This window comes from Paenibacillus etheri (assembly GCF_001012825.1).
Taxonomy (GTDB): Bacteria; Bacillota; Bacilli; order Paenibacillales; family Paenibacillaceae; genus Paenibacillus_AQ; species Paenibacillus_AQ etheri.
In genome coordinates this window covers 440460-498130 of record NZ_LCZJ02000026.1, presented here as the reverse complement: position 1 = coordinate 498130, position 57671 = coordinate 440460, and the positions used below count along the sequence as shown (strand labels likewise).

Genomic DNA, 57671 nt, shown 5'->3' with positions numbered 1-57671 from the left:
ATTTTATTGGGGCTTGTGAGCCGGAAGCCCGTCATAATCAAGGGTGGTTTGGACCTCCAGCACGCAGAGCCATGTTAATTAACACGCGTATTTTCGCAAATTATCAAGGTCCAGAAGATATTACGCTTGCAGATGAGTGGTTCACTGAAATTAATATATTGGAAAATTACGCATCCACGCGGACAATTACGGTTTATGTGAAGGATGCATTCGGACTGCCTGTACAGGCTGCAGAAGTACAGTTCCAATTATATAATATGGCGGAATTTTTCCCGATGGCTATCATTCCTACCAATGTACAAGGAGAAGCATCTTTCAAAACAGGTCTCGGTGACCTCATGATTCGTGCTTCAAAGGGTGGTAATTGGGGGGAAGTGAGAGTTTCAGTGACAACCTCTGACTGTATTGAGCTTGTATTGAATCATCAAAATCAGCCAGCTGCGGGAACGATGGCCGATTTTGATATGGTTCCACCTCCAGCGTGTGAAGGTGAGATGATAGAGGAACTGTCTGAAATTCGTATCCAGCGACACAATGAACGATTGGAGGAAGGGATCGCGGTTCGTGCGAAATATGAAGCGACTTTTGTGACAGAAGAAGCAGCGGGGAAGCTCGGGGCAACACTGGGTCTCCCGGCAGATCGTGTATGGACAGTACTTCAGAAGGCACGTGGTAACAGTGCAGAGATAGCCACATTTCTGGAAGCAGCCACATCCGTTTATGGAGAGTGGGCTTTACGGTTATTGGAATGTAGTAATGACAAGGATTTAATTGACACATTCATTCCAACACTTACAGATCATGTGGCTGGTGCGCTTGCTGTACGTGGTGAGCTCACAGAGGAAGTGTTCGTTCCCTACATTCTGCGTCCTCGTGTTCATTTCGAGATGATTACACCGTATCGTACATTTTTCCGACAAGCGTTCACTTCGGAAGAGGTTACATTGTTCCGTCAGGACCCAACGAAGCTGGTTCGATTCATAGATGAAGGGTGGGATATTTGGACGGACCTTCCGAATTTGAAAGGAAAGGGGACGGCAGTTGGGACCTTTGAACTGCGTGTAGGTGATCGCAGTTCCATTGATATCATGTTCGTGTCCATTTGTCGTAGTTTAGGAATCCCAGCGCGATTGCATCCCATTGAATCCAAGCCACAATTTATGGTGGATAACATTTTCGTGGATGCCAAATTTACGAAAGACGTTGTTGGGGGTGGGAAAGAATTAGTGAACGGCACCCTTATTCTTATTCGTGATCAGGGTGCAGGGACAGACCAACCAACTGCATCATATTATGAAAATTTCACGATAGCACGTCTGGAGAACGGTTTTTATAAAACCTTATGTTTCCCGCATGGTGCAAATGACCTACATGATACTCCACTTGAGGTTGAGCAGGGAGCATATCGTCTGACGACAGGTGTACGATTAAAGGATGGCACCGTGCTTGTAAAGTTCACTTATTTCCATATTGCAGAAGGAGAAGAGAAGAAGCTGGTCATGAAGTATCGTCAATCTACATTGGAAATTCCAGTGTACGGCAAGATGGAAAGACTTGAGCAGCTGACCTCATGGACAGGAGTGGAGCAGACTTTCACAGATCTTCTTGGCAGACAAGGCGCCTACGTTGCTTGGCTTGAGCCCGAACGGGAGCCTTCGAAGCATTTGCTTCGTGAACTGTCTGAGTTGAAGCATGAATTCGATGCCTTAGGTGCTCCCATCATTCTCGTGGTGGGTGACAAGCAATGGACAGCCTCGTTTCATCCCGAGGACTATCCGGATCTTCCGGCAAATACAGTGTTTGTTCGTGATTCAACGTATAATCTATTACCTGAAATCTTTGCATCGTCTCAAGCGAGTGAAGCGGGCTTCCCGTATCTTATCATTGTGGACCGTGAAGATCAGATTCGGTACATGTCATCAGGATATAAGATTGCAGCGAGCAAGGAAGCGATTCAAATCTTAACGAGGGTGTGAAAGGATGGATCAACAAATGATTGTAGCAGGCTACGTGAGTGATTCCAAACTATCTGAGTTAACGCGTGACCACTTGATGAAGCTAACGCATCTCAACATTGCATTTGGTTATGTGAAAGCTGATCAGATTACAACAGCACATTTGCAATGTACGAACCAGCTACAAGAGATGAAAGCGATGTATCCGAATCTTACGCTGATGCTCTCCGTTGGCGGATGGGGGAATGGGGGCTTCTCTGAGGCCGCTTCTACCGAAGAAGGACGTCAGAAATTCGCAGCCTCGGCTGTGCAAGCGGTAACAGATTTCCCGTTCGATGGTATCGATTTGGATTGGGAATATCCTTGTTACAGTGAAGCCGATATTGAAGCGTCGCCGGATGATAAATGCAATTTCACACTGCTATTAAAGACAATTCGAGAGGCACTAGATATGAAAGGTACAGCGGATGGCAGACATTACTTGCTTACGATTGCAGCAGGTGCTGATCAGTATTACATTGATGGCACCGAGATGGATCAAGCTCAGCAATATTTGGATTTTATACAGCTGATGACCTACGATATGCGTGGCGGGTTCCAGATTCTAACGGGACATCATACGAATTTATTTCATTCGACGGGAGATTTGTATCGTATCAGTACAGAGGCATCGGTGAATATATTCATTCAGGCAGGCGTTCCCCGAGAGAAAATTGTCATTGGCGTGGCGTTCTATTCCCGAATGTGGAAGCAGGTGCCGAATAAGAATCATGGATTTCTACAAATGGCCGGCACAACAGGTGGCTATGGCCCAGAATATACAGAGCTGTTTGCTAATTACATCAATCAGAATGGCTACACACGGCATTGGGACGATGAGGCCAAAGCACCGTTTTTATTTAATGGAGACACGTTTATTTCCTACGATGACGTGGATTCGATCACACATAAATGTGAGTATGTCAAACGTGAAAAACTTGCGGGTGCCATGTTCTGGGAATATAGCTGTGATAAGACACACACGTTGCTTGATGCACTGTATGCAGGCTTATATGAGAGCGTGAAGTGATGCTACCTGTTCAATTAGTTAAGAAACATGATACTTCAGTCAACAAACGTTAGATTCAGGATAATTTCCCTTTTAATGCGCTTTATTATGATTTAAAGTAGGGGTGCAAGTAGGGTTAGACATCCTGAAAACGTTGTTGCAGATCACAATTGTATACATGGAAGGAGTTTATGAAATGAGCAAAATTATTGGTGAAGCACTATCAAATATTCCTTGGCAGGATAAGCCGAGTGGTTATAACGCTCCAGTGTGGCGATATACCCATAATCCAATTATTCAGCGAGATGCACAGTTAAACTCGAACAGTATTTTTAATTCCGCGGTTGTTCCTTTTGAAGAGGGATATGCAGGGGTATTCCGTTGTGACTCCAGATCTGTAAGTATGGACATATTCGCTGGCTTCAGTCAGGACGGGCTTCAATGGGAGATTAATGAGAATCCGATCCAATTCGAAGGCGACGAATATGTAACAAAGCGGGAGTATCGTTATGATCCACGTGTCTGTAGAATAGATGATCGTTTCTATATTTCTTGGTGTAATGGATACCATGGTCCAACAATTGGTCTCGCGTATACGTATGATTTCAAAACCTTTCACCAATTAGAAAACGCTTTCCTTCCATACAATCGGAATGGTGTATTATTTCCGCGCAAAATAAATGGCAAATATGCGATGTTAAGCCGCCCAAGTGATACGGGGCATACACCATTTGGAGATATCTTTTTTAGTGAGAGTCCTGACCTGACGTACTGGGGTAAGCATCGTTACGTGATGGGTACGATCAATTCGGACGCTTCTGCATGGCAATCGAAGAAAATTGGTCCTGGGCCGATTCCAATTGAAACAGATCGCGGATGGTTGTTGATCTATCATGGTGTAATAAATACATGTAACGGGTTCGTATATCGGATGGGTGTTGCTTTACTAGATTTGCATGAGCCATGGAAGGTGTTAGCACGTTCACGGAATTATATTCTTGGACCAGAGACATTGTATGAGTGTGTAGGAGATGTGCCGAATGTCACCTTCCCTTGCGCAGCACTTTCCGATGGCGATACAGGTCGAATTGCAATTTACTATGGCTGTGCTGATACCGTAACAGGGGTTGCGTTCACAACTGTGGATGAGTTGTTAGACTATATGGATAAGTATCCGCTAGAGAATTAGTAGAGAAAGCGAAGTGTCATGGCTAGTTAGAATAACTATAGGGAGAGATCGAGATGTCCGTTAAACGACCTTGGAAAATATACGCAATCCATCATTCTCATACAGATATCGGGTATACAGAGCGTCAGGAGAAAATTCAGCAGTATCATGTCAATTTCATTCGCCAGGTCCTGCATATTTTACGTGAAAGCAAATCGGGACGTCGCCCGGAATGGCAAGGCTTTAAGTGGGTCTGTGAAACATTCTGGCCGATAGAGACCTTCCTGAAGCAAGCTACAGAGCAAGAGAAGATAGAGTTCGCTGAAGGTGTGAGACAGGGAGATATTGGCTTGTCGGGGACTTATCTAAATATGACAGAATTGATTGGTAAAGAGCTGTTCCAATCCATGATTGCGCGTGTAAGCGATTACGGGCAGTCCATTCAAATTCCTGTAACATCGGCGATGACAGCAGACATTAACGGTTTCAGCTGGGGGTATGGTCAGGTATTGCTGGATGCTGGTATCCAGAATCTGTCCACCTGTATTCATACGCATCACGGAATGTTCCCTTGCTGGAAGAAGCAGCAGCCGTTCTGGTGGGAGATGCCTTCAGGGGACCGCCTGTTGACGTGGAGCGGAGAGCATTATGTGTTCGGGAATGATCTGGGGCTTGTACCAGGCATGGGTGGTAAATATACGATTAAAGATGAATTTGATATGAGCCAGGGCGCTGATTTTGAAATTGCTGAACATCGGATCGAGCGTTATATCGATCGTCTGGTACAGGACGGTTATGCATTCGATTTCTTTCCGGCGATGTTCTCAGGCTTGCCTACGGATAATAATCCGCCAAATGCGGCGGCCATAGAGTTTATCCAGCAATGGAACGAGAAACATGGGGAGCGTATTGTGATTCAAATGGCTACGCTAGATGACTTCTTTGCAGAGGTCCGTGACCATGCAGTACAGCACCCGGAAGATATTCCTGTCTATCGCGGAGATTGGCCAGATTGGTGGACGGATGGGGTTGGGTCGACACCAAAGCATGTGCAAGTATTCCGTGAGGCACAGCGAGTGTATCAAAAGGTAAGAAGACTGGATCCTAATTATGACATCATATCCCCGGAAGCTATTAAAGAAATGGAATATCAATTAACGATGTTCGCTGAGCACACATGGGGCTATCATTCTTCGATTTCAGAGCCTTGGAACCCGTTTGTTCAAGAGTTAGGGCTGCGTAAGGAAGCATTCGCTGCAAATGCGAGCACCGCTGCACATCGTGCGTTGTACGAAATCCTTGAAGCCAAGGGAGATGCACTGCTTGCACCGGGTCGGCCGATGAAGTTCAAAATTTGCAATCCCTACAGCTATGTTCAGGAGGATCATGCTCATCTTATTCTTGAGGGTTGGTATTACGAGCAGATTAAAGAAGGGTTTGAGGTGCGTGATTTCAATACAGGTGAGGTGCTCCCATCTCAACTGCGTCTTGCGCATCGCGGGGTTATTGTAACAATTCCGGTCATGCTGGAGCCCCAGGAAGAAAAAGTGCTTCATATCGTAGCGGTTAAGCCAACAATCAAAACCGCATATATGAACGATTATGTGGCTTCGGATCGTGTATTGGATTTGGATGTTACCCATGAAGTAAAGGACTTCCATGTGACATCCACATATGCTGAAACACCATTTGTACGCATTGAATGGAAGAAGGGTGAAGGAATCACCTCTTGGAAGGATAAACAGACTGGGCAGGAGCTGCTGCGTGCGGACCGGAATCATCATGCATTCACTCCGGTGTATGATGTTACGCCAGCCACAAAGGTGGTCGAGATGACAGAGGTTCGTCGTCTTATGGGCCGTAATCGGAAAGGTCCGGATGCGATTGTATCTACAGGTAAGTTGACAAGTGCAGAAATTGTTGGACAGGGAAAGCTTTATAGCATGATTCAATTGACCTATGAAGTCTCTGGTTGCGAGCATTATTCCTTGTTCTTAACCGTTTATGCAGATCGTCCTCGTGTGGACGTTGCGGTACGTATGCATAAGGAGAGTGTGTGGAAGCCTGAGAATTTGTATATTTCACTTCCGTTTGGCGGCGCATTGACAACTACAGCGCAGGATCTGTGGGTTGATAAGATGGATGCCCTAACTCGACTGCGTAAGGATCAATTGCCAGGTAGCTTGGCTGATTATACGGCTGTTGGTGAAGGTGCTGCGTATATTTCGAAGGAGCAGGGTGTTGTGATTGCGATGCCAGACACTCCGTTGATTCAACTAGGCTCCTTGGAGCATAAATATCGTCTCCTTAATGGCGATGCAAGACTGGAACAGGACCCTGCACACTTGTACGCTTGGGTGATGAATAACTATTGGGAAACCAACTTTGCAGCTACGCTTGGCGGCTTCTATGAATTCCGTTATTACATTACATGGGGCGAGAAGTTTAACAGCCCTGAAGCATCGTTTAACATGTGTCGGGGAATGAATGCAGGAATCCTGGCGTGGAGACAGTTCTAGTTCATGTGAACGGGAGGAATTGAAGCTATGAGATATAAGGATTCATCCTTGCCGATTCATGAGCGTGCTATGGATTTATTGGCTCAAATGACGTTGGAGGAGAAGATTGGGCAGCTCCTCCAGCCCTTTGGCTGGAAGGCGTACGAGAAATCAGAAGGCAAGATTCAACTCACAGAAGTATTTAAGGAAGCAGTCGCCAAAGGTGGCGTGGGTTCTTTGTATGGTGTGCTGCGTGCAGATCCTTGGACAGAGGTAACGCTGGAAACCGGTTTGTCTCCTATGGAAGGCGCAGAAGTAACGAATTTGATCCAGCAATATGCGATTGAGCATACACGTCTGGGTATTCCGATTCTGTTGGGCGAGGAATGCTCCCATGGTCATATGGCGATTGGCAACACCGTATTTCCCGTACCGCTTGCCATCGGAAGTACATGGAATGTGGAATTATTCCGGCAGATCTGCCAAACAGTGGCTGTAGAGACTCGCGCTCAAGGAGGGGCAGCAACCTACTCCCCAGTATTAGATATTGTACGTGATCCGCGCTGGGGGCGAACAGAAGAATGCTTTGGGGAAGATCCATTTTTAAATAGTGAAATGGCAGTAGCTGCAGTGAGGGGCTTACAAGGCGATTCATTAAATACAGATCATACGATCCTGGCTACATTAAAGCATTTCGTCGCGTATGGCAGCTCGGATGGTGGTCGTAATGCTGACACCGTGCGGATGGGAAAACGCGAGTTAATGGAGAAGGATTTGCTACCCTTCCAGAAGGCAATTGAAGCTGGGGCTAAATCTGTTATGACAGCTTACAATGAGATTGATGGTGTTCCGTGTACTTCGAGTAAGGAGTTATTAACAGAGTTGCTTCGTGAGCAATGGGGCTTTGACGGCTTCGTCATTACGGATTGTGGTGCGATCAGCCAGCTAAAATACGGTCACCAGATTTGTGAGACAGAAGAAGAGGCGGCGACTCTTGCACTTAAAGCTGGTGTGGATATGGAGATGTCTGGCGAAACATTTGGCAGATATCTAATGAACGCATTACAGCTGCAGTTGATTGACATTTCCGATATTGATCTCGCAGTCGAACGGATTCTGCGTGCAAAGTTTGAATTGGGATTGTTTGAACGTCCCTTTGTTGATCCGGCTACAGCCCAGCGTGTCGTTGGACAACAGTTGCATTTAGAGATGACGCGACAAGCTGCACGAGAAGGCATCATTCTTTTGAAGAATCATGATGAGGCTCTGCCGCTTTCTCCGTCACTTGGTAAGATTGCTGTTATTGGGCCGAATGCTAACAATATTTATAATCAATTGGGTGACTATACTTCACCACAGGAGCGTCATCACATCGTTACCGTTTTGGATGGAGTTCGTGCTAAATGTGCAGGACTCAGCGAAGTGCTGTATGCCCCGGGCTGCCGCGTGAAAGATCCATCGAAAACAGGCTTTGAGATGGCAATGGAAGTGGCGTCAGCAGCGGATACCATTATTGCAGTTGTTGGGGGATCTAGTGCACGTGATTTCGGTGAAGGTACGATCGATTTGAAGACAGGCGCCGCCGTCATTACGGAAGAATTTAGTCTTAGTGATATGGATTGTGGGGAAGGCTTCGATCGTGCAGAGCTGAACTTATGCGGTGTACAGCTAGAGCTGCTGCAGGAGCTGCACAGCTTGAACAAAAAACTGATTGTTGTTTATATTAACGGTCGCCCCATTGTCGAGCCTTGGGTAGATGAGCATGCGGATGCTATTCTGGAGGCATGGTACCCGGGACAGCAGGGCGGGCATGCGATTGCTGATATTTTGTTCGGTGACTATAATCCATCCGGCCGGCTTACACTATCCATTCCGAAGCATCCAGGGCAATTACCGATTTATTACAATAAGAAACGCTCCAGAGGTCACCGTTATCTCGAGGTGGACTTTCATCCACAATATGTGTTTGGTTATGGCCTAAGCTATACAAGCTATCAATACGAGCATATTCACTTGGATCAGACACAAATAGAGTTGGATGATTCTTGTACTGTATCCGTGGAGGTAACGAATATTGGCGATGTAGCTGGACATGAGGTTGTTCAACTATATATAAAAGATTACACTAGCACAATCACACGCCCGGAACGCGAATTAAAAGGATTTCAGAAGATTTATATTGAGCCTGGCGAGATGCGTATCGTTCAATTTCATATTACTTCGCGGGAGCTGCAGTTTGTCGGTTCTGATTTGCAGTGGATGGTTGAGCCCGGCAAATTTGAGATCATGATTGGATCGAACGTAGGCAATACCATTTCAACAAGCTTAGAGGTTGTTCCTCGTAACTTGAGATCGTAATCACGGGAGGGTTACCAAATTATGAAAGAGCATCGTTTACCTACTATTGAAATTAATAAGTTCCCTCTGCCTCAGGCGGTTCAGCAAGTCATGAAGGACGCTAGTGAACGTCTGGCTCATCGTCCGAAGCTGCGTCAATTATTCCAGAATTGTTTTCCAAATACATTAGAAACAACTACTAAGCTGCTAGATGATGGAACAACGTTTGTGTTAACTGGCGATATTCCGGCGATGTGGCTGCGTGACTCTGTTGAGCAGGTTATTCATTATGTTCCTTTTGCCAAGGAAGATGCTGAGCTTCAGCGGGTTTTTGAAGGCTTAATACGCCGTCATATGTTTTATATTCAAATTGATCCCTATGCGAATGCCTTTAACGAGTCTGCAAATGATTGGCATTGGAATGCAACGGATGAGACAGACAGCTCACCTTGGGTATGGGAGCGTAAATTTGAGCTGGATTCCATGTGCTTCTCATTCCGCTTGGCCTATCTATATTGGAAAGAAACCGGGCGCACCGGGATCTTTGATGAAGCATTCCGAACCTCACTACTAAAGATGTTGAACGTATGGCAGATTGAGCAGGAGCACAAGGAGCAGTCAACCTACCGCTTTCAACGTCACAACGGCATCATGATAGATACATTACGTAAGAACGGTTTGGGGATGCCGGTAAATAATGTTGGACTGATCTGGTCAGGCTTCCGCCCCAGCGATGATGCGTGTGACTTTCACTTCAATATTCCATCGAATATGTTCGCCGCTGTAACACTTCGACAATTGCAGGAAATTGCTCAATATGTATATAGAGATTCAAATCTCGTAGCCCGAATGACGGCAATGGAAGAAGAAATCCGGCATGCAATTGAGCTTTATGGAATCATTGACCATTCCAAATACGGCAAAATGTACGCATTCGAAACGGATGGTTTCGGTAACCATTTATTGATGGACGATGCAGGTACCCCTAGCTTAATGTCAGCACCCTATCTAGGTTACTGTGCGCCAGACGACCCGATATATTTGAATACCCGTAAATTTGCTTTAAGTGAGGATAATCCCTATTTCTTCAAAGGCGAGAAGCTGAGCGGCATTGGCAGCCCGCATACTAGCGCAGGATTCGTATGGCATCTAGCATATACGATGCAAGGCTTAACAGCAGTTGATCCGCAAGAGATGCTCGAGATGATTGAAATCTGTGAGTCTACAGATGCAGGTACTGGGTTTATGCATGAGGGTTTTGATGTCCATGATCCAACCAACTTTACGCGTGAATGGTTCGCTTGGTCGAACAGCCAGTTCGCACAGCTTGTGTGGAAGGCACTGGAATCAGGCTTATTGCCTTAAGAATTAGCCAAGAGCGGGGTAGAACTCATACAGCTGTATAGGAGTGACAACTATGTTCGAAAAGAGACCTATAAACCCGATTCGGTTCATTCAACAGATGAAGCCAGATACAGTTACACCTTATGCAAAAGACGGAGTGCAGCGAGGTTTTGAGGCAATATTGTCCCCGCTACTTCAACAAGCAGCGATGAATTCCACTAGTGTTATTCACGTTGCTATTGACGGAACGCACGGTGCCGATTATCAGCACGTCCTAGCTAGGATCATAGATGTATTGGAGCAAGAGGGTCATAAGACACTTCTCATCGGAACCAATAGCTTCATGAAGACAAGTGAAGAGCTTCGTACGTTCTTTGAAGCGAATATTACAGATAATCGTGCATTTGGTTATTTTTCGGATGCTAAGATTGGAGATTATTTCATTCCAGAAGCACAAGACAAAATAGACAGTTTCAAAAACCAGATTCAATTACCTGTCCACCAAACAACCTTCATCATCACCTTCGGGCCAGGGGCTTATTGGCTTGGAAAAGGCAACTATGACCTCACCTACTTCCTGGATGTTTCTCGTGAATATCAGCAAATGGAGCATAAAGCACATTTATTGAATTTCGGCTTCAGTTGGAACCGAGATGTGGTGGAGAAGTATAAAATCTGTCTATTCGTGGAATGGCCTGTGCTAGAAACTTACCGTAAAGAAGTATTGAATTCGATCCACTATTACGTTGATATGAATGAGCCCGAGTGTCCCAAGCTAACGACGGTCTTCACCCTTCGCCAGATGATTGCAGATATCGCTAAGTCCCCCATGCGTGTAAAACCGTTCTTCGCGCCAGGGATATGGGGCGGTCAATATTTGAAGAAATTCGCGGAGCTTCCGAAGGAGTGGGCCAACTGCGCATGGAGCTTTGAGCCGATCGCACCAGAAAACTCCATTCTGGTGAAATACAATGACGAATTAATCGAGATCCCCTTCCTCATGGTCATGCATTATGAGCATCCGGCAATTCTCGGGAATCGTATTGTCGGGCTGTTTGGCGATTATTTTCCGATTCGCTTCGACTACCTTGATACCATCGACGGAGATAGCTTGTCGTGCCAGGTCCATCCGAAGCAGGAGTATATTCGTGAGACATTTAATGAATTTATGGCACAGCAAGAATCTTACTATATCATGGAGAATTTAGAGAATACATCTGTGTTCTTGGGGCTGACCGAACATTGTACGAAGGAGGAATTCTTTAATGCGGTACACCATGCACAAGAAACTGGTGAACCCATTCAAATCACGGACTTCGTTAATCAATATGAAGCGAATAAGGGAGATTTATTCCTAATTCCTACAGGGACCGTTCATGCCTCTGGAAAGAATAACCTGGTACTCGAAATATCCTCTACGACATGGTGGTTTACGTTCAAAATCTACGATTTCCTTCGTAAAGGGATGGATGGCAAGCCTCGTCCGATTAATATTGATCATGCCTTTGACAATATTGATTTCGATAAAAGAACGGCATGGGTAGAGGGAAATTTGATTCCTACGCCAAGCTTGCTGCAAAAGCAGGGCATTAACGAGGAGTATGTTCTTGGACAGCGTGAAGATCTACTGTTCTATGTTCATCGTGTGCACTTACATGATACATGGGAGGACCATACAAATAACGAAATGGTAATGTATAACTTGGTTGAGGGAGAAAAGGTTCGTATAGTATCCTGTGCAGACGAATCTATATATGTGGAGTTACAATACGCGGAATCATATATCCTTCCAGCCGTGTTCAGTGCATACAAAATTATAAATATCGGAAACAAGCCATGTAAGCTTGTGAAAGCTGGCGTATCCAAGGCATGGGATGTGAGTCTCCTTTGAAGCCTAAAGTCGTGATCGCTTTAGACGTGGGAGGAACCTTTATTAAATCTGGTTTAGTCGTGGATGGGGAATTGCTACAGGCTAGCTGCAAGCAGCATCCTGCCCTTGCTGATCAAGACGTCGATGTGATTATAGAGCAGTTTATTTCTATATTCGAAGATCAATATCAGTTCTATACCGTTACACTAGGGAAATCGGCAGACTGTACTTGGAATATCGGTCTCGCTTTTCCTGGGCCCTTTGATTACCGGCAAGGTATCTGTTATATTCAGGGGCTTAGTAAATATGAGGCGTTGTATGGTGAGAATATACGAGAAGTATTATATACCCGGTTCAATACCTTACAACATACGGAATGGGCCAAGCACCTGCTGCAGGCAAATATTCGCTTTGAGAATGATGCCAAGTTGTTTGCCTTAGGCGTAAGCAGGTTATTTCCAAATGAACGATATATTTCGTTAACTATAGGGACAGGGTTAGGCTCCGCATTTATTGATCGTGCATCGATCCTGAACGAAGGACCAGGTGTTCCCAAGGACGGTTGGCTTTTTGATAAACCTTTCCTAGAGAGCTCCGTAGATGATGCCTTCTCGCGTCGCGGAATTCTTCGCCTGGCAGAGCAGATGGGAGTTCTAGAAAAAGGGATGGACGTGAAGGAACTCGCAGAACAAGCAAGAAATGGGAATAACTTGTGCTGCAAGGTATTTGAAGAATTCGGTACACAATTGGCTGGGATGCTAAATTCCTATGTTATAGACTATCAGCCAAGCCGCATCGTTATTGGCGGTCAAATTGCTAAAAGCATCGATTTATTTGGTCCCGCCCTCCAGAAAGGATTGGCTGAATCATCTATTGTTATCTTTACTTCAGAAAATGTATTCGAACATACGCTTATCGGAATATCGAGATTATTTGACGATTCCTTCGGATTCAATTGATAATACAAAGATAACCAGTTACCGATCGATGTCGGTGACTGGTTATTTTTATGCTCCATCTTCGGCCAGAAATCGAGCATTTCATCAGGGATTATAAATGAACTTGTCAGTTCATTTATAGTTCATATTCCAGTGATAGGATACACAGTATAATAATAAGCGTTGGAAGGTCGTGCAACATGACAAAAGTAAAACAAACAGTAGATTATCCATTGTATAATGGACAGCCGTATTTCATGCCCATTGGCAAATGGGTAGTGATTCTGGCAAGTATCGTTTTAGGTGTATTACCAATGCTCGTAGATATTCCCTTCATGTCTCTCGATGTGCAGAGCAAGATCGGTCCGTTTCTATTCACGTTGTTACCATTAATCGGATTAGTGTGGGCAACCAAAGGAAAGTTAGGGATTCTCTTCAAAAAGCCTAAAGTAAGTCATGTATTATACGGGATTTTATTCTTTATTATTAATCTCATCGTAACGATGGCGGTAGGAATGCTGCTTAAATCGCTGGGAGCTCCTTTAACAGATAATGCGGTACTTGGTCACGGGAATACCCTTTCAATAGGTGAGAAGCTTTGGACAATGTTCGTATCAGGATTTCAATTGATCGGCGAAGAATTGTTTACGATCTTGCCATTCTTGGCGATTATGCAGCTTTGTTTCATGGGCATGAAAATGTCACGCAAAGCGTCCGTGCTCATTGCATTAATCGTAACAGCAATCATATTTGGTGCATTGCACCTACCAACGTATCATTTTAATTTTACTCAGGCCATTCTGGGAATCGGAATCGCTCGAGTGGTTCTAACGCTTGCTTACATGAAAACAAAGAACATTTGGACTTCCATCATTGCACATATTTTAAATGACTGGGCGATATTTGGGATGGGCATGTTAGGTAGCGCAACAGTAGCACCGTTCCTGATGCATTTCTTGCATTAAGAGCCGGAGGGATTTCCGTAGAGTCACAAAGAGGTTAAGCATTTAGTGCGATAGATGTTGAGAAGGTTTCTGAGGTACAGGAGCACAGCTGATTGGATATCCAATCGGCTTTTTTTGCTATCTAGTTTAAATTTCTATCAATCTCTCTATCATTCGATATCCCTCTCAAGGGATACCCAGCATCCATAATTATTGGTATACTTTAACAAATGATTCTACCTATGGAGTGTTTAAGGAGGTTATGATCGATGAGATCGAGCGGAATTCTTCTTCTTTTTATAACACTTATAATAACGGGTTGCTTTAATCAGCCATCAAATAGAGAAGAGCAGTTCACTACAACCATTAATGAACAAGAAGATGTGATAAACAGCCATGGAATGATTGTTAAGAATCTTGAGAAGCTGGATGCTTTTATCCACAGCAAAACAGGTACACAGCGTGTGGTTCATTACACGATTGAAGGCGATCCGATCTTTAATGACTTGAAGTACACTGACCAAGGGATTGAAATGCGGAATGATAATTCAGAAGATAAATTTGGTAGTCCCCAAGTAACCAAATACACTTGTAAGAACCTTGTTAGAAATGAAACGGATAAGCTTCTGTCGTTTACGTTGACGGGCTGTGAGGGCGAGCAAGCAAAGATCGAGCTGCTTCAGATCCCTTTTGATGTAACGAAACAAGATAAGTTTGAGTTTGTTTTAAAATATGGCGTGAACTTAAAGAATGAGATCAACACTATTGATATGAAGCTAGTAAAAGATCTCCAGAATGGGGAAGTTGCCAGCGTTAACGATTTTGGGCTTACTGAACAGGAACGTGGACAAATCTATAAAGAAATGGTTCTGGCAAATTACTTAGATGAAAAAGAATTATCTACCGAGTGTAATCGAAAACCTGCTGTAAGTTATGATTTAACGGTTCAGATCAATAATGGAGAGCGTCATTATCAGTGGACGGAATGTCAGAATACTGAGGATGCCGGTCAGATGACTGAACTAGCTCAAGCGATCATTAAGATCGTGCAAGCCGGAAGTATTTATAAGCAACTGCCCGAGGTTAAGGGGCATTACGAATAATCCAGCATTCATCTTTATTCTCAGATCATTGGAGGCAGCATTCATGCACCGTATATTATTAATTGAAGATGACGAAGCGATTAGTGAAATGGTTAGGTCCTATTTAGTAAAAGAGGGCTATGAAGTGGAAACAGCGTTTGATGGTGAAGTAGCGGAGAGGACATTCCGTACTAGTAATCCATTTGATCTTGTCTTATTAGATCTTATGCTGCCCAAGCGCAGCGGTACTGACATTCTCCAGACGATCCGTGCGACAAGTCTAGTTCCTGTGTTGATCATGTCAGCCAAGGACAGCGATGTGGATAAAGCGCTAGGACTTGGTTTTGGGGCGGATGATTATATTACCAAGCCATTTTCAATGATCGAATTAGCTGCTAGAGTGAAGGCTGCGATTCGACGAGCGGGTTATGCTACTCCCCCAATCCAAGCGGAAGCTCCGATTCCTATAACGCAAAGGATTTCCATTGGTGGTCTGACTGTGGATTTGGATAATTTCTCTGCGCTAAAGAATGGGGAAGAAGTGAAGTTAACGTCTAAGGAATTTCATATTCTTAAGCTGTTTGTTACGCATCCTGGCAGAGTCTTCACCAAAGCACAGATTTATACCAGCGTGTGGGCAGATGATTATTTCGGGGATGAGAACGTTATTAATGTACATATGAGAAGATTACGCGAAAAAATAGAAGATGATCCCTCCCATCCAGCGTACATCAAGACGTTATGGGGGATCGGGTATAAGCTGGGAGAGCAGCTATAATGAGTATGGCGCTTAGTGTGGTCATTGTACTCCTGCTCGTCGTCATTGGATGGCAATATCAGCATTCGCGTAAAGCTTCTAGGGACCTAAAATATATTCATGACAAGTTAAGTAGCATCATGGCCGAAGGTTCACACGAAAGACTGCTGTTATTTAGTAGTAATCTAGAGCTGCAAAGTGTGTTAATTGATCTAAATCGGCTGCTCGACGTTAACCATAAAGGAAGCATTGGGCGCGTGAAGCTGGAGAAGTCCATGCGTAATATGCTGTCGAACATTTCACACGATCTTAAGACTCCGCTAACGGTAGTGCTCGGTTATATTGAAACGATTCAGCAGGATGAGCATATGCCAGCCGAGGAACGGGAACGGATGATGAATACGATTCACCAAAAAGCGAATGAAGTGATCCATCTGATGAACAAGTTCTTTGACTTGGCCAAGTTGGAATCGGGGGATCGAGAAATCAATCTTACACGTGTTGAGGCAGGCGAAGTATGCAGACGCAATATTCTTTCTTTCTATGATATCCTTAGCGCCAAGGGTAGTGAGGTGGAAATAGAGATCCCTGATGAGTCACTTTTTTTCATGGGGAACGAAGAGGCGCTTGACCGGATCTTGTCCAATTTGTTATCGAATGCGATTGCTTACGGGGATGCCGGAGGCGTATTAGGCTTGAAACTTTATAGTGATAAGAACAAAGTATACATAGATGTTTGGGACCGGGGAAAAGGCATTAGTGAAGCTCACCAGGATAAAGTATTTGAACGGCTTTATACATTGGAGGATTCGAGAAACCGATCGTATCAAGGCAGCGGTCTGGGTCTGACCATCACCAAAAGATTAACGGAGCAGATGAATGGAACGATTACACTGGTTAGTCAACCGTTTGTGAGAACGGTATTTACCCTTTCTTTTCGCAGATTAAGCTTCTAAGGAGTGAAATTGTGTACAGCTTAAGATTTTCGTAAGAATTGAGTAATAAAAAAGAAAATTCTGCTGTGTACAATAAGAACTAAGGAAGACGAGACGAAAACAAAGAGGAGCGCGGAAATGACTACTATACTCCGGACAAGAAATTTAACGAAAACCTATCAAGGCAAAGAAGCCGTTAGCAATGTGAATATGAATATTAAACAAGGTGAAATTTACGGGTTTCTTGGACCTAATGGTGCAGGCAAAACTACGGTCATGAAAATGATCACGAACCTCGTTAAACCGACGAGTGGGGAAATTGATTTTTTTAATGAAAAAATGACAGACCATTCTTATGAAATGCTGAAGCGGATGGGCTGCATCATTGAATATCCAGTGTTTTATGATAAACTGACAGCCAAAGAAAATCTAATTTTGCACGGAGAGTACATGGGCTATTATGATCCACAAGCAATTGGCGAAGCGTTGGAGCTAGTAAAGCTTACGGGGATCGATAAAAAGCCAGTGAAGCAATTTTCGCTTGGGATGAAGCAACGTCTTGGTATTGCCAGAGCCTTTATGACGAAACCGGAGCTACTCATTCTGGATGAGCCAATTAATGGACTAGATCCTGTGGGAATCAAAGAGATGCGTGAAGTGTTCCGGATGCTTAGCCGTGAATATGGAATGACGTTACTTGTATCTAGTCATATTCTGGGGGAAATCGAGCAGATTGCTGATACCATCGGTGTGATCCGGCAGGGTGCTCTGGTAGAAGAAGTAGCCATGGAGTCCATTCGCGGCCAAAATACAGAATATATCGAAGTGGTTACAAATGAGATTAGCAAAGCGGTGTACGTGTTGGAGCATAAGCTTGGCCTCAATAATTTCAAAGTTCTGGATCATATTACAGTAAGAATATATGACGGTGGAATCTCACAACGTGATCTGAATAAGGCGTTAGTGCTAGCAGATGTGGAAATTGAAAGCATCAGCAAGAAACAACATACGCTGGAAGATTATTTTTTACAATTGATTGGGGGTGAGGGCGTTGCTTAAATTAATATCTTTGGAGATTCGGAAGAATAAGCTTAAAACTCTTCTCACTGGTGCTGCAATCGTCAATCTTGCTATTCTTGCTTTTATGATAATGGTTATATTCGTTGATCAAAATGAGAGTGAACCATCGTTCGCTTCTTATGCAGATATGTTTGAGGGTGTGTTCGTTTTTGTTAAGGCTGCTTATATTATTTTCGCTTCCGTTATTATTAGCAAGCTGGTGATTGATGAGTATAAGAACAACACGATTACTCTTCTCTTTATGTATCCTATTTCACGTAAAAAGCTAATGACTGCGAAAATATTGATAGTGTTCGCCTTCACATTTATTGCCATCATCGTGTCAGACATAGTGGTTGGCGCTATCCTAATAGGATTCAATTCTTTTGTAGAGCTTATTCCGGGTGAGTTAAGCCTTCCTATGATCACTTCAGAGCTGATCAAGTTAGGCGCAAACGCATTTTACGCAGCGGGTATCGCTCTGATTCCTTTGTACTTTGGAATGAAGAAAAAATCAGTACCGGCCACCATCGTCTCTGCTGTCCTGGTTACTTCCTTAATTTCTGGTGGATTTGATCAAGCACGCTTAGGTAATTTAGCAGCGGTGTCGATCTCGCTGGGCTTGATAGGAGCAGGTATTGCCTATATGGCGATTCGGAATATTAACCATAAAGATATAGCCTAAGATATTTACAGAAATCCCTCTTAAGAATCTCAGTGCGATGTTCAATACATCGTGGCTGGATTCTAAAGGGGGATTTGGTGTTTATGTGCGACCGATTAAAGTATATTTGCTATAATGGTCAAAATAAAATATTTTAAAATTTGAGATGATTTCCGCTAATTTTAGGGTAATGATAATGGATGAGAGAGCCTGAGGTGAAATGAATTGTGGATAAAGACTGGACGTCCATTCTAACACGATTGCTTTCGGAAGAGAGCGCTTATAAATCGTTATATGACCATCATCCTAATTTGATATTTGTTTTGGATCGGCAAGGTCGCTGCGTAGGAACGAATCGTACGTTCTATCTAGAATCCAGTGTAGAAACATCGTTCCAAGATATAGGTCTGACAGCACTTAAAAGTATATACCTTGTTGATGTAGCTGATTTTGAGGCTGCTCTACAAGGAAATCCCTCTAGCTTTGAGTTGCAAGATATGAACAATCCCAAAGCAAATGCCGTGAGGGGGAACTTTATTCCTATAACGATAGATGAGGGAATTGTTGGGGTATTCGCGATCATACAAGTGGATAACGGCAACTATCATAATTATTCGGAAGGGTTACATTGGTGGCTACACGCATTGGCGGATACTTTTAATGCTAAATTATCTGGGAAGGCAGAACGGGAGTCAAACTTCAAACCTACTTTTACTGCTGAAGTCGAGGATAAGCGAGCGAACCTTATTCTGAACTCCGTCTCAGCTGGAATATTCGTACTAGATAATATGGGGCGAACTCTATTTATTAACCGTGAGGGAGCCGATATGCTAGGCTACCAGCCTACAGAATTGGTGGGTCTGAAGCTTATGGAGTATATCCATGAAGTTCAAGGTGATGGTTCACGTTATTCAACCCCTGATTGTCAGATCAGTCTTACGATTGCAGATGGAATTATCCGCAGGAAAGACGATGAGATCTTCTGGCGTAAGGATGGAACCAGCTTCTTTGTAAATTATCGGGTGTCGCCTCTTATGGATGGGGGGATGATTGCAGGTGCAGTTATTGCTTTTAGTGATATCACGAATGCGAAAGAAATCATTCGCGCTAAGGAATCTGCAGAGCAGGCGGCACAAGCCAAATCTGATTTCTTAGCGATGATGAGTCATGAAATTCGGACACCGATGAATGGAATGATTGGGATGTCAGACCTTTTACTTGAAACGGACCTTGGAGAAGAACAGCGAGATTATGTCGAGATTTTACGAAGTAGTAGTTACACGCTATTACAAATCTTGAACGACATCCTTGATTTCAGCAAGATGGAAGCGGGTAAAATGCCACTGCAATTCGAATCATTTGATCTCCGGGAGATGATATCAGACATCATTGATTTATTTACGCCTAAAGCCGAAGAGAAGAAGCTGGCTTTGCGGTGGTGGGTGGATACGAGTGTTCCAACAACGTTACTGGCTGATCCGATCCGTTTGCGACAGATTATTGTCAATCTGGTAGGTAATGCTCTGAAATTCACAGAACATGGAAGCGTCACAGTATCGATTAAGAACATTCCACTTTCGGATTCAAAAGAATACTTATTGGAATTCTCTGTACGCGATACAGGTGTTGGGATTGCCGATAATAAACTCAATTTATTATTTCAATCCTTCTCACAGCTGCACCCGACATTTAACCGTAAATATGGCGGTACAGGATTGGGACTGGCTATTTGTAAGCAACTTGTTGAGCTGATGGGTGGGACAATCTTTGTAGAGACCGAAGAGAATACAGGTTCAACGTTCCGGTTTATGCTACCCTTCATAAAAGAAGAGGCTGAGTTAAATTCAACTTCAAATCAGGAGGGATAAACACACAAATCTCCGGTCCATTGACTTACGAAGCAATGGCCGGAGATTTGTGTGAGATTATTAATCTTGAAGCATATACATGAGACCTACAGTATGCGGGCCACAATGGCTACCAATAACACAACCTGCATTGAGGATAGCTATCTCATTCACTTGAGTTTTCTCTCGTAGCGCTGTCTCTAGATAGCGAGCATCTTCTTCCGCTAAGGTATGAACAACGATGAGCAGTTCTTTATCCATCCGATTGACGTTAACTAAGGCGTTCTGGAGCATTTGTTCCACGGCTTTTTCTTTTTTTCCACGAATTTTACTAGTAGGTACGATGCTGCCGTCTACAAGTCTAAGAACAGGACGAATTTTGAGCAGACTACCGATGAAATTCTGCATACCTGAACAGCGTCCACCCATGTATAAGTAATCAAGCGTATCTACAACGAATTCTGTTTCTACAAGATCGCGGCTGTGCTTCAGCATAGCTGCAATCTCAATAGCACTGTGACCTTTTTCAGCGGCTCTGACAGCTTTCATAACGAGAAGAGCAATGCCTCCACATAAGGTCTGTGAATCAATAACCTGTACACGACCCTCAGGGAATTCCCCAGCAGCCAAAAGTGCATTCTGATATGTAGAGGATAGTGACGAGGAGAGACTGATATATACAATATCATCTCCACTGCTAATTACCGGATGAAAAGCGGCGATAAAGTCAGCTGGTGAAGGCGCGGCAGTCTTTGGCAATACTCCGCTTGCGGCTACACGGCGATACACTTCTTCTGGTGTGATATCCTCACCATCTTTGTAGGTTCCCTCTTCAAACACTACGTAAAGGGGAACGATGCCGATATTATAAGTATCCTTCCAGCCTTGAGGCAAATCGGAAGTGCTGTCTGAAAATATTTTTACAGTAGACATGAATTTCTCCTTCACCGATAATCGGACGACAATAGTCATTATTGAATCACATAATCTATTTATTATACCAAGACTGAGCCGATTCTCAAAATGAAATAGTAGAAATTTTGAAAGAAAAAAAGACTATCCGGGATTCCGAATAGTCATAGTAAGTATTAATTTTTTTTCATAACCGGTATCCAGATCTCGCAGCGATAATCCTCTGCATCAGGTCTTCCCGGAAGGTACAACTCAAACTCAGGTCCCCCAGTATGCTCGTAGCCTGTTGCAGGGAACCATTCTTGAAAGATCCGTGCCCAGGCTTGCTGAATAGCATTCGGCATCGGCCCTACTGAGGTGAATACAGCCCAACTCGCAGCTGGTATCGTCGTAGAAGCAAAGCCCTGAGCATCCGTCTCTGAAGAGGCTTCGACAGCGATCCAATAGGAGAAGGTTTCTTTTTCATGATTGAAATCTTTACAAATACCAAGGATATCCTTATCAACACCGATCTCAATCAGTTTATCCGAAGTACCATTTTCGTTAGCTTCAATCCACAGCTGGGGGATGCGGCGTAAATTCTCCCCATCTTTTGTAGTCATTTCCTCTACTAGTCCGATAACATTAAAGGCATCTCTTGTCTCAATTCTGTAGTCCATTTCTTTATCTCCCTTCAGTGATAGATGGAAGGAGAGTCTAGGGAAAGCTTTGAGCTGAACCCCTGACTCCCGCGCGGCAGAAGGAGTAATTCCATGTGCCTTGCGGAATGCTTTGGCAAACGACTCGGGAGAGTCATATCCGTATTTTAATGCGACATCTAGCACCTTAACTTTAGAAATAGCGAGTTCCTGTGCCGCCAGAGTTAGTCTCCGTTTACGGATATAGTCTTTGACTGATACTCCGGTAAGCATGTAGAACATACGCTGGAAGTGGAAAGGGGAGGAATAAGCCACCTTTGCTATATCTTCTATATTAAAGGTTTCCTCCATCTTACTCTCTATATAATCTAAAGCTTCTTTCATGCGGATAAGCCATTCCAAGTCTGCCATCTCCCTTTGAGTTCATACTATCATGCTACCATTTGCAAAGCCTGTTATTCCTTGCTCTTAAATGACAGGTTGCTGCTGGAAGAATGATCTTAACAGAATCATCCTATATAGTATAACTCAGGAAGGTAGAGAGGGTCAGCTTTGTAATTTATACACTCTTGCTTCGAAAGGACGCAGAATTTCTTGTACTGATGACTCATCAGGGTAATTTCCAATGATTAAATCAGTAACGTTGCTCAGCTCAGCGGAGAGATCAACGTTTTGGGGAGCCTCGCTGAAGTTCAACAGGATCAGCCATTGTTCATCCTCTAAAGTTCTGGTATAAGCATAAATGTTCTCATGATCAGGCAGCAGTAGCTTGTATTCTCCATATACCATAATCGGATTCTTTTTGCGTAAAGCAATTAGTTCCTGGTAGTAGTAGAAGATTGAATCAGAATCAGCCAATGCTTGCTCCACATTAATGTCCTTGTAAATCGGATTCACTTTGAGCCATGGTTCACCCTCTGAAAATCCAGCATTAGCAGATGCATCCCATTGCATTGGGGTACGGGCATTGTCCCGGCCTTTGACATGGATAGCGTTCAGAATCGTATCATGATCTGCGCCACCCTCAGTTACCTTTTCACGGTACATATTCAGAATTTCAATATCTTGATAATCTTCCAGCGTTGTGAATTTTACATTCGTCATCCCAATTTCTTCACCTTGGTAAATATAGGGGGTACCTTTAAGTGTATGTAGTAAGGTAGCGAGCATTTTGGCAGATATTACGCGGTACTTCCCATCATCACCAAATCGTGAAACCATACGCGGCTGGTCATGATTGTTTAAGTACAGACTATTCCAACCCTTGTCAGCCAGACCTACCTGCCATTTATGAAGTATGTCTCGCAGCTTGGTTAATGTCCATGGGGCTACATCCCATTTGCCTCCTGGGCCGGAATCTACGTCCATATGCTCGAATTGGAATACCATTTGAAGCTCTTCGCGATCTTCGTCTGTGTAAAGAACGGCATCCTCTACCGAAGCCCCTGGCGTTTCCCCGACGGTCATAATGTCATAGCCCGAAAGGACCTTTTGGTTCATTTCATGTAAAAACTCATGGACCCGGGGGCCATTCATAAAGTAATCGCCACCCCAAGCAAGTTCTTCTGGCGCCTCACCCTCGATTTGAAAGGAAGGTAGCCCTTCCGCTTTAGAAATCAAATTAATTACGTCCATCCGCAACCCATCCACACCTTTGTCGAGCCAGAAGGTAACCATCTTGTATAATTCCTCGCGAAGCTTTGGATTGTCCCAGTTGAGATCCGGTTGCTTGCGTGAGAACAGATGTAGATAGTATTCACCGGTTGATTCATCTAGTTCCCAAGCCGGACCGCTGAAGATGGAACTCCAATTGTTCGGGCGTTCGCCATTGGGTCCACCTGGACGCCATATGTAGTAATCACGGTACGGATTATCCTTTGACGAACGGGACTCTACAAACCATTGATGTTCATCAGAAGAGTGGTTGATTACAAGATCCATCATTAGCTTAATGCCACGATCATGCAGTCCTGCCAGTAGTTCCTCCCAGTCTTTTAGCGTGCCGAATTCATCCATAATATCTTCATAATTGCTGATGTCATAACCATTATCATCATTTGGCGATTTATATACCGGTGACAACCAAACTACATCGACACCGAGCTTCTGCAAATAATCCAGACGTGAAATGATGCCTTGCAGATCACCAATACCGTCACCATTACTATCTTGAAAGCTACGTGGATAGATTTGATAGACGACAGCTTCCTTCCAAAAGGTTCTTTTCATTAATAATCACTCCTTATATAAGTTATCCATTTAGGAAAAAAATAAAGAGACCCAAAAAAGCTATTAGCTTCAAGGGTCTCATGTGGTGTCGGTTTATACTGTGACGGAATTGCTGTCAGCAGTGATGCTGCTTAGTCCGTTCACGGTATATTCTTTGTCATAGATAGTAATAGAAGCTGGAATATCAGTTTCATTCGTAACCGTAACCTGTGCGTCCGAAACGCTTACTTTTAGACGGGAGCCGCGGAACATGATTTTGAAAGAGTACGCTGTCCAGTGACCTGGGTTCGATGGGCTCAGAGCCAGTCTGCCATCATGAACACGTAATCCGCCGAAGCCATGTACGATTGACATCCAAGTACCGGCCATACTAGTGCTGTGTAAGCCGTCTTCGGTATCATTGTTATAGTTATCAAGATCCAGTCTTGAAGTACGCAAGTACATTTCATAAGCCTTATCCTTATATCCTAGTTCGCTGGCTAGAATAGAGTGGATACAAGGGGATAGGGAGGACTCATGAACAGTGATCGGCTCGTAAAAGTCGAAATTCTGCTTTTTGGTATCAAGATCGTAACGGTCCCCTAGGAAATATAATCCCTGCAGAACGTCCGCTTGTTTAATGAAGCAAGAACGAAGGATACGATCCCAAGACCATTTTTGGTTTAGTGGCAAGTTCTCAGCTGCCAGATCCTTGACTTGAATAATCTCTTTGTCTAGGAAACCATCTTGCTGCAAGAAGATACCCAGTTCTTCATCCGCAGGATAATACATTTTGGCAATGATATCATTCCATTTTGCGGTTTCGCTCTCTTGGAGTCCTAGTTTGTCAACTAGTTCTGCATAGCGCGTGGACTCGTTCTTTTTCAGATAATCCAAGGCTTCTAAGGTATATTCCATTGTCCATGAAGCCATCCGGTTGGTGTACCAGTTATTATTTACGTTATTTTCGTATTCATTAGGTCCCGTTACGCCAAGCATCACGTATTTGTCTTTACGATTTGCATAGTGAACACGTTCTTCCCAGAAGCGGGAGATCTCTACTAGAACTTCAAGGCCATATTGACCAAGATAAGCTTTGTCTCCAGTGTAGTTCACATAGTTATAAATCGCATAAGCAATGGCACCGTTACGGTGAATTTCTTCAAATGTAATTTCCCACTCATTGTGACATTCTTCGCCGTTCATTGTAACCATCGGGTACAATGCGCCTTTTGCGAAACCAAGCTTGCGAGCATTCTCCTTAGCCTTCTCCAAATGCTTGTAACGGTAGATCAACAGGTTGCGAGCAATAGAAGAGTCCGCAGTACTGAGATAGAAGGGAACGCAATACGCCTCTGTATCCCAGTAAGTGCTGCCACCGTATTTTTCACCAGTAAAGCCTTTAGGTCCGATGTTCAGACGGTCATCTTCTCCATTGTAGGTTTGGTTTAGCTGGAAAATATTGAAGCGAATCGCTTGTTGTGCGGAAACGTCACCTTCAATAATGATGTCGCTTTCTTTCCACTTCTCTCTCCAAGCTTCTATTTGTTCTGTCAAAAGGGTTACAAAACCAGCTTCCTTAGCAGCTTGCAGAGCAGTTTGAGCGGCATCTACCAATTGTCCAAGACCATGATTACGCGAGGTAACGTTGGCAACATATTTATAAATGACGATTTGATCACCAGATTGTACGGATACATTCATTTTGCTAGCTACATATTTCTCTTGTTCAATGGCTTCAGCTTCAGCATTGACCTTCTCACCGTTGACAAGGATATCAAAAGCCATATCAGAGGTTACATGGAAATCGAGTTTTTTAGTCTTAAGGGTGAGGTGCCCCCCTTCAGTGCCTGCTTGCTTCTCAACTTCATTCCAGAACTTCTCGTCATAGTTGGAGTCCTTGTTCTTTACATCACCGTCGAGATAAGGAGTGATCGTAATCTTGCCTGAGAAATTAACAGGAATGATAGAGTAACGAATAGCACCGATTTCTTGACGAGTCATGCTGACGAAACGGATACTCTCAACTTTAACTTCCTTACCACCTTCGAGTGTAGCAGTGAAGCTACGGGAAAGCGTACCTTCCTTCATGTTAAGGACACGGCGGAAATCGGAAACCGTGCATTTAGCAAGGTCTAACGGAGTTCCTTCAATGTCGATGTTAATACCGATCCAGTTTGTACTGTTCAGTACTTTAGCAAAATATTCAGGATAGCCGTTCTTCCACCAGCCGACCCGTGTTTTGTCAGGATAGTACACGCCAGCCATGTAGCTGCCTTGCAGGCTACTTCCACTATATTGCTCTTCAAAATTAGCTCGACCACCCATAAATCCGTTGCCAAGGCTAAATACACTTTCAGAGATTTCTTGTGTCTGTGGATCAAAGGATTCTTCAATAATGGACCATTCATCAATTGTTAAATATTGTTTCACGATAACCGGCTCCTTTAAATATGTTGTGGGGATATATAATGAACAAATCATTCTTCCATTAAAATTCCGGTGGTATAAGTGCGACTGCGAGGAATCTTTGGACTTTCGATCGCTGTTATAATCAGATATCTATATTTTAGCCGCGTTTTGCGGATGAAATCTGATTATAAAGGCGAACGCTACGCTTCTACAGTTCCAAAATTCCTCTCCGCCACCTCATCACCAGAAATCTAATGATTAATATTTAGTTCATTTGATTGTAGTTTAGATGCAGCAGGGCGAATCACATTAACACTTTCAGTTGATTAATGTTCGTTAGACTTTAAGAAAAAGATTCTTTGAGCTGAGACACACTCATATGAGCGAGCGATGGAACGACGATGTTGGCCGCTTTGAGCGTTTCTGGTGAACCAATTCCAACACTGAACATTCCAGCACGTGACGCAGCTTCAATTCCTGCTTCTGCATCTTCGAAGACAACACAGTTTTTAGGATCAGCACCAAGTGCTTTAGCTCCTAAGAGAAAAACTTCCGGATCAGGTTTAGCAGCACTAGTGTGTGTGCCATCGATGATCGCATCAAAGTAAGGGGTCAATCCGGTATTGTTTAATATCGTCATTGCGTTCTTACTAGCAGAACCGAGGGCAACTTTGATGCCATTCTCACGGCACTCTTTCAGAAAATCAAGCGCACCTGGCAAAATCTCTGAGCTATCCATCTTCGCAATATATTCGACATAACGATTATTCTTCTGTTCCGCAAGTTTAGCTTTCTCTTCTTCATCGATAGTTAGTCCGCCGATTTCCAGCAAAATGTTTAGCGAGGCAGTTCTGCTGACTCCTTTAAGGCGTTCATTATCTTGTTCTGTGAAGAGAAATCCCAATCCATCTGCAAGCTCTTTCCATGCGATATAATGGTATTTGGCAGTGTCAACGATAACACCATCCAAATCGAATAAGCAGGCTTTAATTTCAGTCATTGTTGGTACCTCCTAAAAAGTTGTGACAGTATCGTGATCCGTTGCTAATCGTATCTGGATTTAACTTCGATCGTATAAGCTTGCTTAAGATAGTTAAGTTTATCCTAACCTTAGATTCGAATATTCACCCTAAAAAGAACTGAATAAAGACGTTTTAATGATTTAGCGCAAACGTTTGTACAGATTTCCAAAAAATAAATGAAGCGTTTGATCGCTTCACTTATTCATTCGGTTTTGTTCTTAGCATGAGAGTACATGGATGACTCTCTCACGATCAATCGATGTGGAATAACAAATCGGTTTGTGTAACCAGCATCGTGATTCGGACTCTTGATATTCTGAATAAGTACCTGAGATGCAGTGTATCCAAGATGGTAAATTCCAATATCAATACTACTGATTGGAGGACTGGATAATTCAGATAATGGAATATTGTTAAAGCTCACAATAGCGAGATCGTCAGGCACTTTGTATTTCAGTTCATTCAATCCGCGTAAAATTCCGAACGATACCATATCATCCACTGCAACTAGTGCAGTAGGCCGATTAGGCAAATTCATGAAAAAAGACATCGCTCTATATCCGCTATCCTGTAGAAATTCACCTTCTACAATCCATTCATCACGCATTTCAAGACCGCTATTCAGCAATGCTTTACGGTATCCTGCGAGACGATCGCGAGAAACAATTAGATTCGGCGGTCCACTTACGAAGCCAATACGTTCATGACCCATCGAAATGAGGTGGTTTGTAGCATCATATGCTGCCATCACATTATCGTTATCGACAGATAAAATATTCTCATATCGATCACTTCGGCCTACCAGCACGAATGGATAATCGTTACTCTCAAGAAAATCAATAACAGCATCATCCGTACGAGAGTACAGGAGAATAACACCATCTACTCGACGACCCTTTAGAAGTCTTGAAACGGCTTCCAATTCTTCCTTCTCGTTTGCTCCTGAGCTAATTAGCACATCGTAGCCGGAACGGCTAGCTTGTGTAACGATCCCCCGGATTAATTCCATAAAAAATAGGTTTGAGAACAGCTCTTCAGCTGGTTTAGGAAGACTGAAGCAGATACTGTTTGTAGTTTTCGACACTAGACTCTTAGCCATCATGTTAGGTGTATAGCCCATATCTTCCATAATAGCTTTGACCTTGCGGGAAGTTTCCAGGCTGATTCTGGGGTGATTGGACAATACCCGGGATACCGTGGAGGGAGATACTCCCGCTTTCTTGGCCACATCCTTAATGGTAACTGTCATAGAAACCTCCTTATGGAACCGTTTGCTTTACACAGTAATATTAATCTAAGAGTTCTAAATTGTAAATAGATAAAGTCATTTGGAAGGGCAATATTGCTACTTTTGGAAAGAGTATTAGAAATTTATGTGTAAAATTGTTTGTTTTCACCAAAAAAGTATGAATGATTTAGCAAGATTGATCTTAATATGTATAAAAGATATCCAATTTCTTCGAAAAGAGTATTTCGTAAATGCAAACGTGTGGCTTAAATTTTGTGAAATACTTGATAAAAGTATAAATTAAATTCGATTCGTGGAATGGAATTAAAGAACTTTCAAAAAATCGGATCAATCCTAATGGAATTATCAGGCTTACTTTTCTTTATTTTTACTTTTATGAGAAATAGAGTTTGTTCAATACATAAAAATACTGGTTGACAATACCATAAATACAGCATTAGTATGTAAATCAAAATATAGCAAGCGTTTACATTGGGTAAATTTGGGTCGGTGTTCGTTCTGCTTAAGAAGAATTTTATGTACTTAGGTTTGTGCACGGCTAGTTGCAAACGTTTGCACAGATTTTATGTTTTTTTGTTGATCGTTTACTTTGATAAGGATGGTGGTGCCGTTAATCCGGTTTGACGAGCCGTACACATAGACCTTCTCCAACTATAGAAGGAAGACGCATGATTTCATAACCTCAAAATAATTGGCGGGGTTCGAGAAGTTATGTATCCGCTTGCACAAAGGTAATTTCATAATCATGGGAGGTTTTACAGAATGAAAATAACTTTATGGGGTAAGAGGACGTTCGCGATCTTCATGATCGTTGCTCTCGTGTTCTCCAGTCTTGGATTACACCCAGCTAGTGTTTCTGCAGAAACGACAAAGGTGGTTTTAGTCGGTGATTTGCAGTCAGAGTTAACACCCGGTGGGGCGGAAAATCCCGGTAAGGATTGGGATGAGAAATCAGTAGTCACCCAAATGACCTACTCAGATAATGGTCTATATTCTTTTACCGGGACTCTGCCAGCGGGAGAATATAACTATAAGATTGCTCTGAACGATAGCTTTGACGAGAGTTACGGTTACGGTAGTTATACCAATCCTAATGGAGTTAATAATAAAGGCGATATCCACATAAAGCTAGAAACAGAAACGGCTGTAACCTTTTATTATAATGACACTACTCATAAAATAGCTGATTCTACGTACTACTCTCCAATTGCTGCGGATAAGCTGCCAAGATTGACAGGAAACCTGCCAGCAGAGGCATTGTCCACGTTATCAGATCCTGATTTTGATGGAGTGTACAGTACGGTTGTTAGTGTGCCGCAGGGAGATTACACATACAAGGTTTCCGTTCCGGGAGCCACAGAAGCAGAGGATATATCTTATCCAGAAAGCGATCTAATGTTGAACCTACCGGTAGATCTTCAGGTAACCTTCAAGTACAACACTGGAGATCATAGTGTAACTGCAGAATATAAAATTCCTTCGGGACCTGTAGAGGTTACACCTGTTCCAGCAGGGCATATTCGTGTTCACTACAAAGCTAGTGATTACTCTGATAAGGGATTGTGGCTATGGGGTGATGTTGTAAGCCCTTCTGTTGATTGGGCTATGGGTGCGACTCCTTTTCCTGATGGACAAATGGATTCCTATGGAGCATATGTTGATGTGCCGATTAAGGATGGAGCTCAGAAGATCTCATTCATCGCGCTTAAGCGTGCAAGTGGGGAGAAAGACGGAGGAGACAAGAACTTCTCGATTAGTACTCCACAAACTAATGAAGTATGGATCACAGAAGGCTCTGATGTAGCTACGCCTTATGAACCGGTTAAGCTTCCGGCAAATACTGTTCGGATCCACTATATGAGATCTGATACTAATCATGATCAGTATGGATTATGGCTGTGGGATGACGTGTCCACACCTTCGGATACACTTGGTTCTTGGCCGACTCCTGCGACTCCTTTCAAAGTGGATCAAAAGGATAATTTCGGTGCTTATGTCGATGTTCCACTCATAGAGGGTGCCAAGAAAATCAGCTTTATTGTAATGAAGCCTTCGAACGGAGATAAAGATGGGGACAATAAAACCTTCAGCCTGTTAGATCGTTATAATCAGCTATGGGTTAAAGAAGGAGACAACAATGTGTATGTTTCTCCGTTTGGTGAAACGCCTATCGGTTTAGTTTCCGCAGAAGTGTTATCGACGAGCAAAATCCTTCTAGGCTTCACGTTAACCGACGGCTTGGATGAAGCAGTATTAAAGAATGAGATTACCGTTAAAGATAAAGACGGTGTTGCCATACCTGTGTCTGCTGTAACCATAACAAGCAAAACTTCAATTGAAGTCGATACAAAAGACTTTGATATGAATAAAATTCCGCTTAGCGTTACTTACTCAGGAAAAACGGTCTCAGCTGTTAGTGGTTGGAGAATGCTTGATGAAATGTACAATTATACAGGAGATGACCTAGGGGCTACGTATAACGCTGACAAAACAGCCACGTTGAAATTGTGGGCACCTAAAGCTAGCTCGGTTGTCGTCAATGTGTACGATAAGAATGACTCCAACGTGCTCGTGGGTAGTGTTGACTTAACGAGCGGTGAGCAAGGGGTCTGGTCGGTCAATTTGAAGCCGACTGATCTAACAAAAACTAATGCAACCGATGTAAGAGGATTCTTTTATCAATATGAAGTGACGAATGACGGTGTAACCAATAAGGTCCTTGATCCTTATGCTAAATCAATGGCGGTATTTACTGTGGATACCACAGGTACTGCTGGTGCTGGCGGGGATACAGTCGGTAAAGCGGCTATCGTTGATTTAAGCCAGACGAACCCGGATACCTTTGGTTATGCTGATATTAAAGGCTACGAAAAACGCGAGGACGCTATTGTATACGAAGTTCACGTCAGAGACTTTACATCCGATGTATCGATCGAAGATAGTCTGAGTGGTGAAAGATGGGGCTCTTATAGCGCCTTTGAAAAGAAGCTCGATTATCTTAAATCTCTCGGTGTAACTCATATTCAATTACTTCCTGTAATGGCTTGGTATTACGGGGATGAGACGAAGATGGGGACTAGAGAGACAGACTATTCCGCTAAAAATAATCAATTCAACTGGGGCTATGATCCTCACAACTATTTCTCTCCAGACGGTGCTTATTCTCAGAATCCTGCCGATCCTGAAGAGCGGATTAAAGAATTAAAAGGTTTGATTGACGCCGCACATGAAGCTGGAATGGGTGTCATTCTGGATGTGGTGTACACACACATGTCTAAAAAAGAATTCCTAAACGACATCGTACCTAATTACTATGCGTTCCAAGATGCAAACGGTAACTTTATCGGAGGTTTCGGAAACAATCTGGCCACCAACCATAAAATGGCTGAGAAGCTGATGGTAGATTCTGTGAAATACTGGTTTGAAGAGTACAAGATTGATGGAATGCGCTGGGATATGATGGGCGATGCGACAGCAGAGGCTGTGCAGCATGCTTATGACGCCGCGGCAGAAATAAATCCAAAGGCTCTCTTTATCGGTGAAGGCTGGAGAACATTCGGTGGCGCCGCAGCCGATCCTTCCCTTGCTGGAAAAGGTGCTGATCAGGACTGGATGGATAAAACGGATAGCGTCGGTGTTTTCTCTGATGAATTCCGTAATGAATTGAAATCTGGTTATGGTTCTGAAGGTCAACCTAGATTTATTACGGGCGGAGCGCGTCCAATAGCGACAATCTTTAAAAATATTAAAGCGGAGCCATCAAATACGCCTGCAGATGATCCAGGTGATATCGTTCCGTACATCGAAGCTCATGACAACCTGACGCTGCACGATGTTATTGCACAAACGATCAAGAAAGATCCTGCAATTGCAGATAATGAGCTTGAAATCCAGAAACGGATTAGACTTGGAAACATGCTTGTTCTAACATCTCAAGGAACAGCCTTCATTCATGCGGGCCAGGAGTATGGGCGTACCAAGCAGTGGAATGGAACCACGGTTCCTCAGGATAAATACACTGAAATGTTTGATAGTGAAGGCAAATCATTCGGATATTTCATTCATGATTCTTACGACTCATCGGATGCGGTTAACATGTTTGATTGGACCAAAGCAACGGATGAATCACAATTTCCAGTACAGAACACGACAAGAAAATATACGTCCGGTCTGATGGAATTAAGAAAGTCTACGGATGCATTCCGATTGGGAGACAAGGATCTGGTTGATTCCAATGTTAACCTAATTCCTGCTCCAGAAATGAAGACTGATGATCTTGTCATCGGCTATTCAAACAAAGCGACAGATGGTACTGGCATCTATTATGTCTTCATGAATGGAGATAGCACAGCTAGAACACTAACCTTATCAGAGGATTTGACGAGTGGTCAGGTGCTTGTCGACAATGATGAAGCTGGTGTTACTGCGATTCCGGTTGGTCAACAGAGTGGTTTCATTTTAAATGCTAATTCAATCAAACTAGATCCTTTGACTGCTGTAATTATCAAAAAGGATGCTACGCCAGTAACGCTTACCTCCCTGGAAACAGATAGTGCAAGCTACACGCTGGCAGCGGGCAATACGCATCAAACTTCTGTTTTTGCGAAGTACGATGACAACAGCAGAAGTAATGTTACTCAGAAGGCAACTTACAGCTCCAATAAACCCGAAGTGGCTACTATAACTGATAAAGGTCTAGTCAAAGCGGTTGGGCTAGGAACGGCGACTATTACCATCACGTATGAGGGTATTACTACAACCGTCACCGTTAAAGTTACAGATAAGCGATATGTCCAATTCACTTATACTCGTAGCGACAATGACTATAAGGATTGGAATATCTGGGTCTGGAATACGGGTGCTAAAAATGACCAGATTGATTTTACTACCTTTAAGAATGGCACAGCGAGTGTTCTGATTGAAGTTGCTGAGAATGCGACAAGTGTAGGATTCGTCATTCGTAAAGGTACTGATTGGTCGATTAAGGACCCCTTCGGGGATGACCGTATCATTCCGCTGACACCGGGTGAAGGGTTCACTAAAGTGAACGTAACTAGCGGGGTGAAGGAGTTTGAAATCAAGCCAAGTATTAGCGGCCCAATTCTAAAAGATGGAACGATTACTTTTAGATACCGCGATGATGCCTTGTTCCGTAATGGAAATATGGATGCGATCACGGCTGCTAAAGTAAAAGTGAATGGTACTTCGTACACAATGACTTACGATTCCGCTAATGAGTGGTTCACCTACACGCTGACCGATCTAGTAGAAGGCACGTATAAGTATACGTTCTTGATCACGAAGGAAGGTGTTACTACTGAATTAACGGATCCTAAGAATACGGTGAATAATGAATCAGTTATTGATTATCATCTTCCAGTTATTACGATTACGACTTCCGTAAGTCCGGAAGCAGTGACATCTAATCAGAATGCGGTTGTAACCATCAACGCATCCTCGTCGGAAAATGTAACATATTCTGATGCATACATGGATTTAACCAATCTTGGGGGACCAAGCAAAGTTAAGCTGGATACGGAGCTGATGAAACAGACGGTTGCTGTGAAGGACACGGTATCAGCGGGGATCAAGAATATTCCGATTACGCTCGTGGACCAGTACGGGAATGCACATAAGGAAAATGCTAAACTCGAGGTAAAAGCGAGAACCTACACAGGTGATAAGCTCGATTTTGATTGGGATGAGGCTCGTATATACTTCGCGCTTACAGACCGCTTTAAAGACGGAGATCCAACGAATAATGAGAATGTCGATAAAGATCAACTGGAAGCATACCATGGTGGTGATTTCCGAGGAATGATCAACAATCTCGATTATTTGCAGGAACTGGGTATTAACACACTATGGATTACGCCAATTGTAGATAATATTGATTTTAATAAAGGAGATGGCTTCAAACAATACGGATATCATGGCTATTGGGCCAAGAACTTTACAAAGCTCGACGAGCATCTTGGTGACATGGATACCTTCAAGGAGCTGATCGAGAAGGCACATGACAAAGGCATCAAGATCATGGTTGATGTTGTACTCAATCATACGGGTTACGGTCTAAAGGCTGGGGATACCGATCCAACAATTTCAGCTGAGGATAAAGCACGTTTTGAAGGGATGCTTCGTACGGATGGTGTATCAGCGGATACCGATCCAATCAAAGGTGAGCTTGCAGGCTTGCCGGATTTCAAAACGGAAGATCCAGCCGTTCGTGAAAAAATTATCGCTTGGCAAACAGGGTGGTTAGATAACGCTCGGACGGAACGTGGAGATACGATTGACTATTTCCGTGTGGATACAGTCAAACATGTAGAGGATACGACTTGGAAAGCTTTTAAAAATGCACTGACTGCAATTGATCCAAACTTCAAAATGACCGGTGAATATTATGGCGGAACCATTGATAGCAATGGTGGAATGCTAGGAACAAGTCAAATGGACGGTCTGCTTGATTTTGGATTTAATGATGCAGCGAAAGACTTTACTGATGGTAAAGTTAACAGTGTTGATTCCTATTTGCAGGAACGAGAGTTAAAGATTGATAACACGAAGATGATGGCTCAATTCCTGAGCAGTCATGATGAGGATGGCTTTTTGTCCAATTATGTGGATGGAGACAAAGGCAAGCTGAAAATCGCAGCCGCTCTGCAAATCACAGCCAAGGGACAGCCAGTTATTTACTACGGAGAAGAACTGGGGAAAACGGGCAAAAATGCAGGAGACATGTCTAAAGGTGAGTTCAGTGAGAACCGTAAAGATATGCCATGGGATCAGTTGACTGCAGAGAAGCCACTTCATGATCATTATCAGAAGCTGTTGAATATCCGTGCAAAATACTCCAAAGTGTATTCAAAGGGTACGCGCACGAAGCTGGCAGGTTCAGATGATTTAGGTTATTTGGCTTTCAACAAAACTTACGAAGATGAGAACATCGTAACGGTTATCAACACTAAGACTAGTGAGGTCACCGCAACGATTCCAGTACCGTTTGCTGCCAATTTGTCTGTAAAGGATGAGTACAGCGGTAAAACATACACGGTATCCGAAGATCAACAAGTAATTATTGATCTGCCAGGTAGAGATGATGGGGGGACGGTCATCCTAGCAGAAGTATCGGATGTAACACCGACACCGACACCGACACCGACACCAACACCAACACCGACACCAACACCGACACCGACACCGACACCAACACCGACACCGACACCGACACCGACACCAACACCGACACCAACACCGACACCGACACCGACACCGACACCGACACCGACACCAACACCGACACCAACGGTGACACCAGAAGCAACGCCAACAGCAACACCGTCGCCAGAAACAACTTATGAACCAGTTGCTGTTAGCCCAACAACTCCTTCCAATGCTCAAGTTGTTAGTGAGGATAGCTTAAAGAACGTGAAAGAGGGTAAGGTAGAAATTGTTATTGTTGCAGGTAAGACTGCGGTGCTGTTACCGTTGCAAGCTGCTAAAACGTTGGGATCTAATGATCTAGTGTTTAAATTGGGGGATCTGTTAGTTGCAATCCCTAACAAACTGTTAAGCACAATTCCAAGTTTAGCTTCAGGCATGGACGCGGAAGGTTCTCAGATCTTGTTGGAGCTGAGACCATTGATCCAGTCTGCTACAAAAGCATTAATCGATGGTTTAAACAAAGAGGTGGGGACCGTAACTTCGCTATCCGATGTGTTTGAATTGAGGCTAAGCATTCTAAAGAAAGATGGTACCAGGATTGTAGTTAAGAAGTTCGATGAGCCGATTACGATATCGTTTAAGATTAATGCTCAATCGAATAAAGATCTATTGGGGATCTACTATTTAGGCGATAATGGCGAGCTTGAGTATGTAGGTGGACAGCTGAATGGAGACGTGATATCTGAACAGGTCACACACTTTAGTAAGTATGCTGTACTTGAGATTGTGAAGTCGTTTAAAGATGTTCCGACTACTTATTGGGCATTCCATGCCATTCAGTCTCTTGCCGCAAAACAAATTGTTTCAGGCGTTACAACAACCGAATTTAATCCGAAGAGCAATGTTAGTCGTGCAGAATTTACCGCATTACTAGTTCGTGCACTTGGTTTAAATGCGGAAGGGCCGGTTCAATTTACTGATATCAAGTCAGATGCATGGTATTCATCATACGTAGCAACAGCTTCTAAGCTGGGCATTGTTAGTGGTCGAAGCAATGATACCTTTGCACCGAATGCTTCCATTACCCGTGAGGAAATGGCTATCATGGTGATCCGTGCGCTTGAAGTGAAGTCTGGTAAGAAGATCGAACCAGCAGTGGGTGTCACGACATTTGCAGATGCATCTAGCATTAGCAAGTGGGCAGATAGCTACGTGAAGACTGCAGCAGGTCTAGGGCTTCTGCAAGGCAGAGAGAACAATCAATTTGCTCCAAAAGGATGGATGACTCGCGCCGAAAGTGCACAAGTTATTTATACGCTTCTAAGCAAGTAAGCTCAAATAGAAAACAGGGTATCCCACAGCTATCATAGCTAGTGAGATACCCTGTTTTGTTATGTTTTATACGACCGAAGTGTTTGTAACTAAACGATTGCCTTAAGTATAGCGAAACCATAAGCAGGCATCTTCACGATCAGCTTGCCACGTTCTGTGCGTACTGTATCGCCAGTGAATAAGTTCTCCCAATTTCGTTCGTCAACGTCAATACGGAACGTCTGAGCGGTCTCTTCGCTGTTGATCAGTACAACTATAGTCTGGAGATCCAATCGGCGCTCATAGGCTATCTTACTGCCTTGTTGACCTGCCTCCAAGAAGGTAAATGTCCCCGTACGAAGTGCTGGTTGATCATTGCGTATTTGAATGAGCTGACGATAGAATTCGAACAGATCACGATCCTGCTTCTCAGGGTTCCACTCCATGCATTTACGACAACCTGGGTCACCCTCACCGTCCATTCCGAACTCGTCGCCATAATAGATACAAGGAGTACCCATAAAGGTGAACTGGAATAGTGCAGCTAATCGCATTTTATTCTTGTCCCCCGCAGCCAGCGTAAGTAAGCGTGGAGTGTCATGACTATCCAACAGATTGAAAGCAACTTCACTTGCTTGCAGTGGGTAGCGCGATAACTGTCTGCCAATAGAGTTGGCAAACCCTTCTGCATCAAGGCTACCATGAACAAAGAAGTCTAGGACGGCATCAGTGAAGGGATAGTTCATGACAGCATCAAATTTATCACCCTCGAGCCACGGAGCAGATTCATGCCAAATTTCTCCAAGGATGTAGGCCTCAGGATTTGCTCGTTTCACCACCTTGCGGAATTCACGCCAGAAATCATGATCCACTTCATTGGCCACGTCGAGACGCCAACCGTCGATTCCTACTTCTGTGATCCAGAATTCTGCGACCTTCAGTAAGTAAGCTTTAACTTCAGGATGCTCGGTATTAAGCTTTGGCATATGTGCTTCAAAGGCAAAAGTATCATAAGTAGGAATACCGTTTACAACTTGAAGTGGAAACTTACGAATATGGAACCAGTCTTTGTAAATGGAGTCTTCTCCTTTTTCCTGAACATCCAAAAACGGAGCGAAGGTTCCACCAGAGTGGTTGAATACAGCGTCTAACAGCACACGAATTCCACGTTTGTGGCAGAGGTCGACGAGTTTTTTTAACGTTGCAATATCCCCGAAATGCGGGTCAACTTTCATGTAATCTTCTGTATCGTATTTATGATTAGTAGTTGCTGTGAAGAGTGGTGTGAAATAAATAGCATTGATGCCAAGCTCGTTAAGATGATCCAGATGATCAATAACTCCTTGCAGGTCGCCGCCAAAAAAGTTGGTTGGTGTTGGCTCTGCTCCCCATGGCTGAACATCTTTTGGATCAAGACTAGGGTCGCCATTTGCAAAACGTTCAGGGAAGATCTGATAGAAAACAGCGTCCTTTACCCAGGCAGGTGGAGTGAATACATCAACCGGGTTAATAAATGGGAACTCGAAAAGCTTGTTTGGATTTTCTGGCCGGTTCGTTTGAAAATCATTTTCGGTCATCCAAATTCTCTCGTTATCCTTTTGCAGTAAGAATCCGTATTTCAATCTACGATAGATGGGAACAGAGGCACATTCCCAATAATCGAACATAGCATCAGAGGTGAAGAGGGTCATGGGAATTAGCTCTTTTGTGGTATCCCAAGTGTATTTATCTCCTGCAAAAGCAAATACTTCTGTTAAATCTCCTTTTTTAGCGCGGAGACGCAAGTGAATGGTGCTCTCATTATAGGCGTAAGACCAATTTAACCGCGGGCGATGGTACACAGCTTCCAGTAACATGAATAAGTCCTCCTAAAGTTTTGTAAGCGATACATCCCTGATCAGCTTCGGCAAAACTACATCGAAAGCATACGCTTAGTTTTGTAAGCGATACATCCCTGATCAGCTTCGGCAAAACTACCTCAAGAGCATACGCTTAGTTTTGTAAGCGATACATCCCTGATCAGCTTCGGCAAAACTACCTCAAAAGCATACGCTTAGTGTGGTAAGCAATACTTCCTCGAACAATTCACGACAGCACGTAGGTGTTAGAAAGTCGCTATTGTTATTGGTTGCACAGTTTTTTATGCAACATGCGCAAATGATGAGACAAACTTGCACATAACAAAGAGGCACAACCGCCGCGAAGTAGCTTGTCCGAGGTTGTACCTTTCATAAGTAACATTGCCTTTTAATTATATAGAACAGGAGGCAGACAATAGATGCAATGATTCATATTGGGTAGCCTCTTAACGATTTGGATTATAGCATGGAACAAAAGGGCTTTCAATACTCTTGTTCAAACCATTGCACAAATTTTCACTTGAGTATATGTGTATTTCTACTGCCCGATAATTGTAAATCTATTGGAAAAGTGAATTTGTGGCATATAAGGGGCAAATAAAATAGCAATTCCATTTTTAAACACATGAATAATCGATTAATTAAAAGATATCATGTGAAAAATGGAGATAAACGCCTATAGTGTTTATCAATTAATGGAAAATGATCAAATATGGTATGTGCAAACGTTTTTAAAAACAAACGATACTGTTGTATGATGTATTCATGAATGAAGCGCTTTCTTGCACTGCGGAATGCAGCTCTAGAAGGAGCGAGCTAAAAGAATAACTTTTTTTTTAGCTTTTCTGAAATCGTTTGCGCAAATTTCTGCTCTACTATTTTATCATCTTATGCTTTTTAAAATTGGGAGGGGTTAAAGTAATGAAGTTGAAAAAAGTGATGGTTATCACCGCTGCTGTCTCTATGGCACTGTCCGTTACAGCTTGTGGTTCGAACAACAATGGGAATGCCGGGGGGAACAATGCAGCAAAAGCTACTAATGCTGCTAACAACACTACAGAGACTGCTGCGCCAGAGACCACAGATGCAGCAGCAACAGAAGAGATTGTACCTGAAGATGGAGCGACTCTAGTTGTATGGGAAAGTAAGGAAGAAAGACCATTCGCAGATGAAATTGCTAAGCAGTTCACAGCGAAATATAACGTCCCAGTCAAGATTGAAGAGTTGGCACCACCAGATCAAGTAACTAAACTTACACAAGATGGTCCTTCAGGATTAGCAGCAGACGTTGTCCTTATTCCTCACGACAACTTAGGTAAAGCGGCAAGTGCGAGCTTGGTTCTTCCTAACGATGTCTTCGGTGAAGACACAAAAGCTAGCAATACTGAAGCTTCGATTATCGGATCTTCGTACGAAGGCGAATTGTATGGTTACCCTAGAGCAGCAGAAACTTATGCATTGTTCTACAATAAATCTCTCGTTAAAGAAGCACCTAAATCTTTCGACGATGTTCTTGCTTTCAGCAAAACATTCACGGATAAATCCAAGAACAGATACGGAATTATGTGGGAAGTAGGAAACCTGTACTTCAACTACATGTTTATCGCTTCCGATGGTGGATATCTGTTCGGTAAGGACGGTACTGATAAAGAAGATATCGGACTTGCTAACGATGGCGCGATTGCAGGCCTTAAAGAATTTGTGAAAATGAAAGAAGCATTGCCAATTAAGAGCGGAGATATCAATAGTGATATCAAACGCAGCTTGTTCAACTCAGGTGATGTAGCGATGGATATCACAGGTCCTTGGGAGCTTGGAGGATACAAAACAGCTCTTGGAGATAACCTTGGTATCGCACCGATCCCTACAGTAAATGGCAAAACAGCCATTACATTCTCTGGTATCAAAATTTTCGCAGTTAACTCGTTTACTCAATATCCGAATGCTGCTAAATTGTACGCTCATTTTGCATCAAGCAAAGACGCTCAATTGTTACTGAACAAAACAATCGGTTCTGTTCCTACAAACAACGAAGCGCTTCTTGATCCACAAATCGTTGACGATCCATTCGTATCCGCTTTTGCAGCACAAGCTAAGAGTTCCCAACCAATGCCTTCTATCCCTGAAATGGGTAACGTTTGGAGCCCTGTAAATGCAGCGCTTCCAGAAATTTGGGATAAGAATGTAGATCCAAAAGCAGCAATGGACAAAGCCGTTCAACAAATCAAAGATTTGAATAACAGTTCATCGCAATAAGGATCATAAATCACAGTCTTAACAGCATACAGTGAATCAAGCTGCCCGTCGCATGTTTAGCGGAGGGTAGCTTCTTATTTTCACTCGGAGAGGAGAACGGAAGCGAAATGCAGCGACATCGCACGAGGGCCGCAGTACTGTCGACGATTTTCATGGGATTGGGACAAATATATAACCGCCAATTCATCAAAGGAATCATGTTTTTAGTTGTAGAAGCCGCCGCTGTTTATTATTTTATTCAGAATCTTGCTACTGCATTATGGGGTTTTGTTACACTAGGAGAAAACCCTAGCCGGTTGGTAAAAGTAAAAGGCATTGCTAAGATGGTAGCTGGGGATCACTCAATTTATATTTTGATTCAAAGCTTGATCACCATTCTAATGCTTATCATCATAATCCTCGCTTGGTATTTGAACATTAAAGATGCTTATAAGACTGGAGAGAAACGCGATAACGGTCTTCAGGCAAACACCTTTAAACAAAGTGTTCGCTATATACTGGATTATAAGTTCGCTCAGACGTTCTTGGTCTTGCCGGGTATTGGTGTTCTATTCTTTACGATCATGCCAATCATCTTCATGATCCTGCTGGCGTTTACGAACTATTCCGCACCTGATCATCTTCCACCCGCTAAATTGGTTGACTGGGTTGGATTTCAGACCTTCCGTAATTTATTAGTTCTCAAAACCTGGAGCCACACTTTTTATGGTGTATTAACGTGGACGATTATATGGGCAGTTCTTTCAACGATTACTACATATTTCGGAGGACTATTGGTAGCCTTACTGGTGAGCCAAAAGGGTATTCGTTTCAAAGGAATGTGGAGAGTTATTCTGATTGTGCCTTACGCAGTACCACAGTTAATCTCTTTGCTGCTTATGCGCAATCTATTTAACGGTCAATTCGGTCCGATCAACCAATACCTTGGGTATTTTGGAATGGGCAATTTACCATGGCTGACAGATCCATTCTGGGCTAAGGTTACCGTAATTATTGTTAACATGTGGGTTGGTATTCCAGTCTCGATGTTACTTATAATGGGTGTACTGACTACAATCCCTCGGGATATGTATGAAGCAGCTGAAGTGGATGGAGCATCAGGTTATCAGAAGTTCCGTATTGTTACGCTACCGATGGTATTGTTCTCCACCGCGCCTACTTTAATTACGCAGTTCGCAGGTAACATTAACAACTTTAATGCGATCTTCCTGTTAACAGGTGGTAGTCCTGTAAATGGTGATTATCAATATGCCGGTTCCACGGACTTGCTAGTAACCTGGCTATACAAATTAACACTTGATCAGAACAAAAACAACATGGCTTCGGCAATAGGGATTATTATCTTTGTCATTGTTGCATCATTCTCCCTGTACAATTACCGCCGGACGAAATCATTCAAAGAGGAGGATATGATCCAATGAGCAGAAAGATCGCGAACTTTATTCGCTTAAGTGGTAGTTACATCATCTTGATTGCTTTGTCGATAGCGGCCCTCTATCCGGCCCTCTGGATTCTATTTGCTTCTTTCCGGCCTGGTAAATCACTGTACAGTAAATCATTTATCCCTGAGCAATTCACCTTCGATCACTACAGAGAATTGTTCACATCACCAAGTTATATGTTTGGAACTTGGTATGCTAATACATTGAAAATAGCTGTGTTCTCCATGCTTATCGGTGTAGTACTTACCTTGTTAACTAGTTATGCTGTATCCAGATTCCGGTTTAAAGCGCGTAAAACAGCGTTATCCACCGTTCTAATTCTTGGTATGTTCCCTGGTTTTATGAGTATGATTGCTATTTATATGCTCCTTAAGGAGTTTAATTTGCTGGATACACATATTGCCTTGATTATCGTTTATGCAGCTGGGGCGCCGCTTGGGGGAACCTTTATCGCCAAAGGCTTCCTCGACACGATTCCTCGTTCTTTGGATGAGGCAGCTCGAATCGACGGGGCGAGCAATTTCGGAATATTTATGCGAGTTATTCTTCCATTGTCACGCCCTATGATCACTTACATGGCACTGACTCAGTTTGTCGGTCCTTGGGTGGATTTCATTTTCGCCAGACTTATTTTGCGGACGAAGGAGAACTGGACCGTCGCAGTCGGAATGTGGGATATGGTTAACACGAACCAGAACACTAACTTTACCTTGTTCTCTGCTGGTGCTGTTCTGATCTCTATCCCGATTATGATTTTGTTTGTATTCTTGCAACGTCTGCTTGTTGATGGATTGACTGCAGGAGCTAGTAAGGGGTAACCATTTCGCTTCATACTAAAGAATGAACAGGGTACAGCCTTTGTACAGAAATGTAAGGCTGTACCCTTTTTCCATCATAGGGAGTGAATATAATTAAAAAGCTATGGACTCTACAGTTTAGATCAGTTGGGATAAAATTGTTCGTTATTCTTTTCAGCTCCATAGTGCTCTTATCCTCTGTTCTAGGATTGACTTCATATTTTGCTGCCAAAGATATCATTACAGATGAGGTTGCTGCGGCCTCCTCACAGTCTGTAGTTCAAGCAGCGGACAAGCTGGATTTTGTTCTAACCGAATATGAATCGCTTTCTAGGCAATTTGCACTCGACTCCGCATTAAAAGGTGACTTGGAAAAAATAAACAGTGGTGAACTTACAACGGTAGCTAAAGTTGCTGCAGAAGATCGGATTCGCAGAAAGCTAGACTTAGTTAAAGGTTCAGATGAGCGGATGTATGGCGTCAGACTGGTATCTAAGAGCTTGGAAGAAACAGAATCTTATAAATCTGCAGGTATTAGTGGTCTTCGTAGTGATGAAGGTATTGCTGAGAGACTGAAACAAATTGAAGATGCTAAAGGAGAGCCAGTATGGTTTCCGGTTCGTGAGAAGGGCTTCTTTGATGCTTATACTGAGCCGTCTTTAACCATGGGAAGATTGCTTCGCAATCTTGTACATCCTGAAGCGGAGTATTACATGCTTATTGAAGTTAAAGGGAAGGCTATGACTGAAATGTTGTCTAATCTTCAGATTGGAATTACTGGTCAGTTTCGGATTTTGAACACAGATGGGGACATTGTTTATGGTACGGATAATGCTAAACTGGGTCAACCCTCTTACATAAAAGTATCAGAAGAGCAAGATATAGAAAAGAATCATTCATTTACAGCAGCCGATGAGAAGGGAAGTCCTCAGCTTGTCGTTTATCAGCCTTTAACGACCGCTAAGTGGACACTCATGGGATATGCACCAGTTAGTGATTTTACGAAGTCGGCGGACAAGCTTCTTTATATTACGTTCTCTGTGGTGCTTGCAGCTGCCGTGATAGCCCTGTTAATTGGCTATGTTCTTGTTCGTTTGGTTGGGCGTCCAATAGGTAAACTGGCGACCTTAATGGAAGAAGGTGAGCGAGGAAACCTTCGTGTACGAACAAATTTTAAGGGTAAGGATGAGATTGGCCGGCTCGGGCATAGCTTTAACAAAATGATGGAGCAAATTTCTCTGCTTGCTAGCCAGAGTGAGATGTCAGCGAATGAAGTGTTTGGTACTTCAGAACAATTAGTCAAAGCATCAGGTACAACCTCACTTCATGCCAGAGAGGTTGCATCCGCTACAGGTGAGATTGCACTTGGAGCAGCTAGCCTTGCTGTCGAAGCAGAAAGAAGCCATTCTAATGTCGAAATCATTGGCAGTAAGATGAGTGAAGTAACTGAACTAAATACAGTAATGGACGCTTCGGCGGAGCGAGTTATTGAGGTTAGTGATCAAGGTACAGAGCTGATGAAGCTGCTAGTAGAACAGAGTGAGTCTACGGTGGAAATGTTCAATCGAATACAAGAGAACTCAAATAAGTTAAGAGAGAGTACTCATTTAATTCGCAGCATTCTTAGTCCTATGATTGCTGTGAATAAGCAGACCAATATTTTGGCGCTAAATGCTACTATAGAGGCGGTAAGAGCCGGTGCAGCAGGCAGAGGCTTTATAGTGATTGCTGATGAAATCAGACAGCTCGCTAACCAATCGAATGAGTCGATCCAATCGGTCTCCAAGATTACGGAAGAGATTGGTCTACACATTGAGAACACGGTTAAAGATATCAATGAGACCGCTCCAAAGTTCCGTGAGCAGATTTCTTCCGTACGTGAGTCGTCTACGATCTTTGCAAGTGTCAAAGAGGAAATGGAACACTTCATGGGGCATCTTAGTGAATCTTCTGCTTCTATTCATGAACTGATAGAGTTTCAGCGTCAATTAGGTGAATCCATGGCGAGTGTCAGTTCCATTGTGCAGCAGACGACGGCTTCGACGCAGGAGGTAGCTTCTATGTCTTCACAGCAATTTACTGTAAGTGAGGAGCTAGTTTCCTTATCGCAAAAGCTAGAGAGCTTAGCAGCAGACCTTAAGCAATCTATGGTTTCTTTTCAAGTATGAGAATTACATCTTAATAATAAAAACAATAAAACGAGTAATTCTCCTGTGTATTGGAGTTTTGCTCGTTTTTTCTAACTTAATGACTTCAAGGAGCTCTTCTTGTCTTAGAAGTGGTTTGGGAGATACACTTGGATTAACATTTTAATAGAAGAAAGGAGTGATCGAATGACGAATTTGCATCTAAGTCTTAGTGGGAGTCTTTTTCAGCAGGCATTAATTGAAGGGGATTATAGTCCTCGTTTTTTTGCTTACTATTATAAACAGTGGAACAATTACAGTATGTCTTACCATCAGCATAATTCAACCGAAATCATGTATTTGATCTCAGGAAGTTGTGTCGTGGATGTCTGTCCAAGAGCAGATGAAGAAGAGAGATTTAAGTTAAAGCGGGGAGAATTGATCATACTCGATGCAAATGTACCGCACAGACTGATTGTCGAGAATGGATCGCCTTGTCGAATGCTAAATGTAGAGTTTGGATTTATGGAATATACAGGGGTTGCTCCATCTATCGGCAAGCTTGCCCTGCAAGAAAAGGCCCTTGCTGAATGGTTGCAGGTCCCCTTTTCCAGTCTAGTCATGTCTGATCCGGAGGAAATCTATCATGTTCTAAAAGGACTTGTACTGGAGCTTGATCAAAGTGGCGGGAAAGGTGGAAGTATGGTCGACTTATTGTTCTGTGAGCTTCTGCTTCGATTATCTAGCTTGCGACAGGATCAGCTTCATACCAGCCAACAGCCTTCACAGCTCTATGTTAGGCGGAGTATCGAATTCCTTCATCAGAATTATGACCAGAGTATTCAGGTTAAGGATATCGCTGCTGCAGTCAATCTGCATCCCGGATATCTGCATCGTATTTTTAAGTTGCATACAGGCCGGACAGTCAGTGATTATTTGAATATGCTGCGAATGGAGAAAGCAAAGATGCTGCTGGGGCAGAGTGATATTCCAATTGCTGAAATTGCCGATTATGTAGGAATTAGCAGCAGGCAATACTTTCATCTCCTCTTCAAAAAATACACAGACAACACGCCCGTAGAATATCGCAATTCCATTGAGCGTCATTCCTGGAGTTACGAAGAGATGGATCTTCAATAGATAGGTTAGGATTTTAGATACCTTCCTTCAAAAGAGGTCATGATATTGGTTACGCTTTCCTAAGCGCCCTTGCTACAATGGACAGGAACGATCAATTCATTACCGGAGGATGATAAGGATGTCATTTAAAGTGTCTTTTATAGGGGCTGGCAGTATTGGATTTACCCGTGGCTTGTTGCGAGACTTACTAACTGTATCGGAATTTAAAAATATTGAAGTCTCATTTATGGATATTAATAGTACCAACTTGGAGATGGCTACCGAACTGTGCCAACGTGATATTAAAGAGAATGGTTTAAATATTCAAATCCAGGCGACTACGGATCGAAGAGAAGCGCTGAAGGATGCCAAGTACGTATTTTGTACTATTCGTATGGGTGGACTGGAAGCATTTGCAACAGACGTAGATATTCCATTGAAATACGGAGTCGATCAGTGCGTAGGGGATACCCTTTGTGCTGGAGGCATCATGTATGGACAGCGTGGGATTGCGGAAATGCTGAATATTTGTCGCGATATTAGGGAGATGGCTGCACCGGATGTCCTCTTACTTAACTATTCGAACCCTATGGCTATGCTGACTTGGGCCTGCAATAAATACGGTGGTGTACGGACGATTGGTCTGTGTCATGGGGTGCAGCATGGGCATGGGCAAATTGCAGATGTGTATGGGCTGAAGAAATCGGAAGTCGATATTATTTGTGCGGGTATCAATCACCAGACCTGGTATATTTCGGCGAGTCATAAGGGTAAAGATTTGACCGGGGGTCTCCTAGAAGCCTTTGAGAATCACCCGGAATTCAGTCGCACGGAAAAAGTTCGGATTGACATGTTACGCCGCTTTGGATATTACAGTACAGAATCCAATGGCCACCTAAGTGAATATGTGCCATGGTACCGTAAACGCAGCGATGAAATTATGGATTGGATCGATCTCGGAAGCTGGATTAACGGTGAGACTGGTGGATATCTACGTGTCTGCACCGAAGGGCGGAATTGGTTCGAAACGGATTTTCCGAATTGGATGAAGGACTCGGCACTGGAGTATACGGTGGAGAACCGCGGAGAAGAGCATGGTTCTTTCATTATTGAAGGATTGGAAACGGGCAGAGTGTACAGAGGTCACTTTAACACTGTGAATAATGGCGTAATTTCAAATCTACCCGATGACGCGATTATTGAAGCACCGGGGTATGTGGATCGGAACGGAATATCGATGCCGATTGTGGGTGAATTGCCTTTAGGAGCAGCCGCAGTGTGCAATGTTAGTATCTCAGTGCAACGTTTAGCCGTCGAAGCTGCTGTGCATGGCGATGACAAGCTGCTGCGTCAAGCATTTATGATGGATCCGTTGGTAGGTGCGGTATGTAACCCGAAAGAAATCTGGCAGATGGTCGATGAGATGCTCGCCGCAGGGGAACAGTGGCTACCTCAATACAGCGAAGCTATTGCTAAGGCAAAGGAACGTTTAGCTTCAGAAGAGCTTATCCCAACGAACGCTAACAATGAGGGAGCTGCACGACTGAAGGTGAAGACGGTGGATGAGATGATGCAGGAACGGGAAGCAGCGAACAAAAATGCCGGTGAGTCTGACAAAGGTAAGGGTAGAGAGAAGGTTCATTAGGCGGTAATCTGACAGCTACTTTGTACGCACCGTGAGTGATACTCGAATCAGACGAAGTTTGGTATTTTGTATAAAGAGAAGAAACATCAAAAAACGCGGGTGTCCCAAAAGCCATGAAATGGCTGATTGGACATCCGCGTTTTTGAGTGGAGGAATTATGAATTAACAGTCCCCTTTTGACTGAAGAAGGTCTTTAGCGCCTGATACACTTCTTTTTTATCTTTAATGACATAATGCATGAATTGTTCGTGCTTCAGATGACGGTAAGCGGACATTAACGTGCTGCTGCGATTATACTGATTCACTTCGCCGTAGCCGAACATATTGCTGCGTTTCAGTAGTTCTCCGATCAGTTTCACACAACGTTCGTTGTCGGAGGTGAGATTATCACCATCGGAGAAGTGAAATGGATAAATATTGTACTGCGCAGGCGGGTAGCGGCTGTCGATAATCTCAATTGCTTTTTGATAGGCTGAGGAGCAGATGGTTCCCCCACTCTCCCCGCGGGTGAAGAAATCATGCTCGCTGACCTCTTTAGCCTCCGTATGGTGGGCGAGAAAGACAATCTCTACCTTTTCATATTGGCGGCGTAGAAAGCGGGTCATCCAGAAGAAGAAGCTACGGGCGCAATATTTTTCAAAAGAACCCATCGAACCTGACGTATCCATCATCGCAATAATGACCGCATTGGAGTGTGGTGTTCTAATGTCATCCCATGTTTTATAGCGTAGATCGTCAGGACTTATACTGTGAATTCCGGGATTGCCTCTGCTTGCATTACGCCGAAGATTCTCCAGAAGAGTACGTTTCTTATCGATGTTAGACATCATGCCTTTTTTACGGATATCGTTAAAGATGATAGATTTAACTTCGATCTCCTCCTTATTCTTTGGCTTCAGATGTGGCAACTCCATATCCTGAAACAAGATGTCCTCCAGATCTTCTAGATTGACCTCAGCTTCTACAGTATCTTGACCGGGTTGATCGCCTGCTTTTTCCCCTTTGCCGGGCTGTGCCGACTGTGAATCGCGTCCAAGTACATCGCCGACCTGACTTTCCCCGTCTCCCTGTCCTACATGCTTTTGCTTACGAAAATTATAAATAATTCGATATTCATCAAGACTCCGAATCGGAACCTTAACAATCTGCTTACCACCTGACAAAATGATATTTTCTTCGGTCACGAGATCCGGCAAATTATCCTTGATAGCTTCTCTGACCTTTTGCTGATGACGTTCCTGATCCTGATGACCTTTGCGATGAAGGGACCAGTCTTCTTTTGAGACAATAAAGGAAAAGGGACCAGATGATTGCGACAGGATGACCACCTCCCATGGAATATAAATGTTGATTGAAGGAACCTTATGCAAAGTATAAATTTGGGGTCCCCGCAAAGTACCTGAATACGCATCGAAAGCAAAGACTCACTTTGTGGGGATGTTTTGAAATATAAGAAAGTATAAGTTTCACCCTATACATTATCCTTATATTTCTCCGAGAAACGGTTATCGTCTTTAAAAGACGACAACGTCGTTTCTTCTTGGGTTGTAACTAAAGTATATTCATGGGGATGGGGGATATGTGATTTCTCTTATTCACTGATCTCTTCCACGGTCAATATATAACTGTTCGACTGGCTCTCGCCAGTGTATTCACGTCCATCAAGATTGAAGAAATATTGAGCGGTTACTAAGCCTTTAAGGAAACGACCTAGTACATGTTCACTTACCCGGACAAAATAATGGACGCTAACCGTAGCAGCAGCTTTGACCGTTCCCAGCGGCAAGGAGCCTGTATATGAGGATTGCGGTGTAGGAATTCCTTCAATTACAATACTGCTGGGATCAAGAAGGCATTTTTCCGGAGTTAGCCGATTTAGAGAGACTTCCGCAGGCCAATTCCCGCTATTCGTTAGTGAGATCCAGCATTCGACTCGCTCTCCTGCTTCAACTAGGGTAGGCTTTGCATGGATTTCGAGAGAAATGACAGGTGTCACTACTAAGGTAGTAACTGTATTGGAACGAGAAGTTTGTCTTACTGTCCGTCCGTCTGGCAGCACAAAAGTATACTGAACACTGCCATGGTTTTGTACAGCTGCGATTGCATGAATGTTTATGGCTGCAGGTATACTCACTTGAAAGACCACGACCGCTGAAGTTCCACCTCTTAAAGTACCAAGTTGAATGCCATCTGCAGGGCGGGCACCTTTTTGCATCACTCCGTTAAAAAGAACACTATCCCATACGAAAAGAGTGCCGGAAGGGATAGCATCCGTCAGGACCGCATTTACGGCCAAGTTCCCGTTGTTAGTTATCGTTAGCTCATATCTCAGGATGTCACCTGGAGCTGCTGTAACATGATCTACTCTATTGCTGATGGTGACGCCTGCCAGAACAAGTGAGACTACGACTGTGTTACTCTCGGTCGTATTGGAATCGTCATCGACGGTATAAGTGACAACTGCACGATTAGTCAGGTCCAAGGATGGAGGGATCTCTGTAACTCGGACGCGAAAGGTAACATCAATGCTTAGGTCTTTATCAAGTTGACCGAGTACTATTCCTTGCGTAGGATCTGATTCTGGATAATAGATTCCACCTGCAATGACACTCCCTGGAATAAACACAGATCCGTTAGGAATAGAAATCGTTGCGATGATTTGGTTTAATAGGCTGTTACCTTCGTTCGTAAGCCGCAATGTATAGGTAACTACATCACCTATAAAAGAAGTCGGAGTGCTTGCAGTCAACGAGGTAGAGAGCTGGTAGGCACGTAGAGAAACTAGTACGGAATTAGAATATAAATCTCCGTTAACGATTCTTCCCTCTGGTGTGGCAAAAGAAAAACGACCTAGCGCCTTATTTTGCAGTACTAGTGAAGAAGGTAGTGAAATAATAACGACTTGAAAAGCGATGCTTACTTGACGCTGTGGAGCAATAGAGCCTAGCGTTATGCCCGATGACGGCGTAGCCCCTGGAAGAGGCACACCGTCTCTGAGCACGCTGTTAGAAATAAAAGATACACCCTCTGGAAGAATGTCATACACCGTTAGCAAAGCTTCTGTGTTTCCATTGTTAGAAGCTTTAATGGTATACACTAGAGTGTCACCTAAAGAGGCATGGAGTTTGTCTGTACTCTTCAGCAATGAAAGCACGGGGCCCACGACCGGGGTGTTAACGGTATTGGAATAGACAATGCCGTCAACACCCGCTGCCGAGTTGAAGAGTACCATGGACTGATTGGTTACGACAGGCTGGGTACGTGAGCCGGGAATCATAACGCTACTACCTGAACCTGGAAGGTGATGGTTGATGAAGCACCAGCAGCAATCGTTCCGATGGCAATACCGGAAGCCGGGCTGCCATTAGGACGTGGGGTTCCGTCTACAGTGATGCTGCCTGTTACAAACTGGCTGCCTGCTGGGATAGGGTCAACCATGATGACGTTATTGACTGGTGAAATTCCCAAGTTGGTGACAACAATCGTATAGGTGATGATATCACCGACGACGGCATCTATAGAGGTAGTGCTCTTAACGACACTCACATCCGGAGAAGAGACAGGGATAACTAGGACGTTTGAAAGTGAAGTTCCGGTGAGCAGTCGACCATCTGGTGGTATGAATGAGAAAGTTGATGATGCTTGATTGACTAACTGCTGCGGTGACGGGAGAGAGGCTACAGTAACCTGAAGGGTTATGGTCACTGTTACCGTGCTTCCCGGAGCAACTGCTCCAATATTCAATCCGGTAGACGGGTCGGAGCCTGGTTGCGGCACTCCGTTGACTAATACGCTGTTTGGAACAAAGATAGCTCCGTTAGGAATGGTATCAGTTATGACCACATTTGCTATTAGATTACCGGTGTTCGTTACGTTCAGGGAGTAAGTAATTGTATCTCCGACCGTTGCAGCAGTTCTATCCGCGCCTTTGACAACAACGATGATAGGCTGATATACCGGGATAACAAGTGTGTTTGAGAATGAGGAGCCTGAGAATGCGCCAGAGGTGAAACTGACGGAAGCTTGATCGGTTAGCGTTGCAGGATTAGGCAGTACATTGACGATTGTGTTGAACGAAATGTTGACCGAAACGCCCGGAGCAATTGTGCCGAGCGAGATGCCATTCGCAGGATTGGCATTAAGATGTGGAATACCATCCACTAGCACACTCCCAGCGATAAACGTGGAGCCCGCAGGTATTGGATCACTGATGTTTACGTTGCTGATATTAGCTATTCCACTATTGGTAACCGTCAGGTTGTAGGTGATTGTATCGTCCACAACGGCATCTGTAGCTGGTGATGACTTAGTTACGAGTACATTCGGTGAGGATACTGAAATGGTTGTCGTGTTGGAATTGATCGAACTGTTAAATGTCCGCCCATCAGGCAAGGTGTAAGCAACTGCTACCGATGCTTGGTTAATCAGCTGCTGGCTTGCTGGCAGTGTTGTAATGAGTACTGAGAACATGACAGACAGTGTTGCACCTGCGGATATGACACCGAGCGGAATGCCAGCTGCAGGGTCTGCTCCCGGAGCTGGAGCACCTTGTATAAGTACGCTGTTAGGCACAAATGTCGTTCCAGAAGGGATGGTATCACTCAGAGTAGCCAAAGCCCCGTAATTACCTGTATTGGTTACATTAATTGTGTAGGTAATGGTATCACCGACGGTCGCTTGAACTGAATTTGAGCTTTTTGCTGCGGCTAGAATCGGTAAGTAAATAGGTGTTGATACAATATTAGAAAAGGCTACATTAGACAGTACCCCTGAGGTGAAGCTGACCGTTGACTGGTTATTTAACAGGCCTGATGGTGGCAATGAGATTGTATTCACTGTGAATGCTACAGTTACGGTTACACCTGGTGGAATGCTGCCCAAGGGTACCCCCGTGGAAGGACTAACCCCCGTACGAGGCACGCCATCCACTAGCACACTTCCTGATACAAATGTAGTACCCGCTGGAAGGGCATCCGTGAATACGGCATTATTCACCGTTTCAATTCCGTTATTGGTAATAGCGATGGAATATGTGATGGTGTCCCCAACCGTGGTTGATGTTGTTGTAGTGGATTTAACTACAGCTACATTAGGAGAAGAGACGGGGATAGTAATCGTGTTAGATAGGATTGAGCCACCAAGTGTACGCCCATCCGGAAGCGTGAAGCTATAAGTAACTGTTCCCTGATTGACCAGTTGTTGTGGGTTTGGCAATGAGGTGATATTTACTGTGAATACTACTGCTGTTGTACCACCTGGAGGAATAACTCCGGCTGGAATACCCGTAGACGGATCTGCTTGCGCTAAAGGGAGTCCATTAATAAGTACGCTGTTCGTAACGAAGGTAGTGCCGGCTGGAATGTTGTCTGTAACTTCCAAACTTGCGGGGTAGTTCCCCGTGTTACTAATGGTCAGGGTGTAGCTGACAGCGTCACCTGTTGTAGCGTTATTCGTACTCGCTGTTTTGACAACTGAGATGTTCGGCTGGAACACAGGGATCGTAACGGTATTGGAGAAAGTCGAGCCAGAAAAAACACCTGATGTAAAGGTTACGGATGCTTTATTAATGAGTGTAGCAGTAGGAGGAACAGAGGTCACAGTAACACTGTAAGCAACTAGTGCTGAAAATCCGGGCGCCAGGGTACCAATAGAAATCCCGGTAGAGGGATTCAGGTTTGGAAAAGGCACACCATTCACAGATACGCTACCCGCTACGAAAGTAGCGCCTTCTGGCGTTGGGTCATTTAGTAACACGCTATTAACAGCTTCTAAACCGTTATTAGTAATATTTACGTTATAAGTAACTGTATCTCCGATCGCTACGGAAGTTGAGGTTGAGCTTTTGACTACTACGATATTAGGAGCAGAGACCTGTAGTGTGACGGTATTAGATACAGCAGTTCCGCTTAAGAGTCTACCGTCGGGTGGAGTAAAGGTGAAGCTTGCAGAAGCTTGATTACTGATTTGTTGTGGTGTTGGCAAGGAGACGATATCGACAGAGAAGCTGACAGAAATACTGGCTCCAGGTGCGACATTCCCTACAGCGATGCCGGTATCTGGAGCTGCACCTGGTTGTGGCATTCCACCGACGATAACACTATTAGGATTGAAGGTGGTCCCGAATGGAATGTTATCGGTTAGGGTTACATTTGCAGCAAGATTACCAGTATTGCTTACGACAACTGTGTAGATGACGGTATCGCCTACAACTAGGGCGTCGAAATCACCATCTCCATCCACGGCACTTTTTACTAAGGAGATCTGTGGCTGAGTGACGGGTGTACTTGTAATATTAGATGAAGAAGATCCGGAGAATACACCGGATGTAAAACTGACGGATGACTGATTATTAATCTGTGATGGTATCGGCATCGTTATCCTCACCTCGAATGTTACGGTAGCTGTGGCGCCTGGACCCAGACTACCGATTGGAATACCGGCGGACGGAACTGCTAGCGGCTGGGTTATGCCGTTTACAATTACGGTTCCGGGAATAAAAGCTACATTCTCAGGCAGTGGATCGCTGAGAATGATGTTGCTTACTGAAGCAATACTGTTGTTCGTCAATACTGAGGTGAATGTTAAAATATCGCCTGTAACGGCAGAAGCGGCGTTTACGCTTTTTACGACACTTACGTTAGGTGCCGGAACAGGGACAGAGAGCGTATTCGATACTACAGTTTCTCCGAGTTGACGCCCGTCTGGGAGGGTGAAGCTATACGTTGCTGAAGCGGAGTTCAACAACATCTGTGAAGGAGGTAATGCTGTTATCGTGACCAGAAAGCTAACGGATACACTGTCACCTGGAGCCAATGGGCCTACTGGGATTCCTGTTGCCGGATTATATCCGGGTAGAGGTGTTCCGCCGATAATTACACTGTTCGTGTCAAAGACGGCTTGAGGTGGTAGGATATCGGTTACCAATAGAGTAGTTGTAATATTCCCGGTATTACTGATGAGGATCGAGTAAGATAGGGATCCCCCAACGGATGCCTGAGCTGTATTCGCACTTTTGACCATACTAATAATAGGCTGATACACAGGTGTTACTACCGTGTTCGAAAGTGAAGAACCAGTGAAGGCACCGGATGAAAAAGAAGCACTAGCTCTGTTTGATAACTGCGCTGGACTTGGTAAAGAAGATATTTTCACATTAAAAGAGATCGTTGTAGAGCTGCCTGCCGCAATACTACTGATTGATATTCCTGTACTTGGATTAGCGGCTGGTACTGATGAACCGCCAACAATAACGCTGCCTGCTACAAAAGTACCCCCTGTAGGAATGGGATCAGAGACAACGACGTTATTCACAGCTACGCTACTTGTATTGGATACTACGACTGTGTATGTCAGATTCTCGCCGACCGCTACAGCAGTAAGGCTTGCAGATTTGGTTAGCGTAATATTTGGAGCGGAGACTGGAATGCTCAGGATATTAGAAAGACTTGTTCCCGACAATGATCTTCCACTTGGTAGTTGGTAGGTGTAGCTGCTGCTGCTCTGATTGTTCAGAATAGGTGGTGAAGGCAGAGATTGCACAGAGACAAGAAACGTCACAGGAACACTAGCCCCTGAGGCTACAGTACCTAAGTTAATTCCTGCTAGTGGAGAGTCACCAGGCCTAGCGACTCCGTTAACCGTGACACTACCCGAAACAAAGGAGCTACCTGAAGGAATATTATCGCTGAGGACTACAGCTGCTCCAATATTTCCTGAATTTTGAACATTTAATGTGTAGAGAATATTGCCCCCTACAGTGGCACTGGCAACGCTCGAGCTTTTGATAATCTGGATTACCGGTTGGTACACCGGAGTCGTAGTTGTGTTTGAAAGTGAAATGCCATTAAACGATCCCGAGCTGAAGGACGCAGAAGATCTATTCAATAGCTGAGCCGGATTGGTTAATGAGACCACGTTGACTTGAAAGGTGACGGCAACGGAGGTCCCTGGAGGGATGGCACCAACAGAAATCCCCGTACCAGGATTAGCGGAGGGCTGTGCGTTACCACCGACCGTAACACTTCCTGAGACCAGTGAAGTTCCGGCAGGGATGCTATCTGAAAGTGATACATTGGTAACTGCTGAAATCCCGTTGTTGCTGATTACGGAGGTGTAGAGCAGAGTATCTCCTACAGCGACGTCAGCAAAGCCTGCGCTTTTGACTACGGTAACATTAGGTGCTCTAACTGGAATAGATAATGTATTGGATGAAGCTGATCCTGCTACAGTCCGCCCATCTGGAATTTGAAAGGTATAAGCGGCGCTTGCTTGGTCAACCAGTTGCGGTGGAGATGGAAGACTGTTGACTAGTACGCGGAATTGAACTGTAGAGCTGCCTCCAGCAGCGATTGTCCCTATAGCAATTCCTGTGGCAGGATTTCCAGCGAAAGGCGTTCCATTGACTGTGAAGCTACCCGCAACATAAGAACTTCCTGTAGGGATGTTGTCTGTTAGGGTGGTTACAGCACTAATATTTCCAGTGTTGGTGATTTGGAGGTTATAGGTGATCTGATCTCCGACCATCGCATTTGCAGTATTTGCAGTTTTTACAATGCTAAGGATGGGGGAATATACGGGTAAAGTTACCGTATTGGACGGAATGACCCCCGTCATGATAGGGCCTCCAGCTACACTTTGAAATGTAAAGGCAGCATTAGCAGTATTAGCGATATTTTGCGGACTTGGTGGTAATGAAGTGGCTTTAGCTTGATATGTAACCGTTATTGAAGTGCTCAAGACTAATGACCCCAAAGAGATCCCTGCTGTAATATCAAAAGTCGGCCTCGGGACGCCGGCTACTACAACACTTCCGGTGACAAAGGTTGATCCTGTTGGCAGAGCATCTGATAAAACGACGCTTGCTGCACTCGCTGTACCAGTGTTACTGACAGTTACTGTATAAGTTACCGTATCCCCGACTATAGGGCCGGACACATTGGCACTTTTAGTAACGTTTATTTTGGGTGCATTGATATCGACTTGTATAGCATTTCCATTGAGAACATAAGCATCGCCAGAGGTAGTTAATTGTAAAATCGCTGAAGACTGGTTATTAACAAGTCTGG

Annotated in this window: 32 protein-coding genes (2 of these 32 cut by a window edge); 22 read left to right on the top strand and 10 right to left on the bottom strand. The window is 43.8% G+C overall.

Annotated features, from left to right (window positions below; all coding sequences use genetic code 11):
• The 15 genes from UQ64_RS17285 to UQ64_RS17215 all read left to right on the top strand — a co-directional run.
• Positions 1-1976, top strand: partial view of a transglutaminase domain-containing protein gene (locus UQ64_RS17285; protein ID WP_342447591.1) — the 3' portion only. The gene continues 640 nt to the left of window position 1, outside the view; 1976 of the gene's 2616 nt are visible here — the last part of the coding sequence; its start codon lies beyond the left edge, outside the window; its stop codon occupies positions 1974-1976.
• A 4-nt stretch (positions 1977-1980) separates the two neighbouring features.
• Entirely contained in the window at positions 1981-3024 is a 1044-nt protein-coding gene (locus UQ64_RS17280) for a glycoside hydrolase family 18 protein (protein ID WP_060624699.1), read from the top strand.
• A gap of 175 nt (positions 3025-3199) precedes the next feature.
• Positions 3200-4192, top strand: a complete 993-nt coding sequence (locus tag UQ64_RS17275) for a glycoside hydrolase family 130 protein (protein ID WP_060624698.1) — start codon at positions 3200-3202, stop codon at positions 4190-4192.
• A gap of 53 nt (positions 4193-4245) precedes the next feature.
• Positions 4246-6690: a glycoside hydrolase family 38 N-terminal domain-containing protein gene (locus tag UQ64_RS17270; protein ID WP_060624697.1), complete on the top strand. Its 2445-nt coding sequence runs from the start codon at positions 4246-4248 to the stop codon at positions 6688-6690.
• A gap of 27 nt (positions 6691-6717) precedes the next feature.
• On the top strand, positions 6718-9027 hold the full coding sequence (locus UQ64_RS17265) for a glycoside hydrolase family 3 N-terminal domain-containing protein (protein ID WP_060624695.1): 2310 nt from the start codon (positions 6718-6720) through the stop codon (positions 9025-9027).
• A gap of 21 nt (positions 9028-9048) precedes the next feature.
• Positions 9049-10371 (top strand): glycoside hydrolase family 125 protein, encoded by a 1323-nt coding sequence (locus tag UQ64_RS17260; RefSeq protein ID WP_060624694.1) that lies wholly within the window; start codon positions 9049-9051, stop codon positions 10369-10371.
• A 52-nt stretch (positions 10372-10423) separates the two neighbouring features.
• Positions 10424-12241 (top strand): class I mannose-6-phosphate isomerase, encoded by a 1818-nt coding sequence (locus UQ64_RS17255; RefSeq protein ID WP_060624693.1) that lies wholly within the window; start codon positions 10424-10426, stop codon positions 12239-12241.
• The gene (locus UQ64_RS17250) at positions 12238-13179 is read left to right on the top strand and encodes an ROK family protein (protein ID WP_060624692.1); all 942 of its coding nucleotides are present in this window, start codon (positions 12238-12240) and stop codon (positions 13177-13179) included. The genes UQ64_RS17255 and UQ64_RS17250 overlap by 4 nt, the downstream gene beginning before the upstream one ends.
• A 179-nt stretch (positions 13180-13358) precedes the next feature.
• Positions 13359-14123: a CPBP family intramembrane glutamic endopeptidase gene (locus UQ64_RS17245; protein WP_060624691.1), complete on the top strand. Its 765-nt coding sequence runs from the start codon at positions 13359-13361 to the stop codon at positions 14121-14123.
• A gap of 248 nt (positions 14124-14371) precedes the next feature.
• Positions 14372-15205 carry a DUF4362 domain-containing protein gene (locus tag UQ64_RS17240; protein WP_060624689.1) on the top strand — a complete coding sequence of 278 codons (834 nt, stop codon included), beginning with the start codon at positions 14372-14374 and terminating at the stop codon, positions 15203-15205.
• A gap of 43 nt (positions 15206-15248) precedes the next feature.
• Positions 15249-15962 (top strand): response regulator transcription factor, encoded by a 714-nt coding sequence (locus UQ64_RS17235; protein WP_060624686.1) that lies wholly within the window; start codon positions 15249-15251, stop codon positions 15960-15962.
• On the top strand, positions 15962-16897 hold the full coding sequence (locus UQ64_RS17230) for a sensor histidine kinase (RefSeq protein WP_060624685.1): 936 nt from the start codon (positions 15962-15964) through the stop codon (positions 16895-16897). The genes UQ64_RS17235 and UQ64_RS17230 overlap by 1 nt, the downstream gene beginning before the upstream one ends.
• Before the next feature lie 117 nt (positions 16898-17014).
• A complete protein-coding gene (locus UQ64_RS17225) occupies positions 17015-17935 on the top strand; it encodes an ABC transporter ATP-binding protein (protein WP_060624679.1) in 921 nt (306 codons plus the stop codon).
• Complete coding sequence (locus tag UQ64_RS17220; protein ID WP_060624676.1) at positions 17928-18620, top strand: ABC transporter permease; 693 nt, start codon at positions 17928-17930, stop codon at positions 18618-18620. Before UQ64_RS17225 ends, UQ64_RS17220 begins: the two co-directional genes overlap by 8 nt.
• A 206-nt stretch (positions 18621-18826) precedes the next feature.
• Entirely contained in the window at positions 18827-20467 is a 1641-nt protein-coding gene (locus UQ64_RS17215; RefSeq protein WP_060624674.1) for a PAS domain-containing sensor histidine kinase, read from the top strand.
• Between the two features lie 60 nt (positions 20468-20527).
• Here UQ64_RS17215 and UQ64_RS17210 read toward each other — a convergent pair whose 3' ends face one another.
• The 6 genes from UQ64_RS17210 to UQ64_RS17185 form a co-directional block, all read right to left on the bottom strand.
• On the bottom strand, positions 20528-21379 hold the full coding sequence (locus tag UQ64_RS17210) for a DegV family protein (protein WP_060624672.1): 852 nt from the start codon (positions 21377-21379) through the stop codon (positions 20528-20530).
• Positions 21380-21534: 155 nt separating this feature from the next.
• Positions 21535-22398 (bottom strand): AraC family transcriptional regulator, encoded by an 864-nt coding sequence (locus tag UQ64_RS17205; protein ID WP_209445820.1) that lies wholly within the window; start codon positions 22396-22398, stop codon positions 21535-21537.
• Between the two features lie 144 nt (positions 22399-22542).
• Positions 22543-24225 (bottom strand): glycoside hydrolase family 13 protein, encoded by a 1683-nt coding sequence (locus UQ64_RS17200; RefSeq protein WP_060624669.1) that lies wholly within the window; start codon positions 24223-24225, stop codon positions 22543-22545.
• A 93-nt stretch (positions 24226-24318) separates the two neighbouring features.
• On the bottom strand, positions 24319-26637 hold the full coding sequence (locus UQ64_RS17195) for a glycoside hydrolase family 65 protein (RefSeq protein ID WP_060624668.1): 2319 nt from the start codon (positions 26635-26637) through the stop codon (positions 24319-24321).
• A gap of 322 nt (positions 26638-26959) precedes the next feature.
• Positions 26960-27616: a beta-phosphoglucomutase gene (pgmB, locus tag UQ64_RS17190; RefSeq protein WP_060624666.1), complete on the bottom strand. Its 657-nt coding sequence runs from the start codon at positions 27614-27616 to the stop codon at positions 26960-26962.
• Between the two features lie 224 nt (positions 27617-27840).
• Positions 27841-28887 (bottom strand): LacI family DNA-binding transcriptional regulator, encoded by a 1047-nt coding sequence (locus tag UQ64_RS17185; RefSeq protein ID WP_042186323.1) that lies wholly within the window; start codon positions 28885-28887, stop codon positions 27841-27843.
• A gap of 762 nt (positions 28888-29649) precedes the next feature.
• Here UQ64_RS17185 and UQ64_RS17180 point away from each other — a divergent pair.
• Positions 29650-37383 carry a pullulanase gene (locus UQ64_RS17180; protein WP_060624664.1) on the top strand — a complete coding sequence of 2578 codons (7734 nt, stop codon included), beginning with the start codon at positions 29650-29652 and terminating at the stop codon, positions 37381-37383.
• An 89-nt stretch (positions 37384-37472) separates the two neighbouring features.
• Here UQ64_RS17180 and UQ64_RS17175 read toward each other — a convergent pair whose 3' ends face one another.
• Positions 37473-39218, bottom strand: coding sequence for an alpha-glycosidase (locus tag UQ64_RS17175; RefSeq protein ID WP_060624662.1), 1746 nt, complete (start codon positions 39216-39218; stop codon positions 37473-37475).
• 924 nt (positions 39219-40142) lie between these two features.
• Here UQ64_RS17175 and UQ64_RS17170 point away from each other — a divergent pair.
• The 6 genes from UQ64_RS17170 to melA all read left to right on the top strand — a co-directional run bounded on the left by UQ64_RS17170 (position 40143) and on the right by melA (position 48606).
• The gene (locus UQ64_RS17170) at positions 40143-41477 is read left to right on the top strand and encodes a sugar ABC transporter substrate-binding protein (RefSeq protein ID WP_060624659.1); all 1335 of its coding nucleotides are present in this window, start codon (positions 40143-40145) and stop codon (positions 41475-41477) included.
• 107 nt (positions 41478-41584) lie between these two features.
• On the top strand, positions 41585-42898 hold the full coding sequence (locus tag UQ64_RS17165; protein WP_060624657.1) for a sugar ABC transporter permease: 1314 nt from the start codon (positions 41585-41587) through the stop codon (positions 42896-42898).
• Positions 42895-43737, top strand: coding sequence for a sugar ABC transporter permease (locus UQ64_RS17160; RefSeq protein ID WP_042125831.1), 843 nt, complete (start codon positions 42895-42897; stop codon positions 43735-43737). The genes UQ64_RS17165 and UQ64_RS17160 overlap by 4 nt, the downstream gene beginning before the upstream one ends.
• Before the next feature lie 188 nt (positions 43738-43925).
• Positions 43926-45884, top strand: coding sequence for a methyl-accepting chemotaxis protein (locus tag UQ64_RS17155; RefSeq protein WP_245238046.1), 1959 nt, complete (start codon positions 43926-43928; stop codon positions 45882-45884).
• Between the two features lie 165 nt (positions 45885-46049).
• A complete protein-coding gene (locus UQ64_RS17150; protein WP_060624651.1) occupies positions 46050-46982 on the top strand; it encodes an AraC family transcriptional regulator in 933 nt (310 codons plus the stop codon).
• A gap of 118 nt (positions 46983-47100) precedes the next feature.
• Positions 47101-48606 carry an alpha-glucosidase/alpha-galactosidase gene (melA, locus tag UQ64_RS17145; protein WP_060624649.1) on the top strand — a complete coding sequence of 502 codons (1506 nt, stop codon included), beginning with the start codon at positions 47101-47103 and terminating at the stop codon, positions 48604-48606.
• 155 nt (positions 48607-48761) lie between these two features.
• On the opposite strand, the gene yhbH is transcribed toward melA, so the two are convergent.
• From yhbH to UQ64_RS17130, 3 genes are all read right to left on the bottom strand, one after another.
• Positions 48762-49925, bottom strand: a complete 1164-nt coding sequence (gene yhbH / locus UQ64_RS17140) for a sporulation protein YhbH (protein WP_060624798.1) — start codon at positions 49923-49925, stop codon at positions 48762-48764.
• Between the two features lie 272 nt (positions 49926-50197).
• Positions 50198-51883, bottom strand: a complete 1686-nt coding sequence (locus UQ64_RS17135) for a DUF11 domain-containing protein (RefSeq protein ID WP_060624647.1) — start codon at positions 51881-51883, stop codon at positions 50198-50200.
• Positions 51880-57671 carry the 3' portion of a DUF7507 domain-containing protein gene (locus tag UQ64_RS17130; protein WP_156417586.1) on the bottom strand. 946 nt of this gene lie beyond the right edge of the window, so the window shows 5792 of its 6738 coding nt (coding positions 947-6738); its start codon lies off the right edge, out of view; its stop codon occupies positions 51880-51882. The genes UQ64_RS17135 and UQ64_RS17130 overlap by 4 nt, the downstream gene beginning before the upstream one ends.

Excerpts from the sequence above, each read along its gene's own strand:
- UQ64_RS17280 (WP_060624699.1), top strand. The coding sequence starts at position 1,981 with ATGGATCAACAAATGATTGTAGCAGGCTACGTGAGTGATTCCAAACTA.
- UQ64_RS17275 (WP_060624698.1), top strand. The coding sequence starts at position 3,200 with ATGAGCAAAATTATTGGTGAAGCACTATCAAATATTCCTTGGCAGGAT.
- UQ64_RS17270 (WP_060624697.1), top strand. The coding sequence starts at position 4,246 with ATGTCCGTTAAACGACCTTGGAAAATATACGCAATCCATCATTCTCAT.
- UQ64_RS17265 (WP_060624695.1), top strand. The coding sequence starts at position 6,718 with ATGAGATATAAGGATTCATCCTTGCCGATTCATGAGCGTGCTATGGAT.
- UQ64_RS17260 (WP_060624694.1), top strand. The coding sequence starts at position 9,049 with ATGAAAGAGCATCGTTTACCTACTATTGAAATTAATAAGTTCCCTCTG.
- UQ64_RS17255 (WP_060624693.1), top strand. The coding sequence starts at position 10,424 with ATGTTCGAAAAGAGACCTATAAACCCGATTCGGTTCATTCAACAGATG.
- UQ64_RS17245 (WP_060624691.1), top strand. The coding sequence starts at position 13,359 with ATGACAAAAGTAAAACAAACAGTAGATTATCCATTGTATAATGGACAG.
- UQ64_RS17240 (WP_060624689.1), top strand. The coding sequence starts at position 14,372 with ATGAGATCGAGCGGAATTCTTCTTCTTTTTATAACACTTATAATAACG.
- UQ64_RS17235 (WP_060624686.1), top strand. The coding sequence starts at position 15,249 with ATGCACCGTATATTATTAATTGAAGATGACGAAGCGATTAGTGAAATG.
- UQ64_RS17230 (WP_060624685.1), top strand. The coding sequence starts at position 15,962 with ATGAGTATGGCGCTTAGTGTGGTCATTGTACTCCTGCTCGTCGTCATT.
- UQ64_RS17225 (WP_060624679.1), top strand. The coding sequence starts at position 17,015 with ATGACTACTATACTCCGGACAAGAAATTTAACGAAAACCTATCAAGGC.
- UQ64_RS17210 (WP_060624672.1), bottom strand. The coding sequence starts at position 21,379 with ATGTCTACTGTAAAAATATTTTCAGACAGCACTTCCGATTTGCCTCAA.
- UQ64_RS17200 (WP_060624669.1), bottom strand. The coding sequence starts at position 24,225 with ATGAAAAGAACCTTTTGGAAGGAAGCTGTCGTCTATCAAATCTATCCA.
- pgmB (WP_060624666.1), bottom strand. The coding sequence starts at position 27,616 with ATGACTGAAATTAAAGCCTGCTTATTCGATTTGGATGGTGTTATCGTT.
- UQ64_RS17185 (WP_042186323.1), bottom strand. The coding sequence starts at position 28,887 with ATGACAGTTACCATTAAGGATGTGGCCAAGAAAGCGGGAGTATCTCCC.
- UQ64_RS17180 (WP_060624664.1), top strand. The coding sequence starts at position 29,650 with ATGAAAATAACTTTATGGGGTAAGAGGACGTTCGCGATCTTCATGATC.
- UQ64_RS17175 (WP_060624662.1), bottom strand. The coding sequence starts at position 39,218 with ATGTTACTGGAAGCTGTGTACCATCGCCCGCGGTTAAATTGGTCTTAC.
- UQ64_RS17170 (WP_060624659.1), top strand. The coding sequence starts at position 40,143 with ATGAAGTTGAAAAAAGTGATGGTTATCACCGCTGCTGTCTCTATGGCA.
- UQ64_RS17165 (WP_060624657.1), top strand. The coding sequence starts at position 41,585 with ATGCAGCGACATCGCACGAGGGCCGCAGTACTGTCGACGATTTTCATG.
- UQ64_RS17160 (WP_042125831.1), top strand. The coding sequence starts at position 42,895 with ATGAGCAGAAAGATCGCGAACTTTATTCGCTTAAGTGGTAGTTACATC.
- UQ64_RS17150 (WP_060624651.1), top strand. The coding sequence starts at position 46,050 with ATGACGAATTTGCATCTAAGTCTTAGTGGGAGTCTTTTTCAGCAGGCA.
- melA (WP_060624649.1), top strand. The coding sequence starts at position 47,101 with ATGTCATTTAAAGTGTCTTTTATAGGGGCTGGCAGTATTGGATTTACC.
- UQ64_RS17135 (WP_060624647.1), bottom strand. The coding sequence starts at position 51,883 with ATGATTCCCGGCTCACGTACCCAGCCTGTCGTAACCAATCAGTCCATG.